The sequence below is a fragment of the Streptococcus sp. HMSC076H09 genome, from assembly GCF_001811765.1.
Taxonomy (GTDB): domain Bacteria; phylum Bacillota; class Bacilli; order Lactobacillales; family Streptococcaceae; genus Streptococcus; species Streptococcus agalactiae.
In genome coordinates this window covers 11,634-68,726 of record NZ_KV806608.1, presented here as the reverse complement: position 1 = coordinate 68,726, position 57,093 = coordinate 11,634, and the positions used below count along the sequence as shown (strand labels likewise).

63 protein-coding genes and 1 pseudogene (1 of these 64 cut by a window edge) are annotated in these 57,093 nt (G+C 36.1%); 55 read left to right on the top strand and 9 right to left on the bottom strand.

The window, feature by feature from the left end; translation table 11 throughout:
- The 12 genes from rpoC to HMPREF2818_RS06800 all read left to right on the top strand — a co-directional run.
- Positions 1–416 carry the 3' portion of a DNA-directed RNA polymerase subunit beta' gene (gene rpoC / locus HMPREF2818_RS06850; RefSeq protein ID WP_000228729.1) on the top strand. The gene continues 3,235 nt to the left of window position 1, outside the view, so the window shows 416 of its 3,651 coding nt (coding positions 3,236–3,651); the start codon falls outside the window, past its left edge; the stop codon is at positions 414–416.
- 113 nt (positions 417–529) lie between these two features.
- The gene (locus HMPREF2818_RS06845; protein WP_000285373.1) at positions 530–895 is read left to right on the top strand and encodes a DUF1033 family protein; all 366 of its coding nucleotides are present in this window, start codon (positions 530–532) and stop codon (positions 893–895) included.
- A 172-nt stretch (positions 896–1,067) separates the two neighbouring features.
- Positions 1,068–2,039 carry a competence type IV pilus ATPase ComGA gene (gene comGA, locus HMPREF2818_RS06840; protein ID WP_000250808.1) on the top strand — a complete coding sequence of 324 codons (972 nt, stop codon included), beginning with the start codon at positions 1,068–1,070 and terminating at the stop codon, positions 2,037–2,039.
- On the top strand, positions 1,933–2,976 hold the full coding sequence (gene comGB / locus HMPREF2818_RS06835; RefSeq protein ID WP_223295592.1) for a competence type IV pilus assembly protein ComGB: 1,044 nt from the start codon (positions 1,933–1,935) through the stop codon (positions 2,974–2,976). The genes comGA and comGB overlap by 107 nt, the downstream gene beginning before the upstream one ends.
- Positions 2,973–3,428 carry a competence type IV pilus minor pilin ComGF gene (comGF, locus tag HMPREF2818_RS06830; RefSeq protein WP_000793378.1) on the top strand — a complete coding sequence of 152 codons (456 nt, stop codon included), beginning with the start codon at positions 2,973–2,975 and terminating at the stop codon, positions 3,426–3,428. Before comGB ends, comGF begins: the two co-directional genes overlap by 4 nt.
- Positions 3,406–3,777 (top strand): competence type IV pilus minor pilin ComGG, encoded by a 372-nt coding sequence (gene comGG / locus HMPREF2818_RS06825; RefSeq protein WP_000601104.1) that lies wholly within the window; start codon positions 3,406–3,408, stop codon positions 3,775–3,777. Before comGF ends, comGG begins: the two co-directional genes overlap by 23 nt.
- Positions 3,778–3,891: 114 nt before the next feature.
- Positions 3,892–4,866: a class I SAM-dependent methyltransferase gene (locus HMPREF2818_RS06820; RefSeq protein WP_001008570.1), complete on the top strand. Its 975-nt coding sequence runs from the start codon at positions 3,892–3,894 to the stop codon at positions 4,864–4,866.
- Between the two features lie 31 nt (positions 4,867–4,897).
- A complete protein-coding gene (locus HMPREF2818_RS06815; protein ID WP_000047535.1) occupies positions 4,898–6,091 on the top strand; it encodes an acetate kinase in 1,194 nt (397 codons plus the stop codon).
- A 150-nt stretch (positions 6,092–6,241) separates the two neighbouring features.
- Positions 6,242–6,448 (top strand): helix-turn-helix transcriptional regulator, encoded by a 207-nt coding sequence (locus tag HMPREF2818_RS06810; protein WP_000798242.1) that lies wholly within the window; start codon positions 6,242–6,244, stop codon positions 6,446–6,448.
- Positions 6,449–6,506: 58 nt separating this feature from the next.
- Positions 6,507–6,644, top strand: coding sequence for a hypothetical protein (locus HMPREF2818_RS09925; RefSeq protein ID WP_001867090.1), 138 nt, complete (start codon positions 6,507–6,509; stop codon positions 6,642–6,644).
- Positions 6,645–6,684: 40 nt separating this feature from the next.
- Positions 6,685–7,140 (top strand): hypothetical protein, encoded by a 456-nt coding sequence (locus tag HMPREF2818_RS06805; protein ID WP_000905674.1) that lies wholly within the window; start codon positions 6,685–6,687, stop codon positions 7,138–7,140.
- A 68-nt stretch (positions 7,141–7,208) separates the two neighbouring features.
- Positions 7,209–7,874: a CPBP family intramembrane glutamic endopeptidase gene (locus tag HMPREF2818_RS06800; protein ID WP_000008111.1), complete on the top strand. Its 666-nt coding sequence runs from the start codon at positions 7,209–7,211 to the stop codon at positions 7,872–7,874.
- Between the two features lie 20 nt (positions 7,875–7,894).
- Here the strand turns inward: HMPREF2818_RS06800 and proC are convergent, their stop codons facing one another.
- The 3 genes from proC to HMPREF2818_RS06785 form a co-directional block, all read right to left on the bottom strand.
- Positions 7,895–8,665, bottom strand: coding sequence for a pyrroline-5-carboxylate reductase (gene proC / locus HMPREF2818_RS06795; RefSeq protein WP_001867096.1), 771 nt, complete (start codon positions 8,663–8,665; stop codon positions 7,895–7,897).
- Between the two features lie 69 nt (positions 8,666–8,734).
- Positions 8,735–9,802 (bottom strand): glutamyl aminopeptidase, encoded by a 1,068-nt coding sequence (gene pepA, locus HMPREF2818_RS06790; RefSeq protein ID WP_001281321.1) that lies wholly within the window; start codon positions 9,800–9,802, stop codon positions 8,735–8,737.
- Between the two features lie 184 nt (positions 9,803–9,986).
- Positions 9,987–10,226 (bottom strand): hypothetical protein, encoded by a 240-nt coding sequence (locus tag HMPREF2818_RS06785; RefSeq protein WP_000660181.1) that lies wholly within the window; start codon positions 10,224–10,226, stop codon positions 9,987–9,989.
- Positions 10,227–10,386: 160 nt separating this feature from the next.
- On the opposite strand from HMPREF2818_RS06785, the gene HMPREF2818_RS06780 reads away from it, so the two are divergent.
- Genes HMPREF2818_RS06780 through ytpR form a run of 3 tightly spaced genes read left to right on the top strand, consistent with a single transcriptional unit; the run spans position 10,387 to position 11,650 of the window.
- The gene (locus HMPREF2818_RS06780) at positions 10,387–10,671 is read left to right on the top strand and encodes a DUF4651 domain-containing protein (protein ID WP_000791272.1); all 285 of its coding nucleotides are present in this window, start codon (positions 10,387–10,389) and stop codon (positions 10,669–10,671) included.
- Positions 10,668–10,991 carry a thioredoxin family protein gene (locus HMPREF2818_RS06775; protein ID WP_000601792.1) on the top strand — a complete coding sequence of 108 codons (324 nt, stop codon included), beginning with the start codon at positions 10,668–10,670 and terminating at the stop codon, positions 10,989–10,991. Before HMPREF2818_RS06780 ends, HMPREF2818_RS06775 begins: the two co-directional genes overlap by 4 nt.
- Positions 10,992–11,023: 32 nt before the next feature.
- Positions 11,024–11,650: a YtpR family tRNA-binding protein gene (ytpR, locus tag HMPREF2818_RS06770; protein WP_000578331.1), complete on the top strand. Its 627-nt coding sequence runs from the start codon at positions 11,024–11,026 to the stop codon at positions 11,648–11,650.
- A 53-nt stretch (positions 11,651–11,703) separates the two neighbouring features.
- Here ytpR and HMPREF2818_RS06765 read toward each other — a convergent pair whose 3' ends face one another.
- Positions 11,704–12,420, bottom strand: a complete 717-nt coding sequence (locus HMPREF2818_RS06765) for a class I SAM-dependent methyltransferase (protein ID WP_000186183.1) — start codon at positions 12,418–12,420, stop codon at positions 11,704–11,706.
- Positions 12,421–12,500: 80 nt separating this feature from the next.
- Here HMPREF2818_RS06765 and HMPREF2818_RS06760 point away from each other — a divergent pair, with 80 nt between their 5' ends.
- From HMPREF2818_RS06760 to HMPREF2818_RS06615, 30 genes and pseudogenes are all read left to right on the top strand, one after another.
- Positions 12,501–12,896 (top strand): single-stranded DNA-binding protein, encoded by a 396-nt coding sequence (locus tag HMPREF2818_RS06760; RefSeq protein WP_000282450.1) that lies wholly within the window; start codon positions 12,501–12,503, stop codon positions 12,894–12,896.
- A gap of 122 nt (positions 12,897–13,018) precedes the next feature.
- Entirely contained in the window at positions 13,019–13,663 is a 645-nt protein-coding gene (locus HMPREF2818_RS06755) for an HAD family hydrolase (protein ID WP_000416612.1), read from the top strand.
- A gap of 26 nt (positions 13,664–13,689) precedes the next feature.
- Entirely contained in the window at positions 13,690–15,435 is a 1,746-nt protein-coding gene (locus HMPREF2818_RS06750; protein WP_000930334.1) for a LytS/YhcK type 5TM receptor domain-containing protein, read from the top strand.
- Entirely contained in the window at positions 15,416–16,156 is a 741-nt protein-coding gene (locus HMPREF2818_RS06745) for a LytR/AlgR family response regulator transcription factor (protein ID WP_000697630.1), read from the top strand. Before HMPREF2818_RS06750 ends, HMPREF2818_RS06745 begins: the two co-directional genes overlap by 20 nt.
- 169 nt (positions 16,157–16,325) lie before the next feature.
- The gene (locus HMPREF2818_RS06740) at positions 16,326–16,781 is read left to right on the top strand and encodes a CidA/LrgA family protein (protein ID WP_000683316.1); all 456 of its coding nucleotides are present in this window, start codon (positions 16,326–16,328) and stop codon (positions 16,779–16,781) included.
- A gap of 1 nt (position 16,782) precedes the next feature.
- Positions 16,783–17,511 (top strand): antiholin-like protein LrgB, encoded by a 729-nt coding sequence (gene lrgB, locus HMPREF2818_RS06735; protein WP_000421727.1) that lies wholly within the window; start codon positions 16,783–16,785, stop codon positions 17,509–17,511.
- Positions 17,512–17,753: 242 nt separating this feature from the next.
- On the top strand, positions 17,754–19,382 hold the full coding sequence (locus HMPREF2818_RS06730) for an ABC transporter substrate-binding protein (RefSeq protein WP_000170504.1): 1,629 nt from the start codon (positions 17,754–17,756) through the stop codon (positions 19,380–19,382).
- A 112-nt stretch (positions 19,383–19,494) separates the two neighbouring features.
- On the top strand, positions 19,495–20,472 hold the full coding sequence (locus HMPREF2818_RS06725; protein WP_000680644.1) for an ABC transporter permease: 978 nt from the start codon (positions 19,495–19,497) through the stop codon (positions 20,470–20,472).
- A complete protein-coding gene (locus HMPREF2818_RS06720; protein ID WP_000603397.1) occupies positions 20,469–21,290 on the top strand; it encodes an ABC transporter permease in 822 nt (273 codons plus the stop codon). The genes HMPREF2818_RS06725 and HMPREF2818_RS06720 overlap by 4 nt, the downstream gene beginning before the upstream one ends.
- Before the next feature lie 11 nt (positions 21,291–21,301).
- On the top strand, positions 21,302–22,105 hold the full coding sequence (locus HMPREF2818_RS06715) for an ATP-binding cassette domain-containing protein (protein WP_000140979.1): 804 nt from the start codon (positions 21,302–21,304) through the stop codon (positions 22,103–22,105).
- Positions 22,089–22,715, top strand: coding sequence for an ABC transporter ATP-binding protein (locus HMPREF2818_RS06710; protein WP_000171304.1), 627 nt, complete (start codon positions 22,089–22,091; stop codon positions 22,713–22,715). Before HMPREF2818_RS06715 ends, HMPREF2818_RS06710 begins: the two co-directional genes overlap by 17 nt.
- Positions 22,716–22,996: 281 nt before the next feature.
- Entirely contained in the window at positions 22,997–25,027 is a 2,031-nt protein-coding gene (gene treP, locus HMPREF2818_RS06705; protein ID WP_000434610.1) for a PTS system trehalose-specific EIIBC component, read from the top strand.
- Between the two features lie 221 nt (positions 25,028–25,248).
- Entirely contained in the window at positions 25,249–26,874 is a 1,626-nt protein-coding gene (gene treC, locus HMPREF2818_RS06700) for an alpha,alpha-phosphotrehalase (protein WP_000151014.1), read from the top strand.
- 219 nt (positions 26,875–27,093) lie between these two features.
- Entirely contained in the window at positions 27,094–29,130 is a 2,037-nt protein-coding gene (locus HMPREF2818_RS06695; protein ID WP_000228178.1) for a BglG family transcription antiterminator, read from the top strand.
- Positions 29,131–29,132: 2 nt separating this feature from the next.
- Positions 29,133–29,417 carry a PTS sugar transporter subunit IIB gene (locus tag HMPREF2818_RS06690; protein ID WP_000944235.1) on the top strand — a complete coding sequence of 95 codons (285 nt, stop codon included), beginning with the start codon at positions 29,133–29,135 and terminating at the stop codon, positions 29,415–29,417.
- Between the two features lie 12 nt (positions 29,418–29,429).
- Positions 29,430–30,785: a PTS ascorbate transporter subunit IIC gene (locus HMPREF2818_RS06685; RefSeq protein WP_000677351.1), complete on the top strand. Its 1,356-nt coding sequence runs from the start codon at positions 29,430–29,432 to the stop codon at positions 30,783–30,785.
- 2 nt (positions 30,786–30,787) lie between these two features.
- On the top strand, positions 30,788–31,645 hold the full coding sequence (locus HMPREF2818_RS06680) for a transketolase (protein ID WP_000203492.1): 858 nt from the start codon (positions 30,788–30,790) through the stop codon (positions 31,643–31,645).
- Complete coding sequence (locus HMPREF2818_RS06675; protein WP_001203828.1) at positions 31,642–32,571, top strand: transketolase family protein; 930 nt, start codon at positions 31,642–31,644, stop codon at positions 32,569–32,571. Before HMPREF2818_RS06680 ends, HMPREF2818_RS06675 begins: the two co-directional genes overlap by 4 nt.
- A gap of 108 nt (positions 32,572–32,679) precedes the next feature.
- Positions 32,680–33,939 (top strand): ferredoxin reductase family protein, encoded by a 1,260-nt coding sequence (locus HMPREF2818_RS06670; RefSeq protein WP_001203074.1) that lies wholly within the window; start codon positions 32,680–32,682, stop codon positions 33,937–33,939.
- 87 nt (positions 33,940–34,026) lie between these two features.
- Positions 34,027–34,296 (top strand): 30S ribosomal protein S15, encoded by a 270-nt coding sequence (gene rpsO, locus HMPREF2818_RS06665; RefSeq protein ID WP_001018249.1) that lies wholly within the window; start codon positions 34,027–34,029, stop codon positions 34,294–34,296.
- Positions 34,297–34,676: 380 nt separating this feature from the next.
- Entirely contained in the window at positions 34,677–36,806 is a 2,130-nt protein-coding gene (pnp, locus tag HMPREF2818_RS06660; protein ID WP_000043857.1) for a polyribonucleotide nucleotidyltransferase, read from the top strand.
- Position 36,807: 1 nt separating this feature from the next.
- On the top strand, positions 36,808–37,560 hold the full coding sequence (locus HMPREF2818_RS06655; RefSeq protein WP_000204780.1) for an SseB family protein: 753 nt from the start codon (positions 36,808–36,810) through the stop codon (positions 37,558–37,560).
- Between the two features lie 8 nt (positions 37,561–37,568).
- The gene (gene cysE, locus HMPREF2818_RS06650) at positions 37,569–38,153 is read left to right on the top strand and encodes a serine O-acetyltransferase (RefSeq protein WP_000539954.1); all 585 of its coding nucleotides are present in this window, start codon (positions 37,569–37,571) and stop codon (positions 38,151–38,153) included.
- A gap of 9 nt (positions 38,154–38,162) precedes the next feature.
- Positions 38,163–38,345, top strand: coding sequence for a hypothetical protein (locus HMPREF2818_RS06645; protein ID WP_000656477.1), 183 nt, complete (start codon positions 38,163–38,165; stop codon positions 38,343–38,345).
- Complete coding sequence (gene cysS, locus HMPREF2818_RS06640; protein ID WP_000591129.1) at positions 38,342–39,685, top strand: cysteine--tRNA ligase; 1,344 nt, start codon at positions 38,342–38,344, stop codon at positions 39,683–39,685. The genes HMPREF2818_RS06645 and cysS overlap by 4 nt, the downstream gene beginning before the upstream one ends.
- A complete protein-coding gene (locus tag HMPREF2818_RS06635; RefSeq protein ID WP_000568029.1) occupies positions 39,678–40,064 on the top strand; it encodes a Mini-ribonuclease 3 in 387 nt (128 codons plus the stop codon). The genes cysS and HMPREF2818_RS06635 overlap by 8 nt, the downstream gene beginning before the upstream one ends.
- A gap of 102 nt (positions 40,065–40,166) precedes the next feature.
- A complete protein-coding gene (gene rlmB, locus HMPREF2818_RS06630) occupies positions 40,167–40,922 on the top strand; it encodes a 23S rRNA (guanosine(2251)-2'-O)-methyltransferase RlmB (protein ID WP_000178023.1) in 756 nt (251 codons plus the stop codon).
- Positions 40,919–41,437 carry an NYN domain-containing protein gene (locus HMPREF2818_RS06625; RefSeq protein ID WP_000716636.1) on the top strand — a complete coding sequence of 173 codons (519 nt, stop codon included), beginning with the start codon at positions 40,919–40,921 and terminating at the stop codon, positions 41,435–41,437. The genes rlmB and HMPREF2818_RS06625 overlap by 4 nt, the downstream gene beginning before the upstream one ends.
- 92 nt (positions 41,438–41,529) lie before the next feature.
- Positions 41,530–42,390 carry a DegV family protein gene (locus tag HMPREF2818_RS06620; RefSeq protein ID WP_000143135.1) on the top strand — a complete coding sequence of 287 codons (861 nt, stop codon included), beginning with the start codon at positions 41,530–41,532 and terminating at the stop codon, positions 42,388–42,390.
- Positions 42,391–42,927: 537 nt separating this feature from the next.
- A pseudogene (locus HMPREF2818_RS06615) lies at positions 42,928–43,047 on the top strand (helix-turn-helix transcriptional regulator); the annotation flags it as partial.
- A 317-nt stretch (positions 43,048–43,364) separates the two neighbouring features.
- On the opposite strand, the gene HMPREF2818_RS06610 reads toward HMPREF2818_RS06615, so the two are convergent.
- Positions 43,365–44,531 (bottom strand): IS30-like element ISSag9 family transposase, encoded by a 1,167-nt coding sequence (locus tag HMPREF2818_RS06610; RefSeq protein ID WP_000160598.1) that lies wholly within the window; start codon positions 44,529–44,531, stop codon positions 43,365–43,367.
- Positions 44,532–44,831: 300 nt separating this feature from the next.
- Between HMPREF2818_RS06610 and rplM the strand changes: the two genes are divergently transcribed.
- Both rplM and rpsI read left to right on the top strand, forming a co-directional pair.
- On the top strand, positions 44,832–45,278 hold the full coding sequence (rplM, locus tag HMPREF2818_RS06605; protein WP_001867156.1) for a 50S ribosomal protein L13: 447 nt from the start codon (positions 44,832–44,834) through the stop codon (positions 45,276–45,278).
- A gap of 20 nt (positions 45,279–45,298) precedes the next feature.
- Positions 45,299–45,691, top strand: coding sequence for a 30S ribosomal protein S9 (gene rpsI, locus HMPREF2818_RS06600; RefSeq protein ID WP_000035940.1), 393 nt, complete (start codon positions 45,299–45,301; stop codon positions 45,689–45,691).
- Positions 45,692–45,836: 145 nt separating this feature from the next.
- Here rpsI and HMPREF2818_RS06595 read toward each other — a convergent pair whose 3' ends face one another.
- A complete protein-coding gene (locus HMPREF2818_RS06595) occupies positions 45,837–46,991 on the bottom strand; it encodes a site-specific integrase (RefSeq protein ID WP_000110711.1) in 1,155 nt (384 codons plus the stop codon).
- Positions 46,992–47,045: 54 nt separating this feature from the next.
- Complete coding sequence (locus HMPREF2818_RS06590) at positions 47,046–47,564, bottom strand: helix-turn-helix domain-containing protein (RefSeq protein ID WP_000181342.1); 519 nt, start codon at positions 47,562–47,564, stop codon at positions 47,046–47,048.
- 146 nt (positions 47,565–47,710) lie between these two features.
- Here HMPREF2818_RS06590 and HMPREF2818_RS06585 point away from each other — a divergent pair, with 146 nt between their 5' ends.
- The 8 genes from HMPREF2818_RS06585 to HMPREF2818_RS06550 all read left to right on the top strand — a co-directional run bounded on the left by HMPREF2818_RS06585 (position 47,711) and on the right by HMPREF2818_RS06550 (position 55,564).
- The gene (locus HMPREF2818_RS06585; RefSeq protein WP_001287945.1) at positions 47,711–47,995 is read left to right on the top strand and encodes a hypothetical protein; all 285 of its coding nucleotides are present in this window, start codon (positions 47,711–47,713) and stop codon (positions 47,993–47,995) included.
- An 11-nt stretch (positions 47,996–48,006) separates the two neighbouring features.
- Entirely contained in the window at positions 48,007–48,861 is an 855-nt protein-coding gene (locus tag HMPREF2818_RS06580) for a phage replisome organizer N-terminal domain-containing protein (RefSeq protein WP_000005759.1), read from the top strand.
- Between the two features lie 10 nt (positions 48,862–48,871).
- On the top strand, positions 48,872–49,162 hold the full coding sequence (locus HMPREF2818_RS06575) for a DUF5962 family protein (protein ID WP_000158581.1): 291 nt from the start codon (positions 48,872–48,874) through the stop codon (positions 49,160–49,162).
- Positions 49,155–49,520, top strand: coding sequence for a plasmid mobilization protein (locus tag HMPREF2818_RS06570; protein ID WP_000230298.1), 366 nt, complete (start codon positions 49,155–49,157; stop codon positions 49,518–49,520). Before HMPREF2818_RS06575 ends, HMPREF2818_RS06570 begins: the two co-directional genes overlap by 8 nt.
- Complete coding sequence (locus HMPREF2818_RS06565; RefSeq protein WP_000797245.1) at positions 49,517–49,873, top strand: hypothetical protein; 357 nt, start codon at positions 49,517–49,519, stop codon at positions 49,871–49,873. Before HMPREF2818_RS06570 ends, HMPREF2818_RS06565 begins: the two co-directional genes overlap by 4 nt.
- Before the next feature lie 343 nt (positions 49,874–50,216).
- Positions 50,217–52,541: an EcoAI/FtnUII family type I restriction enzme subunit R gene (gene hsdR / locus HMPREF2818_RS06560; protein WP_000190122.1), complete on the top strand. Its 2,325-nt coding sequence runs from the start codon at positions 50,217–50,219 to the stop codon at positions 52,539–52,541.
- A gap of 12 nt (positions 52,542–52,553) precedes the next feature.
- Positions 52,554–54,017: a class I SAM-dependent DNA methyltransferase gene (locus HMPREF2818_RS06555; RefSeq protein ID WP_070508702.1), complete on the top strand. Its 1,464-nt coding sequence runs from the start codon at positions 52,554–52,556 to the stop codon at positions 54,015–54,017.
- Positions 54,017–55,564 carry a restriction endonuclease subunit S gene (locus tag HMPREF2818_RS06550; RefSeq protein WP_017771503.1) on the top strand — a complete coding sequence of 516 codons (1,548 nt, stop codon included), beginning with the start codon at positions 54,017–54,019 and terminating at the stop codon, positions 55,562–55,564. The genes HMPREF2818_RS06555 and HMPREF2818_RS06550 overlap by 1 nt, the downstream gene beginning before the upstream one ends.
- Here HMPREF2818_RS06550 and HMPREF2818_RS06545 read toward each other — a convergent pair.
- Positions 55,518–56,048: a restriction endonuclease subunit S gene (locus HMPREF2818_RS06545; protein ID WP_000808020.1), complete on the bottom strand. Its 531-nt coding sequence runs from the start codon at positions 56,046–56,048 to the stop codon at positions 55,518–55,520. The genes HMPREF2818_RS06550 and HMPREF2818_RS06545 overlap by 47 nt on opposite strands.
- A gap of 99 nt (positions 56,049–56,147) precedes the next feature.
- Positions 56,148–56,945: a tyrosine-type DNA invertase PsrA gene (gene psrA / locus HMPREF2818_RS06540; RefSeq protein WP_000651186.1), complete on the bottom strand. Its 798-nt coding sequence runs from the start codon at positions 56,943–56,945 to the stop codon at positions 56,148–56,150.
- Between the last annotated feature and the right edge of the window lie 148 nt (positions 56,946–57,093).

The window sequence follows — 57,093 nt, the reverse complement described above, 5'->3', positions numbered from 1 at the left end:
GTAAAGTTCGTGTCATGGATCCAGGAGATACAGATCTTCTTCCAGGTACACTTATGGATATTTCAGACTTTACAGATGCTAACAAAGATATTGTTATTTCTGGTGGAATCCCTGCGACAAGCCGTCCTGTCCTTATGGGTATTACTAAGGCTTCCCTTGAAACTAATTCATTCTTATCAGCTGCATCCTTCCAAGAAACAACACGTGTCCTTACAGATGCTGCTATCCGTGGTAAGAAAGATCACTTACTTGGTCTTAAAGAAAATGTTATTATCGGTAAAATCATTCCAGCGGGTACTGGTATGGCTCGTTACCGTAATATTGAACCACTTGCTGTTAATGAAGTTGAGATTATTGAAGGAACTCCTGTTGATGCAGAAGTTACGGAAGTATCAACACCTACAACAGAAGATTAATCAAAAAGAACTTGAGTTTAACTCAGGTTCTTTTTTTACAAGAATTTGGAATGAGCAGATATTTTTTATTTTATTCTTATTTTTTATATAATACTCTCTAAAGGAAGTGTATTATGTATCAAGTTGTAAAAATGTTTGGTGATTGGGAACCATGGTGGTTTATTGAAGGTTGGGAGGAAGATATTACTGAAATTGCTGAGTATGATACCTTATCAGAAGCTTTGCTCTATTTTCAAGAGGAGTGGGATAGGGGACAGGAAAAGTGGCCTTATTTTCAAAGTAAGTCTAGTTTGTTGGCAACGTTTTGGAGTATAAAAGAAAAACGTTGGTGTGAAGAATGTGATGAGTACCTCCAACAGTATCATTCCTTAATGTTATTGAAAGAATGGCAAGAAATTCCTAAGGAAGAATCTATTGAGCGATTTGAAGTATTTAATAAGATAGCTGAGTTGCCATCGGCATGTTCTTTAAATTTGTAATTAAAAGTAGTTTAAAAAAAGTTAAATAGTTTTTATGGGGTTATAATAGGTTTGTTCAGCCTCTGCTTCATAATATTTATGTTACTACCTCTCAAGAAATCATTGAAAAAATCTCACCAATTGGTGAGATTTTTTTATTTTATTTTCGAATATATGGTTAAGGAGGTACGGGATGGTTCAATCATTAGCAAAGCAAGTCATTCATCAGGCAGTAGAAGTAAATGCTCAAGATATTTATATCATTCCCAAAGGTGATTGTTATGAACTCTATATGCGTATTGATGATGAAAGGCGGTTTATTGATGTTTTTGAGTTTAATAGGATGGCTAGTCTTATTAGTCACTTTAAATTTGTGGCAGGCATGAACGTTGGAGAAAAAAGACGAAGTCAATTAGGTTCTTGTGACTATGAACTGTCAGAGGGAAGACTGGTTTCATTACGACTATCGAGTGTGGGAGATTATCGTGGTCAAGAATCTTTAGTTATTCGTATTTTGTATTCAGGTCATCAGGACTTAAAATATTGGTTTGATAATATAAAGCAAATGAAGGAAGTACTGGGTACAAGAGGGCTATATCTTTTTTCCGGCCCTGTGGGGAGTGGTAAAACAACTCTCATGTATCAATTAGCTTCAGAAGTATTTAAAAATAAGCAAATTATCACGATTGAAGATCCGGTAGAAATCAAGAATGACAAGATGTTACAACTCCAATTGAATGAGGATATTGGAATGACTTATGATGCTTTAATCAAACTGTCTTTACGGCATCGTCCAGATATTTTAATTATCGGAGAGATTAGAGATCAAGCGACGGCCCGTGCTGTTATTCGTGCAAGTTTAACGGGAGTGATGGTTTTTTCTACTATTCATGCTAAAAGTATTTCCGGAGTCTATGATAGGCTTATAGAATTAGGGGTTAACTATCAAGAGTTAGAAAATAGTCTAAAATTAATAGCATATCAACGTTTAATTGGAGGAGGAAGCCTAATTGACTTTGAGACAGGTAACTTTAAAAAACACTCATCAGACAAGTGGAATAGACAAGTGGATATCTTGGCTGAAGAAGGACATATCAGTAAGAAACAGGCACAAGTCGAAAAAATTATCCCTCAAGAAACAACGGAAAGTAGTCCAACTTTTTAATAATCTTTTTGCTAGTGGTTTTTCTTTAACTGATATGGTCACCTTCTTAAAGAGGAGTAAGTTATTGTCTGATTATTATACAGATAGGATGAATAAGGCATTATTAGAGGGAAAAGATTTATCAAAAATGTTAGGAGAGTTAGGTTTTTCTGACACTGTTATCACACAGGTTGCATTAGCTGATTTGCATGGTAACATTTCAAGGAGCCTACTAAAGATTGAGTCTTATTTAGCTAATCTTTTGTTAGTTAGAAAAAAAGTAATAGAAGTAGCTACTTACCCATTGATATTATTGACTTTTCTGGTGCTAATTATGATTGGTCTTAGGCATTATTTAATGCCCCAATTAGGAGAAAATAATTTTGCAACTAGCCTGATTACAAATGTGCCGAATATTTTCTTATTACTTTTAGCAGTTGTACTTATTTTTAGTTTAATATTTTATATTGTTCAAAAGCGATTGTCGCGTATTAAAGTAGCTTGTTTTTTAACAACAATTCCCTTAGTTGGATCATATGTTAAGCTTTATTTAACTGCTTACTATGCCCGTGAGTGGGGAAATTTATTAAGTCAAGGTGTTGAATTGGACCAAATTGTTAAAGTAATGCAAAATCAGAAATCCAAACTTTTTAGGGAAATAGGATATGACATGGAAGAAGGTTTTCTATCAGGTAAAGCATTTCACCAAAAAGTATTAGACTATCCGTTTTTCTTAACTGAGCTTAGTTTAATGATTGAATATGGCCAAGTTAAGGCGAAATTAGGAACAGAGTTAGATATATATGCTGATGAGAAGTGGGAGGATTTTTTTACAAAATTAGCTAGAGCGACCCAGTTAATCCAACCTGTTATTTTTATTTTTGTAGCTCTTATCATTGTTATGATTTATGCAGCAATGCTGTTACCAATGTATCAAAATATGGAGATATTATCATGAAAAATTTATTGTTAAAATGTAAGGATAAGAAGGTTAAAGCATTTACACTTTTAGAATGTTTGGTAGCATTGGTTACAATCACAGGAGCTTTACTAGTTTATCAAGGACTGACAAAATTGTTGGCTCAACAGATAGTAGTGATGTCTTCTTCCAGTCAGTCTGAATGGGTGTTATTAACTCAGCAACTAAATGCAGAATTCGAAGGCGCTCACTTGGAATATTTAAGACAGAACAAACTTTATTTACGTAAGCAAGATAAGATTGTAACCTTTGGCAAATCTAATAAAGATGATTTCCGTAAGACAGGTTATGATGGTCGAGGTTATCAACCAATGGTTTATGGGTTAGACAATTGTCAAATGAGTCAAACCAAAAGTATGGTAAAACTTGTTTTTTATTTTAAGGACGGGTTAAAAAGGACATTTTACTATGATTTTAAAGAAGAAACTTAAAGCTGGCATCCTTTTGCAAGCTATTGTATTGGCTGCTGTATTTACACTCGTCTTACAGTTTTATCTAGCAAGAATATTGGCAACAGAAAGACAGTATCATAGCCAAATTGAAGCAAGTAAAGCTTATTTAACAGCGCAGTTAGCTTATAAAACAATAGAAGGTGACTCCATATCAGGAAAATGTTATTTTACAGGAGGATATGCTTCATACCTCCAAGAAGGGAACTATTTACAAGTTAAGGTTACATTGGATAAGGGAGGAAACTATAACCATAAGTTTTATCGTAAAACAGACACTCTCCAAGTACCTCTCAAGTCTAATGATAATAAAGCAAGCCATAAACATTAAAAATATACAGTGATGAAATATTAGTAAGACAAGCTTTTGCTTAAAAACAGGATTTTTGTTTGCTTCTCTTTTCAGATGCTGTCTTTTTTGTTATGATAAATTCTGGAGGAAATCATGAATTTTGAAAAAATTGAGACAGCCTATGAGCTGATTTTAGAAAATATCCAAACGATTGAGAACCAATTAAAAACTCATATTTATGATGCCTTAATTGAACAGAACTCTTATTACCTTGGTTCAAGTTGTGATTTAGATATTGTTGTGGTGAATAACCAAAAATTACGTCAACTTGACTTAAGTCAAGAAGAATGGCGTCGCACTTTCCAGTTCATTTTTATCAAATCTGCGCAAACAGAGCAATTACAAGCTAATCATCAGTTTACGCCAGATAGTATTGGTTTTATCTTGTTATTTCTTTTGGAAGAATTAACGAGTCAAGAGACAGTGGATGTCTTGGAAATTGGAAGTGGAACTGGGAATTTAGCTCAGACTCTCCTCAATAACAGCTCGAAAGAGTTAAATTATATGGGCATTGAAGTTGATGATCTTTTGATTGATCTATCAGCAAGCATTGCTGAAATTATAGGTTCTAGTGCCCAATTTATCCAAGAGGATGCCGTTAGACCACAAATTTTGAAAGAAAGCGATGTAATCATTAGTGATTTACCAATTGGCTATTATCCTAATGATGATATTGCTAAACGATATGCTGTATCAAGTTCTAAAGAGCACACCTATGCTCACCATCTATTGATGGAGCAATCTCTTAAATATTTGAAAAAAGATGGAATCGCTATATTTTTAGCACCCGAAAACCTTTTAACAAGTCCACAAAGTGATTTGCTGAAGGAGTGGTTAAAAGGATATGCAGATGTCATTGCCGTTTTAACTCTACCAGAAACTATTTTTGGAAGTCGTCAAAATGCGAAATCTATATTTGTTCTCAAGAAGCAAGCAGAACAAAAACCAGAAACCTTTGTATATCCGCTGACAGATTTGCAAAATCGTGAGAATATGGCAAACTTCATTGAAAATTTTCAAAAATGGAGCAGAGAAAATAGTCATTACTCAAAAAATATGATAGAATAGAGATTGTGAAAACGCTTTAGAGAGGTAAATTATGTCAAAAACAATAGCAATTAATGCTGGAAGTTCAAGTTTGAAATGGCAATTATATGAAATGCCAGAGGAGAAAGTAGTTGCCAAAGGGATTATCGAACGTATTGGTTTGAAAGATTCTATTTCGACTGTAAAATTTGACGATAAAAAAGATGAACAAATTTTAGATATCGTAGATCATACCCAAGCTGTTAAAATTCTTTTAGAAGATCTAACAAAACATGGTATTATCAAAGACTTTAATGAAATTACAGGTGTTGGTCATCGTGTCGTTGCTGGTGGTGAATATTTTAAAGAGTCTGCTTTAGTAGATGATAAAGTTGTAGAACAGGTTGAAGAATTATCAGCTTTAGCTCCACTCCACAACCCAGCAGCTGCAGCAGGGATTCGTGCGTTTAGAGAAATCTTACCAGATATCACGAGTGTATGTGTATTTGATACAGCCTTCCATACAACAATGCAACCTCATACCTACTTATATCCAATCCCACAAAAGTACTATACTGATTATAAAGTACGTAAATACGGTGCACACGGGACAAGCCACCAATACGTTGCACAAGAAGCAGCTAAGCAATTAGGACGTCCTTTAGAAGAATTAAAATTAATCACAGCACATGTGGGTAATGGTGTTTCTATTACAGCAAATTATCATGGACAGTCTATTGATACATCAATGGGATTCACACCACTTGCAGGACCAATGATGGGAACACGTTCAGGAGACATTGATCCTGCGATTATCCCTTATCTTGTAGCTAATGATTCAGAATTGGAAGATGCAGCAGCTGTTGTTAATATGCTTAACAAACAATCAGGATTGCTTGGAGTATCAGGAACTTCAAGTGATATGCGAGATATTGAAGCAGGTCTTCAAAGTAAAGATCCAAATGCAGTGTTAGCCTATAATGTCTTTATTGACCGTATTAAGAAATTTATTGGACAATACTTGGCAGTATTAAATGGCGCGGATGCTATTATTTTTACTGCAGGTATGGGAGAAAATGCGCCATTAATGCGTCAAGATGTTATCGCAGGATTATCATGGTTTGGCATTGAACTTGATCCAGAAAAAAATGTTTTTGGTTATTTTGGAGATATCACAAAACCAGATTCAAAAGTGAAGGTTTTAGTTATTCCTACTGATGAAGAATTAATGATTGCGCGTGACGTTGAGCGCCTTAAAGCTAAATAAGTTATCAAAAAATTGATAAGACCAGAAAAGTTGATAGTTTAACTATCAACTTTTTTGTTTTTTGAACAGGTATGTAAAATGTACTTGACAAAAAATGTATAGTTAACTATACTATAAATGTAAAGTTAACTATACAAAAAGGTGTAAGATATGAAAAATTCTCTACAAAAGTTACGAAAATCTAGGAAATTAAGTCAAGCAGAACTTGCAGTTGCACTTGGAGTTACTAGGCAAACTATTATTTCTCTAGAAAAAGAGAAATACACGGCATCTTTGGAGCTAGCATTTAAGATAGCGCGTTATTTTGATAAACAAATTGAGGAAGTTTTTATTTATACAGAAAGTGAAAGAGGATAGGATTTTAATGGAAAAATACAGTCCACAAAAGACAAAAGGTTAAAAGTTAATCTGTAATATGTCAAGGATGTGGACTATTGATTTTTGTCCACCAAACGTTTACCAGCAATATGTTTTTATCATTACTATTAGTATTAGTATTGCGATGTCTATTTTTGCTATTTATCGCTATGCTTCATTGAAGAAAACGATATAATAGCTGATGATTAAATTGAAGTTTTAGAAAGTAGTATTCTATGTTAATAAAAGGATTATTGTCACCCAATAGTAAAGTATCTCCGAAAGATTACAAAGTATATATGAGAGTTTTGTCTTTTGTTTTTAGTGTATGTAGTTTGATTATGATAGTATCATCATTTCTACATACCTTTGAATCTAATTTTACTAAAGGTTTTTCCTTTGGTTCAGGTATTGCCTTATTTGCAGGAAGTTTTTATTTTTTGGTGATAACATTTAGTGAAAAGCGATTTCAACATTACTATACCAAAGTTTTTGATGAGCGTAATCAATTTATTGCTAATATGTCTTGTCGACTCCTTTTCCTTTTATCTGTCCTTGTTTTAGTGGTATTGTGTCTGATTAATGTCTGGTTTGGTATAACTTTTTCCTATGCAAAGTTCTTGCTATTGATACTCTCTTTTGTTTTATATGGTTATTTATTAATTTACTTTATTTTACAGAAGTTATTGTGAGATAAGTCTATAAGATTTGAAAATATGTTATGATAGAAAAAAGTTAATAATTTATTTTGGAGGTTTTTGTGTCATTTATTATTAGAAAAGGCAAAATTTTAGCTTTGCTAATAGCATTTTTAGTTATTAATCAACTTGTTCCTATATTGGCTGTGTGGCTCCTAAAGAATCACTATCAAACGCCTTTTACTAGTATATTGTTAATTGGCTTAGAATTACTTATTATTGCTCTTTTCCTTTATTATGCCAAGGTTAAACAAATAATTAGATGGAAAGCATTATTGACAAGGAAAGCATTAGTTACTATTTTCTTAGGTTGGTTATCATTGAGGGTTCCACAAATTATTGGTTACCTCATTATGACTATGCAAGGGGTTAAAGATACAGCAAATCAAACAGTAATTATGGAATTAACAAAGCAACTTCCACTAGCTTTGATGTTAATTTTTACCATAATTGGTGCCCCTATTATGGAAGAAATTATATTTCGCTATATTATCCCTAAAGAACTTTTTGCGAAACATCAAAAATGGGGTTTTGTCATCGGTACTTTAGCTTTTGCTCTTATTCATTCCCCTTCTGATATAGGTAGTTTTATTATTTATGCTGGGATGGGTGCTATTTTATCTTTTGTTTATTATAAAACTGAGCACTTAGAATATAGTATAATGGTTCATTTTATTAACAATGCTCTTGCTTATAGCGTGTTAATCAGTACAATGATGAATAACTAAAAAAACTTTGAGCAATTTGCTCAAAGTTTTTTTGCTTTCTCAATAGTAGCATCAATGGCAGAAATAACACTATGCGTCAGACCATTTTTTTCTAAGTCTAAAAGGCCAGCAATAGTAGTTCCGCCTGGGCTACAAATGTTGTCGATTAAGTCAGAGGTGCTATTTTGTCCTTGTAATAGGTTTTGACTAGAAGCTAAGACAGTCTGTCCTACAATAGAGAGTGCTTGTTCTTTTGGAAATCCATATTTTACACCTGCTTTAGCTAAGGCTTCTATAAATAGATAGATATAGGCAGGGCTAGAACCTGCTAGAGCAGTGAAGGTATCAAAATTGGTTTCTGCTATATCAAAGCTACTTCCAAAACTATCCGTAATTTCTTTGGTTAATTGTCGTAACTCATCCGATACATGATTGTTGTAACAAATAGCTGTGCAACTTTGAAGTATTTGTGCGTTAATATTTGGCATAATACGAATCAATGGTAAATCAGAACGAGTTAATTGGCTTAAACGCGCTAAGGAGATTCCTGCTGCCATTGAGATGATTGGTTTTGTGATATCAAGTGGAAGAAGAACCTTTTCAAATAGTTGAGGTTTAATACCTAACATGATAATATCAGCTTGATTGATTAATGACTGATGAGATTCGGCGTAAGTAACATCAAGTCTTTCTGCAATTTCTTTTGAACGCTCTAAGCAAGATCCGGATATGACAATGTCATGTTGGGTTTGTTTGAGGCCTTGAATAATTGCACTGGCCATTTTTCCAACGCCGATAATTCCAATTTTCATAATGTTGATATGGGGATGAAAGGAGATACTAAAATGTGTCTACCTTATGAAACTCCCATCCTTTCTATCTTAATAACCTTTAATAATATCCACCGTCGAGCGGTCTAATTTGTTAACGATAGCCTGAAGGTAAGCTTGTGCTTGTAGAAAATCATCCATAGCGTAGAGTGTTTGATGAGAATGAATGTAGCGTGCACAGACACCGATAGTTGTAGAAGGAATACCACTATTTTTTAGGTGAGCAGCCCCAGCATCGGTACCACCTTTTGCAGCATAATATTGGTATTTTATACCTGCTTCTTCAGCTGTTGTAAGCAAGAAATCTCTCATATCTTTAAGCATGATATGTCCGGGATCATAAAAACGGATTAAGGTTCCCTCTCCTATTTTGCCTTGTTCCCCATAAATATCTCCAGCTGGGGAACAATCGACAGCTAAGAAGATATCTGGGTTGAATTTAGTTGTTGAAACATGTGCGCCACGAAGTCCGACTTCTTCTTGAACATTTGCCCCAGCAATAAGTGTGTTGCTAAGACTTTGATCTTTTAAGCTTTTTAGCAATTCGGTCACCATAAGCACACCATAGCGATTATCCCAAGCTTTTGACATAATATGTTTTTGATTTGCAGTTAAAATGGTTTCAGATTTAGGAACAATGATATCGCCAGGAGCAATGCCAAAGCTTTCAGCTTCATTTTTATCTGTGAATCCTCCATCAAAAACAATGTCACTAATTTTGGGTAATGTCGTTCCACCGCTTTGTCCACGAAGAAAGTGAGGAGGAACTGAGCCTGATATAACAGGAATAGCATCACCAGACCGTGTGTAGAGGGTAAAGCGTTGTGAGCTGACTACTAGGGGATTCCATCCTCCAACCTCAAGTACACGAAATGTTCCATCTGGCTGAATATGACTAACCATAAAGCCGACTTCATCCATATGGGCAGCAACCATGACTTTAGGAGCATTAGTCTCATGAGTATTTTTAACTCCAAAAATTCCACCAAGTCCGTCTGTCTCAACTTGATCAACTAAAGGAGTTATTTCTTGACGAAGGAAGTTGCGGATATTGTGTTCATAGCCAGCAATCCCATCAAGCTCAGTTACGGTTTTAATTTTGTTAAATAAATCTGACATAATTACCTCAATTCTACAAATACTATTTTAGCACCTTTTAATTAAAAATAAAGAACAGAACAGGTTTCAGTCAATATAAAGACTTTCAAAAAGAATATCAAGTACTACCAGAAGACTGTTATGATTGACAAAGCCTGTTATAGTGAAAACTGGGTTGAATACAACGGAGATAATGTTTATCGGCTTAAGCTAGTAAAAAGGTAGATAGGAAAGATAATACGGCTAGAAAAGTGATAATCATAGAAATCAAAGTCAAATTTTTGGGGTGATTCTTATTGATTAAAAATGAAGTTGTGCAAAGCAGTATTAGCGTCACAATAGCAAAAAGTTCTCCATTTTGAAGACGAAATAAAAACCAGTGATCACCTAGGAAGAGTAGACCTAGCAAACAATTTAAAGCAGGTACTAATAATTTTTCTTTCATGTTTTTTCTTTCTGTTTGAATGATTAACCATAATGGTATCTTAAGACAATGTCATCCTATTATACCACAAGGAATGAGTTGTTTTTTTTCATAACTGTTATGTGGATTTCTTCCATCAATTCCTGTGTCTAATTCCGGGGGGTATGGTATAATAACAGTTATGAAAAATAAAAAAATCTTATTTGGGACTGGCCTTGCTGGTGTGGGTTTACTGGCAGCTGCTGGTTATACCCTAACTAAAAAAGTAACAGATTATAAACGTCAGCAAATCACTCAGACCTTAAGAGAATTTTTTAGTCAGATGGGTGATATTCAGGTATTTTATTTTAATGAATTTGAATCTGATATTAAAATGACCAGTGGTGGTCTTGTCTTGGAAGATGGCAGAATTTTCGAATTCATTTATCGTCAAGGTGTTCTTGATTATGTGGAGGTGAGTAAATGATTTTACTAGAATCTTATGAAGAAATAGCAGCCTATATTGATAGCACTAAGAAAGTTGTTTTCTTTTTTACAGCAGATTGGTGTCCAGATTGTCAATTTATATATCCAGTAATGCCATCAATTGAAAAAGATTTCTCAGATTTTGTCTTTGTACGTGTTAATCGTGATGACTATATAGAATTAGCTCAGCAGTGGAATATTTTTGGGATTCCGAGTTTCGTTGTTGTGGAAAATGGTCAGGAACTGGGTCGTTTGGTTAATAAGAATCGCAAAACAAAGGCTGAAATTACTAAATTTCTCGCTGAAATTAACCATAAATAAGACAGAAAATAGCAAAATTTAAAGGAGAATAAATGATTTTTACTTATAATAGAGAACATGTTGGTGATACCTTAATGGTTATTGTTAAGGATAGTCAAGGAGCTAAGCTAGATGTTGATCGTCGCGGACAAGTAGCACGCGTCTATCTGCAAGATAGTAAAGAAACAGTTGCTTGGAATATCTTTGAAGTGTCAAGTTTAATTGTTATTGAGGGAGCAGGTCAAATAACTTTATCTGATCAAGATATTAAAATCCTTAATGCAGAACTACTGAAAGAAGGATTCGAAGACTCTCTTGTTAATAATATTGAACCTACATTTGTTGTGGCACAAATTAAAGAAATGATTGATCATCCAGATAGTGACCATTTACACATCTGTCAAGTAGAAATCAACGATGGGAAGACGGTTCAAATCGTTTGTGGGGCACCTAATGCTTCAGTAGGTCTTAAAACAGTTGCAGCTCTTCCAGGAGCTATGATGCCAAATGGTAGCCTTATTTTCCCAGGAAAACTTCGTGGAGAAGATAGCTTTGGAATGTTATGTAGTGCTCGCGAGTTAGCTCTTCCAAATGCTCCTCAAGTCAGAGGTATCATTGAATTATCTGATCAGGTAATTGTTGGAGAGTCTTTCGACGCCAATAAACATTGGAAAAATTAGTAAAAATCAACTTAGCTTCAGCTAAGTTGATTTTTAGTTGTAAACTTAAGAAGTTACAATGACTTTTTAAGTGTGATGTGTTGCAAAAAAGCAATATCTTTATAAGGAGCTTTGTCAGCAACACTTAGCTCAATAGCAAGCATTTTGTTTAGCCAACCAGTTTCAGTTTTAAAATGGTTTGGTTGTAATGAATAGAAGGTACGAATACCCTGATAACGTTCAACTAATAAATTTGTATTTTGTTTTAGTTCTTCTAAGGTATAAATATTTCCCTGGTCAAAACTGGCACTTTTAAAGTTTGCTTCTCCTGTTAAGAGTTCCATCGCAGTGGAGGTATCATTGCTAAAAATAACTGATTGTAATATTTTACCGGTTATATTATGTTTGATGAGAGATAGTTCTCCATTAGGTTTTAGAAGTCGAGAAAATTCGTCAAAATAAGCAGGATGATTATGTTTGTCTATATATTCAAGAACATTATGACAAATAATAGTATCAAAACTTTGATTAGGCAAATCTCTTAATGCTTCGTAGGAACCTAGGATTTTATAAATATTGTCACTTTGATTATCGTAAAGCAGTTTAGGATTGGGTTCAATAGCAGTTACATTGTTTTCTTTTGCTAGATGTTGTGCGGTGAGACAAAAACCAGCTCCAAAATCTAAAACGTTCTGATTTTTGATATGGCTTAATTGAGCAAAAGTTATTTCATATTGTATTTTTCCCCAAGGTTTAGCCAGCATTTCTTTATAACTAGTTACATTTGTCATCTTAATTCTCCCAGAACAATTTCATATATTTTAGCATTTTTCTTCCTTATTTTCGAATAATAATAGTGAGGAGGTAGTCAATGTATAATAAAGTTATTATGATTGGGCGTCTAACAGCAAAGCCTGAGATGGTAAAAACACCAACTGACAAGTCAGTAACGCGTGCAACTGTTGCTGTTAATAGACGCTTTAAAGGAAGTAATGGTGAGCGTGAAGCAGATTTTATTAATGTGGTTATGTGGGGTCGTCTAGCGGAAACCCTTGCGAGCTATGGGACAAAGGGCTCTTTAATTTCAGTAGATGGTGAATTGCGTACGCGCAAGTACGAAAAGGATGGTCAAACGCACTATATCACTGAAGTATTAGCATCATCATTTCAGTTGCTAGAAAGCCGTTCCCAACGTGCTATGCGTGAAAATAACATTTCTGGTGATTTGTCAGATTTAGTATTGGAAGAAGAGGAGCTCCCCTTTTAAATAAAATCACTCTCAAAATATCATTTCTAAATATACTGGTTGCTTTCTGTGGGAGCAACCTTTTTTTATTGAAAATAGAAAGGCAAACGATTACAATAAAGGGGATAGAAAGCAGGTTTAAGATGGAAAAAGTCATTATTTTTGATATGGACGGCGTTATTGTTGATTCCGAGTACACGTTTTTAGATAATAAGACAGAAATGTTACGTGAGGAGGGTATTGATACGGACGTCTCGTATCAATACCAGTACATGGGGACTACTTTTGAATTCATGTGGCAAGCTATGAAAGAGGAGTTTGGCTTACCGAAAACAGTAAAAGAGTATATTGCTGAGATGAACAGACGTCGACAAGCGATTGTGGCGCGTGATGGTGTTAGGCCCATCAAAGGAGCTCAGCGACTGATTCATTGGTTACACCAACATGGCTATCGCTTAGCAGTTGCGTCCTCATCTCCAATGGTAGATATTAAGCGTAATCTAAAAGAGTTGGGTGTGACAGAATGCTTTGAATACATGGTTACAGGAGAAGATGTATCGTCTTCTAAACCAGCACCAGATGTTTTTCTTAGAGCTGCAGAGCTTTTAGATGTAGACCCTAAAGTTTGTATAGTTATAGAAGATACAAGAAATGGGAGTTTAGCTGCTAAGGCAGCAGGAATGTATTGCTTTGGCTTTGCTAATCCTGATTATCCACCGCAAGATTTATCAATGGCAGACAAGGTTATTTCAGATTATCAAGATATCTATATTTATCTTCCGGAGTAAAATGGTATCTTGAGGAGGATAAGCATATGTTGATGGTGTTGTTATTCCAAAGGCTAGGAATTATTATGATTTTAGCCTTTTTATTGGTAAATAATAGTTATTTCAGACAGTTAATTGAAGAGCGGTCTAAACGTGAAACGGTAGTACTTGTCATCATTTTCGGCTTGTTTGTTATTATATCTAATATAACAGGAATTGAAATAAAAGGGGATCGAAGTTTGGTCGAGCGCCCTTTTCTAACAACGATTTCCCATTCTGACTCACTTGCTAATACAAGGACTTTAGTTATTACAACGGCAAGTTTGGTTGGTGGACCTCTGGTTGGATCAATTGTTGGTTTTATTGGAGGAGTTCATCGCTTTTTTCAAGGAAGCTTTTCAGGTTCTTTCTATATTGTCAGTTCAGTTCTAGTCGGCATTGTTAGCGGAAAGATTGGTGATAAGCTTAAGGAAAACCATCTCTACCCTTCAACAAGCCAAGTTATTTTAATTAGTATTATTGCCGAAAGTATCCAGATGCTATTTGTTGGTATTTTTACAGGATGGGAACTTGTCAAAATGATTGTCATTCCAATGATGATTTTAAATAGTTTAGGTTCCACACTTTTCCTTGCGATTTTGAAAACTTATTTGTCAAATGAAAGTCAGTTACGCGCAGTTCAAACGAGAGATGTTCTTGAATTGACTCGACAGACTCTGCCCTACCTCAGACAAGGTTTGACACCGCAATCTGCTAGGAGCGTTTGCGAAATTATAAAGAGGCATACTAACTTTGATGCTGTAGGATTAACAGATCGGTCAAACGTATTAGCTCATATTGGTGTTGGCCATGATCACCATATTGCAGGACAACCAGTCAAAACAGACCTATCTAAAAGTGTTATTTTTGATGGCGAACCAAGAATTGCGCAAGATAAAGCGGCGATTTCTTGTCCAGATCACAACTGTCAGTTAAATTCTGCTATTGTAGTTCCTCTAAAAATAAATGATAAAACTGTGGGTGCCTTAAAAATGTACTTTGCAGGAGATAAGACAATGTCTGAGGTGGAGGAAAACCTAGTCCTTGGTTTAGCGCAAATATTTTCAGGACAACTGGCAATGGGGATAACAGAGGAACAAAATAAGTTAGCCAGTATGGCAGAGATAAAGGCTTTACAAGCACAAATCAACCCTCATTTCTTCTTTAATGCCATTAACACAATTAGTGCATTAATCCGTATTGATTCTGATAAAGCACGTTATGCACTGATGCAGTTAAGTACTTTTTTTAGAACAAGTTTGCAAGGTGGTCAGGATCGTGAGGTAACGCTTGAGCAAGAAAAATCACATGTGGATGCTTATATGAATGTTGAAAAATTACGTTTCCCTGATAAATATCAGTTATCTTATGATATTAGTGCACCAGAAAAAATGAAGTTACCGCCTTTTGGTTTACAGGTACTGGTAGAGAATGCAGTTAGACATGCTTTCAAAGAACGTAAGACGGACAACCATATATTGGTTCAAATAAAGCCAGATGGTCATTATTATTGTGTTTCTGTTAGTGACAATGGACAAGGAATCTCAGATACTATCATTGATAAATTAGGTCAAGAAACAGTTGCAGAGAGTAAGGGTACAGGTACTGCTCTAGTTAATCTAAATAACAGGCTGAATTTATTATATGGTAGTGTAAGTTGCCTTCATTTTTCGAGCGACAAGAATGGTACAAAAGTTTGGTATCGAATACCTAATAGAATAAGGGAGGATGAGCATGAAAATTTTAATTCTTGATGATGAAATGTTTGCCAGACAAGAATTATCGTTTTTAGTTGAACATAGCCAGGAGGTTGACAACCCTGAGATTTTTCAGGCTGAGGATATCAGTGAAGCTGAAAAAATCTTATTTAGACAGCAAATTGATTTAATTTTTTTAGATATTTCTCTTAGTGAAGAAAATGGCTTTACTTTGGCTAATCAGTTGAGCCAACTTGCACATCCCCCACTTGTTGTTTTTGCGACAGCTTATGATAACTACGCTGTGAAAGCTTTTGAAAGTAACGCTGTTGATTATATCATGAAACCGTTTGAACAACAGCGCGTTGATATGGCTCTATCAAAAGTGAAGAAATTGAGCCAACTCACCACTGCTTCAGATGTAGAGCAAGCAATACCTAAAAAAGCTAGTGTTGAATTGTTAACCTTGACATTATCAGATCGCAGTGTTGTTGTTAAAATGCAAGATATCGTTGCAGCTAGTGTTGAAGATGGCGAATTAACTGTTAGCACAGTTCAGAAAACTTACACTATTCGGAAAACACTCAATTGGTTTAAGTCACGCGCTGTAGCACCATATTTTCTCCAGATTCATCGAAACACAGTGATTAATCTAGAGATGATTGAGGAAATTCAACCTTGGTTTAATCATACTTTGTTACTAATTATGTCTAATGGAGAGAAATTTCCAGTAGGTCGATCGTATTTAAAAGACCTAAATGAGCATTTAACCATGTAAAAGTGCTTTTGCGAACTTCCCTTTGTTGTTTAGAAGCTTGAATTTGCAATTCGGCTTCTTTTTTTGGTAACTGAGGCTGAAAATGAAAACGTTTTATTTATTTTGAAGTACAATATAGCTATCAATAAAACAAGTTAAAACATTGTAATAAAAGGAAGGGGTAGTGACTATGAAACACACCAGTAAAGAAACCAAAACAAAAGAAGCTCCAATGTTTATTCAAATGTCAATATATGCAGCTATTCTATTAGTTTCACAAATGATTTCAATGTTATTACCGAAATCACTACCAATCCCAACGACGGTTATTGGTTTGGTGCTAATGTACGTATTGCTAACTGCTAAAATTATCAAGGTAGAGTGGGTTGACTCTTTTGGGGCTTTGATGATAAGCATGATTGGTTTTATGTTTGTCCCCTCAGGAATATCAGTAGCAGCGAACCTTGATATCCTAAAAGCTGAAGGCTTGCAACTAGTTGCTGTTATTACAATCTCAACTGTTGTTATGTTAGTAGTGGTAGCATACGTTGCACGATTAATACTTGCTATCAGAGAACTCAGTGTCACAGATTTATTTAAAAAGATATTACCTAACCACTATAGTAAGAAAGTAGAGGAAAAATAATATGGAACTCTTAAAAACACCCATCTTTGGTATTTGCTTTTCTTTAATACTCTATACGATAGGACAACATTTATTTAAGAAGAGTAAAGGTTTCTTCCTTTTGCAGCCTCTTTTCTTTGCAATGGTTAGTGGTATTGTCATTCTTTGGCTTATGTCAAAAGGTTTAGGAACCGATGTTAAGACATTTTATACACAAGCTTATAAACCAGGTGGCGATTTAATATTTTGGTTTTTAAATCCAGCAACAATTGCTTTTGCAGTTCCTCTCTATAAGAAAAATGACGTTGTTAAAAAATATTGGGTAGAAATTCTCAGCAGTTTAGTAATCGGTATGATTGTTTCCCTTATGCTTATCGTCGCTATTTCTAAAATGGTTGGGCTTAGTCAAGTCGGAATTGCTTCAATGTTGCCACAAGCAGCAACAACAGCAATTGCTCTTCCAATAACAGCAGCAATTGGAGGGAACACAGCTGTGACAGCAATGGCGTGTATCTTAAATGCAGTTATTATTTATGCATTAGGTAAAAAATTAGTGTCATTTTTCCATTTGAATGATAGTAAGATTGGTGCAGGATTAGGTCTAGGGACCTCTGGTCATACAGTCGGAGCAGCCTTTGCATTGGAATTGGGAGAACTGCAAGGTGCGATGGCAGCTATAGCGGTGGTGGTTATCGGTTTGGTAGTTGATTTGGTTATTCCTATCTTTAGTCATTTGATTGGTTTGCTATAACTAATAGCGTGGTTAAGGCTGAATTTATTCAGCCTTTTTATGATGTCTATTAAAATACATTGGATTAACATGGTTTATGAGCTAGAGTCTAGAATTGTGTTTTACCTAACTTTAAGTTATTAATGATAAAATAACAAATTTTCTAATTAACCAGTTAAGTAATTGTTCTCCTACTTTTTTCTTGTTATAATGAAAAAAGTTGTCAAAAATATTATTTATCAATTAAAAAAGGAGGTTTAATAGTGACTAAATATTTGAAGTACATCTCTTTTGTTGCTTTGTTTCTGGCGAGTATCTTTTTAGTAGCTTGTCAAAATCAAAATTCACAAACAAAGGAGCGAACACGAAAACAACGACCCAAAGATGAATTGGTTGTTTCTATGGGGGCAAAGCTTCCTCATGAATTCGATCCAAAGGACCGTTATGGAATCCATAATGAAGGTAATATTACTCATAGTACCCTATTGAAACGTTCTCCTGAACTAGATATAAAAGGAGAGCTTGCTAAAAAATATAAAATCTCTAAGGATGGCTTAACGTGGTCGTTCGACTTAAATGATGATTTTAAATTCTCCAATGGTGAGCCTGTTACTGCTGACGATGTTAAGTTTACTTATGATATGTTGAAAGCAGATGGAAAAGCTTGGGATTTGACCTTTATTAAGAATGTTGAAGTAGTTGGGAAAAACCAGGTAAATATTCATTTGACTGAGGCGCATTCGACATTTACAGCACAGTTGACAGAAATCCCAATCGTCCCTAAAAAACATTACAATGATAAGTATAAGAGCAATCCTATCGGTTCAGGACCTTACATGGTAAAAGAATATAAGGCTGGAGAACAAGCAATCTTCGTTCGAAATCCATATTGGCACGGTAAAAAGCCTTATTTTAAAAAGTGGACTTGGGTATTACTTGATGAAAATACAGCACTAGCTGCTTTAGAATCTGGTGATGTTGACATGATTTACGCAACGCCAGAGCTTGCTAGCAAGAAAGTCAAAGGAACACGTCTTCTAGATATTGCTTCAAATGATGTTCGTGGGTTATCGCTACCTTATGTGAAGAAAGGTGTTGTGAAAAATTCACCAGACGGTTATCCAGTAGGAAATGATGTCACTAGTGATCCAGCAATCAGAAAAGCCTTGACTATTGGTTTAAATAGACAAAAAGTTCTGGATACTGTTTTAAATGGTTATGGTAAACCAGCTTATTCAATTATTGATAGAACACCATTCTGGAATCCAAAAACAGCAATTAAAGATAATAAAGTAGCTAAAGCTAAGCAACTTTTGACAAAAGCTGGATGGAAAGAACAAGCAGACGGTAGCCGCAAAAAAGGAAATCTTAAAGCGGAATTTGACCTTTACTACCCTACTAATGATCAATTACGAGCAAACTTAGCCGTTGAAGTAGCGGAGCAAGCTAAAGCCTTAGGTATTACTATTAAACTCAAGGCTAGTAACTGGGATGAAATGGCAACTAAGTCACATGATTCAGCCTTACTTTATGCGGGAGGACGTCATCATGCGCAGCAATTTTATGAATCACATTACCCAAGTTTAGCTGGTAAAGGTTGGACCAATATTACTTTTTATAACAATCCTACTGTGACTAAGTACCTTGACAAAGCAATGACATCTCCCGACCTTGATAAAGCTAACAAATATTGGAAGTTAGCTCAGTGGGATGGCAAAACAGGTGCTTCCACTCTTGGAGATTTACCAAATGTATGGTTGGTGAGTCTTAACCATACTTATATTGGTGATAAACGTATCAATGTAGGTAAACAAGGTGTCCATAGTCATGGTCATGATTGGTCATTATTGACTAACATTGCTGAATGGACTTGGGATGAATCTGCTAAGTAACTAATTTAGTTAATGTAGGCTACTTTAAGTTTGGAGTCAGAGAAAACAATGTACACCTTATGGTGTGAATGGTTTCCTCGACTCCTTTTTTAACAATTAAGGAGATTTATCTGTGAAACATATTACCACTGTAGTTATCTGGAAGATACTTAGGTGTTTGTCACTCGTTTTTGGAGTATCAATTTTGACCTTTATTTTACTAAAACAATCACCGGTTGATCCAGTCATGGCAAGTGTCAATTATGACACGTCACTAACCCCTGTTCAGTACAAAGCGATTGCTCACCACTATGGCTTGGATAAGCCAGCTCCGGTCCAGTATTTTATTTGGTTAAAAAATTTTATACAGGGACATTTAGGGACTTCACTAGTTTATCGGCAACCTGTTATTGATATTATTAGATCACGGGCAGGTGCCTCTTTCATACTTATGGGACTCTCCTGGGTCTTATCGGGTCTTATTGGATTTATCTTAGGAACTTTATCAGCTTTCCATCAAGGGAAATTGCTTGATCGAATTGTAAGGTGGTTTTCTTACCTTCAGATATCAGTACCAACTTTTTGGATTGGGCTCATTTTTTTATTAATCTTTTCTGTCCAGCTGGGGTGGTTCCCGATTGGTATTTCTTCTCCGATAGGTACTTTGAGTCAAGATATTACGTTAGCTGATCGTATTAAGCACCTTATTTTACCTGTTTTCACGCTAAGTATTCTAGGCATTGCCAATGTAACTCTTCATACTAGAACTAAAATGATGTCGGTACTTTCTAGTGAATATGTCTTATTTGCCAGAGCGCGTGGGGAAACGGAATGGCAAATTTTTAAAAATCATTGTCTTAGAAATGCTATCGTACCAGCTATTACACTGCATTTTTCCTATTTTGGAGAATTGTTTGGAGGATCCGTTCTTGCTGAGCAAGTTTTCTCATATCCAGGACTAGGGTCTACCCTAACTGAAGCAGGACTTAAAAGTGATACACCGCTACTTATAGCTATTGTGATGATAGGGACATTATTTGTTTTTGCGGGCAATCTTATTGCGGATATTTTAAATAGCATAATCAATCCACAGTTAAGGAGAAAAGTATGATATTGAGACGTCGAACTATTGTTTTATGGCAACTGGGTATCGCCATTTCTCTCATTCTTAGTATTCTAGCCTTAAATCTTTATTTCCATAGTACTCCCTTGCAAACCAATGCAGCTTTACGGAACCTTGCTCCTTCATTAAACCATCTTTTTGGGACAGATGGTTTAGGTAGGGATATGTTTGTCAGAACGATTAAAGGACTTTATTTCTCTCTACAAGTCGGCTTATTAGGTGCCCTTATGGGGGTCATTCTGGCGACAGTTTTTGGAGTGCTTGCAGGTTTAGGAAATAGCATTATTGATAAAATAATAGCATGGTTAGTTGATTTGTTTATTGGTATGCCTCATTTGATTTTTATGATTCTCATTTCTTTTGTTGTTGGGAAAGGTGCTCAAGGGGTCATCATTGCAACGGCTGTTACACATTGGCCTTCTTTAGCAAGGCTTATCCGCAATGAAGTCTATCATCTAAAGAATAAAGAATTTGTCCAACTTTCTAAAAGTATGGGAAAAACGCCTTATTATATTGTGAGGCATCATATCCTGCCTTTGATTGCTTCTCAAATTTTCATTGGTTTTATCCTCTTATTTCCACATGTCATCCTACATGAAGCATCAATGACTTTCTTAGGATTTGGGCTCTCTGCCGAACAACCTTCGGTTGGTATCATTCTGTCAGAGGCAGCTAAGCATATCTCTCTTGGAAATTGGTGGTTGGTTATCTTTCCAGGACTTTATCTTATTTTGGTTGTCAATGCATTTGATACTATCGGAGAATCTTTAAAGAAACTCTTTTACCCTCAAACTGATCATTTTTAGGAGGTAGAGATATGACAGAAACATTATTAAGCATTAAAGACCTCTCCATCACCTTCACTCAATACGGAAGATTTTTAAAACCATTTCAATCAACACCGATACAAGCGCTGAATTTAGAAATTAAAAAAGGTGAGTTATTAGCTATTATAGGTGCTAGTGGTTCGGGGAAGAGTTTATTAGCACATGCTATTATGGATATTCTTCCTAAAAATGCATCTGTAACAGGAGATATGATTTATCGTGGTCAATCACTAAATTCTAAACGCATTAAACAGTTGCGAGGAAAAGATATTACGTTGATTCCACAATCAGTTAATTATTTAGATCCATCTATGAAAGTCAAACATCAGGTGCGCTTAGGTATCTCAGAAAATTCAAAGGCTACTCAAGAAGGATTGTTTCAACAGTTTGGTTTAAAAGAAAGTGATGGTGACTTGTATCCTTTCCAACTTTCTGGCGGAATGCTCCGACGTGTTTTGTTTACAACGTGTATTAGTGATAAGGTTTCTTTGATTATTGCAGATGAGCCCACCCCTGGATTACATCCAGATGCTCTGCAAATGGTTTTAGACCAACTACGCTCCTTTGCAGATAAAGGAATAAGCGTTATATTTATCACTCATGATATTGTAGCAGCTAGTCAAATTGCTGATCGTATTACTATTTTTAAAGAGGGAAAAGCTATTGAAACAGCTCCAGCTAGTTTCTTTAGCGGAAATGGAGAGCAGTTACAAACAGAATTTGCTAGAAGTTTATTGCGCTCTCTCCCACAGCAAGAATTTTTGAAAGGAGTTACTCATGACCTTAGAGGCTAAAAAGCTTGGCTTTTATCATAAAAAAGATCAATGGCTTTTTAAGGAGATTAATTTAGAGGTAGCACCTGGTCAAGTTTTAGGTATATTTGGACAAAGTGGTTGTGGAAAAACTAGTTTATCCAAAGTGCTTGCAGGTTTTTTACATCCTAGATCTGGTGAAGTATTAGTTGATGGCAGTAATTTGCCTAACAAAGCATTTAGACCTGTACAACTTATTCAACAACATCCTGAAAAAACGATGAATCCTTTATGGCCTATGAAAAAAAGTTTAGAAGAAGCTTATTACCCAAGTCGAGATTTACTAGATGCTTTTGGAATTCAAGAAAAATGGCTAAATCGTCGCCCTAGTGAACTCTCGGGAGGGGAATTACAACGCTTTTCGATTGTGCGTTCATTACATCCAGAGACTAAATACCTTATTGCAGATGAAATGACTACTATGTTGGATAGTATTACACAAGCTAGTGTATGGAAAAGCCTGTTGGAGATTGTAAAGGATAGAAATTTAGGTCTCATCGTTATTAGTCATGATTTCGCTATGTTAGAGAAACTTTGTAACCAATGCTATATGATTGAAGAGAATCGTATCGTATCTTTCAATGGAGATTAAAAAACTCACCTACTATATCAATTAGTAGGTGTTTTTTATTAAGAGAGTATTGGGGGTGACTGACCTACTCATGACTCTAACATTTTGGTAACGTTGGTGAGAAATTCTAATGTTTTGGGTATTATTGACTAATTATTTTATAATTTATAGATTTTTTAAAAAGATAAGCTAAGGATTTGCATAGGGATATGTAATCGTTTACAATTATATTGTAAGCTAGTCTTCTTTAAGTTTCTGCCTTGGAGTCACAGACTCTCCGTTAAATAGATAAGGATAAACAGATGGAACAATTTAAACATGATGCCAAAGCCTTGTTAGAGGCAATTGGGGGTAAAGAAAATATTAGTGCAGTGACACATTGTGCCACACGCATGAGATTTGTTTTGAATGACAGTAGTAAAGCTAAGGTAAAGGTAATTGAGGAGTTACCATCAGTCAAGGGTACCTTTACCAATGCTGGGCAATTTCAAGTCATTATTGGTAATGATGTCCCTATTTTTTATAATGCTTTTGTAGCCGTTTCTGGTATTGAGGGTGTGTCTAAAGAGGCGGCAAAATCGGCTGCCCAAAAAAATCAAAACCCTTTACAGCGTGTGTTGACAATGCTGGCTGAAATATTTACACCGATTATTCCAGCCATTATTGTTGGTGGTCTGATCCTTGGTTTTCGTAATATTTTAGATGCCGTTCCATTTGAATTTTTAGGTCAAAAAGTTGTTGATGGTGTCAGGCAAGTAGACTCTTCTGGGCATCCAATTTGGAATACTCTAGTAGATGTTTCAACGTTTTGGAGCGGAGTAGACTCTTTTTTATGGTTACCAGGTGAAGCTATATTTCATTTCTTACCAGTTGGTATTGTATGGTCTGTGACTCGTAAGATGGGGACTACTCAAATCCTCGGTATTGTTCTAGGTATCTGTCTAGTGTCGCCACAATTACTTAATGCTTATTCTGTAGCTAGTACTTCAGCAGCAGACATTGCTAAAAATTGGTCTTGGAATTTTGGTTACTTTACAGTACAAAAAATTGGTTATCAAGCTCAAGTTATTCCAGCTCTGTTAGCTGGTTTGAGCCTGTCTTACTTAGAAATCTTCTGGAGAAAACATATTCCTGAAGTTGTTTCAATGATTTTTGTGCCATTTCTATCCTTAGTTCCAGCTATTATCTTGGCTCATACTGTCCTTGGACCTATTGGTTGGACACTAGGTAAATGGATTTCTGCTATCGTTCTTATTGGATTGACTGGTCCTGTAAAATGGCTCTTTGGTGCTATTTTTGGTGCCCTGTATGCCCCATTTGTTATTGCTGGTTTGCACCACATGACAAATGCTATCGATACTCAACTCATAGCAGATACAAAAACACATACAACTGGCCTTTGGCCGATGATTGCTCTTTCAAATATTGCTCAGGGTTCAGCTGTACTAGCTTATTATTTTATGCATCGTCATGATGAAAAAGAGGCTCAAATATCACTTCCAGCTGCTATCTCAGCCTACCTTGGTGTTACAGAGCCGGCGCTTTTTGGTGTAAACGTTAAATACATTTATCCATTTGTTGCTGGTATGATTGGTTCAAGTGTGGCAGGTCTTTTGGCGACAACTTTTAATGTCCAAGCTAACTCTATTGGTGTAGGCGGTCTTCCAGGCTTCCTGTCAATTAATGTTAAATATATGGGATATTTCTTTATCTGTATGGCAGTGGCTATCTTTATTCCTTTATTTTTGACACTATTCTTTAAAAAATCAGGTATTTTGACAAAAACTGAAGAGGAAAAATTAGTATCTGATGCTGTCATTGCTTCAACAACAGAAACAAAATCAGCAAAAGAAAAAGCTGTCGTCTCAGGTACAAAGCTTAGTGTAGTAAGCCCTTTATCAGGTTTAGCTAAACCACTGGATCAAGCTAGTGATCCTGTCTTTTCACAAGGAATTATGGGGAAGGGAGTGGTTATCGATCCAAGTGATGGAGAACTAGTTTCACCGGTCGATGCGACAGTTTCAGTTCTTTTCCCTACGAAACATGCTATTGGATTATTAACATCAGAGGGTGTTGAGTTTCTTATTCATATTGGTATGGATACTGTTAATTTAGAAGGAAAAGGGTTTACCTCTCATGTTGCCCAAGGTGACAATGTAAAAGTAGGAGATAAACTCATTACTTTCGATATTCCAATGATAAAAGAAGAAGGATACATTGTGGAAACTCCTATTCTGATTACTAATCAAGAAGAATTCCGACCAGAAGAATTGATAGATTTACCCAAACAGATAAAACGTGGACAAGCATTAATGGTTGCCAAGAAAATTTAAAAGTAATTAGGTATCCTTTTTAAAAAAGAGCACTCTTATAAAATGAGAGGTAATTTGAGGAATTGTTTGAGGGGCTTAATACATTAGCTCCTTGAATTATTTTGAACATAAGAAAAAACTCATGGGAACAAATATCGCTGTAAAAATGTTATATTTTTGATGATAGTTGATGTTATAGTTAGACTGCTAAATACAGCAGCATTTTGGGAAAGGAGTAGAATATGACGATTGATAAACGTAAAGTTGTCTATCAAATTTATCCAAAATCATACAAAGACACAACTGGTAATGGGGTTGGTGATCTTCGTGGTATTATCGAAAAATTACCCTATTTAGCAGAACTTGGTATTGATATGGTTTGGCTCAACCCATTTTATCCGAGTCCACAACGAGATAATGGATATGATATCTCTGATTATACAGCCATTAACCCTGATTTTGGAAAGATGGACGATTTTGAAGAAATGATTGAGGTGGGACGTCAATACCGTATAGATTTTATGCTTGATATGGTGCTTAATCATTGTTCAATAGAACATGAGTGGTTTAAAAAAGCACTTGCAGGAGATCGCTACTATCAAGATTTCTTTATCTTACGTGATAATCCAACAGATTGGGTATCTAAATTTGGTGGAAATGCTTGGTCACCATTTGGTGATACAGGGAAGTATTATCTTCATCTTTTTGATATCACTCAAGCTGACCTTAATTGGCGCAATGCCGATGTTCGCAAGGAACTTTTTAAAGTTGTCAATTTTTGGCGTGATAAAGGGGTTAAAGGTTTTCGATTTGATGTGATTAATTTAATTGGGAAAGATGAGATACTTGAGAACTGCCCAATTAATGATGGAAAACCAGCTTATACTGATCGTCCAATAACACATGATTATCTCAAGATGTTGAATAATGCTAGTTTTGGACAAGCTGATTCCTTCATGACAGTTGGTGAAATGTCTTCAACGACAATTGCAAATTGCATTCTTTACACTGCACCAGAACGTGAAGAGTTATCCATGGCTTTTAATTTTCACCACCTCAAAGTAGATTATAAAGATGGGCAAAAGTGGACCATTATGGCTTTTGATTTTCCTGCATTACGTGACCTTTTCCATAGTTGGGGCGAAGGAATGAGCGAAGGAAATGGTTGGAATGCTTTATTCTATAATAATCATGACCAACCGCGAGCATTAAATCGTTTTGTAGACGTGAAACGTTTTCGAAATGAAGGAGCAACCATGTTAGCAGCATCTATCCACTTATCGCGTGGTACTCCTTATATATATATGGGTGAAGAAATCGGAATGCTTGATCCCGATTACAGTTCTATGGATGATTATGTGGATATTGAGAGTTTGAATGCCTACCAAATAATGCTTGATGAAGGCAAGTCACAAGAAGAGGCATTTAGCATTATTCGAGCGAAATCTCGAGACAATTCTCGAGTACCAATGCAATGGGATGATAGTACGAATGCAGGTTTTTCTGAAGGCGCTCCATGGTTGAAAGTAGGAAAATCATATAAAGAAATCAATGTCGCAAAGGAGAAAACAGGGCTGATATTTACTTTCTATCAAGAGTTGATAAGGCTACGTAAACAACTGCCAATAATAGCTGACGGGAATTATAAAGCAGCTTTCAAAGATAACGAAAAAGTATATGCTTTTGAACGCCATCTTGATAAGCAAAAACTTCTTGTTTTAAATAATTTCTTTGCTGAGAAAGTTAAGATAAAATTACCGGAGAATTATCTCCAAGGACAAGTTCTTCTATCAAATTATAAGGATGTTACTCTTGATGAAACGGTTACTTTGCAACCTTATCAAACTTTAGCTATCTTAGTGTCATAACATTTAAAAAACCTTTACTTATTCAATTAAGTAAAGGTTTTTTAAGTGCTGCTTGTGGGAAGGAATCTTGCTCTAGATTTTGCAATTTCTTTCTTTTTTCTTTCTTTACTCTATAACAATAGCCCAAATTCATTCAATTGATAGTAGTGCCAGATTGGGCTCAAATGACCTAGAAAAATGTAAACGGTTACTATAAAATAAAAATAGAAAGGAAAACAAATGGTTGATAATAAGACTGTTGTGATAATGTTGGTATTTTTAGCTCGGAAAAATCTTTCCTTGTATGAGTTAACAGTGCAAACAAAGTTTTCAATAAAAGTTATCATAGAGCAAATTAACTATCTCAATAGTTTTTTAGCAAAAAATCACCTACCAGCTATTGCTCACTCTGCTGGACGTTATCAGTTATTAGGAGATGAAAAAGAGCATGATAAAATTGTCTCCTTATTAGAAGCTGAGCAATTTTACCTAACTCAGGAAGAAAGGGTATGTCTGATTTACCTTTATAGCTTTTGCCGAAGAGAGTTTGTCTCCAATGTGCATTATCAAGATTTTTTGAAAGTAAGTAAGAATACTACTTTATCAGATATCAAGATGCTACGTTCTAAATTAGCAAAAAGAGGTATCTCACTCACTTATACAAGAGCAAAGGGATATAGTCTAGTAGGAGATGAGATGGATAAGCATCAAGTTGCTTTTCAGATGATAACTCAACTACTAGAATCTCCCATTGGTTTTTGGTCTTTGAATTATATCTTGTCTTCTTGGAAATTCGCTCTCTCATATGAGAAGTTAGAAAAGACGGTAGAATATTTCTATGAATCTTTTCAACTTTCTCCAATACAAGATAGGCTTGAGAAATCTTTATATTTTATCATTTTAATACTGTGTCGTTATCAAAGGTCAGTAGATCGTGTTTTGCAGGGTTCTCCTATTGTTTCTGAACAATTAAAAGAGTTAACGACTATTATTGTGACTAATTTAAGTCAGGATATTTCCTTATCTAAACCATTAGATCAGAAAGAAAAAGATTATATTACCTTGATCTTATCTGGCTGTTTTGAAGGTGAGGGAACTAAAGATGATGATTTCTTTGAAGCATTGGCAAAAGCAATCGTTGATGAGATGGAAACTGTTTCACTTCTTAATTTTTCCAATAAAGAAGAGTTATTACAAGGTCTGAAGCGTCATATTATTCCAGCTTATTTCCGATTGAAATATGGTTTAACTGGCGATAGTGGTTATACACAAAATATTAAAGAGCATTACAGTGATTTATTTCTATTGGTTAAAAAGGCACTACGTCCTTTGGAAGAGCAAGTAGGATTAATACCCGATAGTGAAATTTCTTACTTCGTGATTCACTTTGGAGGCTATCTTAGACAATCAGGTGATACACAATCAATGTCTTATAAAGCTTTGATACTCTGTCCAAACGGCGTTAGTTCATCCTTAGTGATTAAGGAAAAATTGCGTGGATTATTTCCTCAAATTCATTTTCATCGTGTCTCTAAAATTGAGCAGCTGAAACTGATTGACAATCAAACTTACGATATGGTCTTTTCTACTATATTTGTAGAAACAAAAAAACCTAATTATCTAGTTTCGCTGATGATGACAGCAGAGCAAGTACAACAGCTCAAAGAACTGGTTATTTCAGATTTTCCCAAAGCTTGCCTTGACGATTTCCAACTTGATCAATTAATAGCAACTATAAAAAAATACGCTCATGTTCATTGTGAAGAGGAATTAAAATTGGCTTTGAGGACAATGGTAAAACAAGATATATTTAGAAAGGATGTGAGGCCCTTGTTGCACCAACTTATAACAGAGGAAACTTATCAGACAAGTTCTGAACAAATGAATTGGAAAGAGGCAATTCGTTTAGCGGCAAAACCCTTGTTAGCTTCTGGAAAAATTACGGAAAGTTACCCAGAAGCTATGATTGAAAAGGTCGAAGAGTTTGGTCCTTTTATCAATCTTGGTAAAGGTATTGCTATTCCACATGCCAGACCAGAAGATGGGGTAAACTCTGTCGGTATGTCAATGCTTGTTTTGGAACAGCCTATTTATTTATTGGATGACCCCAAACAGGAAATTTATCTCTTATTATGCATAGCAGCTATTGATAATGAAACGCATTTGAAAGCTCTATCGCATTTGACAACAATACTTCGTGATAATAATAATGTTAAAGCTTTGTTAGCTTCACGTGGGTATCAAGATATTGAAATGATTATAAAACAGGAGGATTAAAGATGTTAAGAATTGGAACAGCATGTGGATCAGGTCTAGGTTCAAGTTTTATGGTACAAATGAATATTGAGTCTATTTTGAAGGATTTGGGGGTTTCTGATGTTGAAGTTGAACATTATGATTTAGGTGGAGCAGATCCAAGCGCAGCAGATGTTTGGATTGTTGGTCGTGATTTGGAGGATTCAGCTGGTCACCTGGGGGATGTTCGTATTTTAAACAGTATCATTGATATGGATGAATTGAGAGAATTAGTGACAGGTATTTGCCAAGAAAAAGGCTTAATCTAGGAGGTTGATGCCATGAAAGGTCTATTGGATTTTTTAGTTAATATTGCCAGCACGCCAGCTATTTTAGTCGCCTTGATAGCCATTATCGGTTTAGTACTGCAGAAAAAAGGTGTTCCTGATATTGTAAAAGGTGGAATAAAAACATTTGTTGGCTTCTTAGTGGTTTCTGGAGGTGCAGGGATAGTCCAAAATTCCTTGAATCCATTTGGAAAAATGTTTGAGCATGCTTTTCATTTGGTGGGGGTAGTTCCTAATAATGAAGCCATTGTAGCAGTAGCTCTTACGAAGTATGGCTCAGCAACTGCTTTGATTATGTTAGCGGGAATGATTTTTAATATTTTAATTGCTCGTTTTACAAAATTTAAATATATTTTTCTGACAGGACATCATACATTGTATATGGCTTGTATGATTGCTGTTATTTTTGCCGTAGCAGGCTTTACTTCGTTCTCGCTCATCCTTTTTGGAGGTCTAGCGTTAGGGATTATTATGAGCGTATCTCCTGCATTTGTGCAAAAATACATGATTCAACTGACAGGTAATGATAAGGTGGCACTTGGGCACTTTGGTTCTTTAGGCTATTGGTTGAGTGGATTTATTGGTGGAATTGTTGGAGATAAATCAAAATCAACAGAAGATATTAAATTTCCAAAGAGTTTATCATTTTTACGTGACAGTACCGTAAGTATTACTATCTCAATGGCAATTATTTACCTTATCGTTGCAGTGTTTGCTGGTGAGGCTTATATTGCAAAAGAAATAAGTAACGGTGTCAATGGTCTTGTTTATGCCCTCCAACTAGCTGGGCAATTTGCAGCAGGTGTATTCGTTATTTTAGCAGGTGTACGCCTTATCCTAGGTGAAATTGTACCAGCCTTTAAGGGAATCTCAGAAAAATTGGTTCCAAATTCAAAACCAGCCTTGGATTGTCCAATTGTTTACCCTTATGCACCTAATGCAGTATTGATTGGTTTTATCTCAAGTTTTGTTGGTGGATTGGTTAGTATGATAGTTATGATTGTGACTGGCACTACTGTCATTTTACCAGGGGTCGTTCCTCATTTCTTCTGTGGGGCAACGGCAGGTGTTATCGGTAATGCTTCTGGTGGTGTGAGAGGAGCGACTATTGGTGCATTTGTTCAAGGTATCCTCATCAGTTTCTTGCCGATTTTCTTGATGCCTGTACTAGGTGGACTTGGTTTCAAAGGTTCAACATTCTCAGATGCTGATTTTGGTTTGACCGGTATCATTCTTGGCGCTCTTAATCATGTCGGCGGTGCGATAGCTATTGTTATTGGTATTGTAGTTATCTTAATTGGACTTTTTGGCATTTCATTTGTTGGAAAATCAACCCATAAGGAAGGTTAATAATGACATCACCAGAAGAAAGATATTCATCTCTAAGACGATTTGCAACGGAGATTCGTTTAAATACACTAGAAACGCTAAACCATTTAGGATTCGGTCACTATGGGGGTAGTTTATCAATTGTTGAGACTTTGGCTATTCTGTACGGTGATATTATGGATATAAACCCTGAAAAATTCAAAGAAAGTGATCGGAATTATATGGTCTTATCAAAAGGACATGCTGGTCCAGCCTTGTATAGTACACTCTATTTAAAAGGTTTTTTTGATAAAACATTCCTTCATTCGCTCAATACAAACGGTACCAAACTACCTTCGCATCCTGACCGCAATTTAACTCCTGGTATAGATGTAACGACAGGCTCATTAGGTCAAGGCATTAGTATTGCAACGGGAATTGCTTATGCTCAAAAGATTGAGAATTCAAGCTATTATACTTATACTATTGTAGGTGATGGTGAATTAAATGAAGGACAATGTTGGGAGGCTATACAATTTGCTGCGCATCATCAACTGCACCATTTAATTGTTTTTGTAGATGATAATAAAAAACAATTAGATGGTTTGACAGCTGATATTTGTAATCCTGGAGACTTTGTTGCTAAATTTGAAGCTTTTGGATTTGATGCAGTACGTGTAAAAGGAGATGACATTGAGGCAATTGACAAAGCTATTAAAACTTTTCAAGATTCAAATAGTGTCAAACCAAAATGCATTGTTTTAGATAGTATCAAGGGACAAGGTGTGAAAGAGTTGGAGGAGTTAGCTTCTAATCATCATTTACGACCAGATTTACAACAAAAAACAATGTTAGAGCGAGCGGTGATAAGCTTGAGAGAAAGTTTGGAGGTGGTAGAATGAGATGTTCAACCAAAGAAATGAGGCTTGTCTATCGTGATTTCCTCCTTCAAGCTAATCAAGAAAATAAACAAATTACCGTTTTAGAAGCCGATTTGTCGAGTTCAATGTCAACAAATGTACTGGCATCAGAATTTGGAAAACGTTATATTAATCTAGGTATTATGGAGGCTGAGATGGTAGGTCTTGCAGCAGGGCTCGCCATTAAAGGTTACAAGCCATACCTTCATACTTTTGGTCCTTTCGCGTCAAGGCGTGTCTTTGATCAAGTATTTTTATCGTTAGGTTACTCACAATTATCAGCTACGATTATTGGCTCAGATGCAGGAGTTAGCGCAGAAATGAATGGCGGAACTCATATGCCTTTTGAAGAGTTAGGTCTACTAAGGTTAATTCCAAAGGCGACTATTTTTGAGGTTAGTGATGATATTCAGTTTGAAGCAATTTTAAAACAAACATTAAGTATTGATGGTCTAAAATACATTAGAACTATTCGTAAGGCCCCCACTGCAGTTTATGAGGGATGCGAAGATTTTTCAAAAGGTTTTATACAATTACGCCAGGGAAAAGATATTGCTCTTGTAGCAAGTGGTATTATGGTTTCTAGAGCGATAGAAGCAGCCGACTACCTCAAAGAACTAGGGATTGAGGCCTCAGTTATCGACCTTTTTAAAATTAAGCCCCTTCCAGAAGAACTGAAACCATTACTGATAGATCAATCCATTGTAACTATTGAGAATCATAACCGTATTGGCGGTATCGGAAGTGCATTATGCGAATGGCTTAGTATGGAGAAAAACACTACTGTTAGTCGTATGGGTATTGATGAGCGATTTGGTCAGGTAGGTCAGATGAAATATTTATTAGAGGAGTATGGACTCGCTGTTAAAGATATAGTAGAGCATTGCAAATCAATTTATAAATCATAACAAAAAGGCAACATTGGAGTTGCCTTTTTGTTATTTTCTGAAATTTTTAAGTTTTGTATAAGTATCTTGTGGTATTTTATCCTTACTAAAAATAAAGGGGTGGTCGTTATGCGAGCTTGGAAAGGTATTGTTTTAATTTTATCTAGCATAGTGGTGACACTAGTAGCATGGCAAAATGCAGGATTAAGTGAATTTGTTGTACCAGGATTAGCTTTGACAAGTTTATCGCTAACATTCCTCTTATCAACCAAATTTAGGATACTTGAAAGTTACTTTCAAGGTATTGAAAATATGTATTTTTACCACAAGGTAATGGCTGTATTTTCAATGATTTTGCTTCTATTGCACAAAATTGGTCTTGGACAAGGCGGACATGGAAGTGAGTTTGCAAAGACTATTGGCAGTGCGGGATTATATCTTTTTCTAAGTATTGTTTTTGTAGCTTATTTCGGAAATTTTTTAAAGTATGAAATTTGGCGTTTTATTCATCGCTTTGTTTATTTAGTCTATATTTTGGGATTGGTACATACTTTTCTGATTTTAGGAGATAGGATACTAGGGAATACTTTACTCAGTTTAATCGTATTAGGTTATGCTGTCATTGGGGTTATATCTGGATTTTATATTATTTTCCTATATTCTAGAATGCGTTTTCGTCGTGTAGGGTACGTTCAAAAGGTTACTCATCTTAACCATGATACAACTGAGATTGAAATAGCAATGAAGCGTCCTTATCGATATGACTATGGACAATTTACTTTTTTAAAAATTTATCAAGCCGGCTTTGAATCAGCAGCTCATCCTTTCTCGATATCGGGTGGTCATGATAGAGTGATATTTTTAACTGTTAAAGCTTCAGGAGATTATACGAAATCCATTTACAAACAGCTAAAAGTTGGGACAAAAATAGCCTTAGATAGAGCTTATGGTCATATGTTATTTGATAAAGACAAGAAAGAACAGGTTTGGATTGCAGGAGGTATCGGCATCACTCCCTTCATTTCATTTATTAGAGAAAATAGTATTTTGACTAAGAGAGTTGACTTCTTTTATACATTTTCAAATCAAGACAATTTGATTTATCAAGATATGTTAGAATCCTATGCTAAAGCCAATCCTAATTTTAAACTTCACTTAAATAATAGTAGCCTCCAAGGAAGACTTGATTTTAGTCAGTCTGTTTTTGAAGGACAACCAACGATATTTATGTGTGGGCCAACTAGTATGACATCTACTTATGCTAAGGTCTTTCGGCAAAAAGATGCAAAGTCTCGTTTAGTCTATGAAGGATTTTCCTTTAGAGACAGTTGGTTATCCATATTTCTATTAAAAACTTTTGACAAAGTTTATTCTAATTTGATAAAATAAGAGGGTCTATAAGACAAACCAACTTTTTCTTGGTTTTAGGAGTGCCAATCCTAAGACTCGGATGAAGCAATAAAAGGAGAATATATTATGGCAATCTCAAAAGAGAAAAAAAATGAAATCATTGCTCAATATGCACGTCACGAAGGTGATACAGGATCAGTTGAAGTTCAAGTAGCAGTTCTTACTTGGGAAATCAACCACCTTAATGACCACATCAAACAACACAAAAAAGACCACGCTACTTACCGTGGATTGATGAAAAAAATTGGTCACCGTCGTAACTTATTAGCATACCTACGTCGTACAGATGTTAACCGTTACCGTGAATTGATTCAATCACTTGGACTTCGTCGTTAATAGACAACAGAGTCAAGTAAAAACGCTAGAAAATTTTCTAGTGTTTTTTGTTTTAAACGTACTATGAACGTAAGTACTTTGAGGGGGCCAACAGTAAGAAAGTGTTTTAACCTATGAAGAGGGTTATTAAGCAAGCTAAGATTAACCCTAGAAATTTATTTTAATCATTGTAACAAGGTCTGATTGCTAGTATTAATAATCAGACTTTTTACGTTTACATTAATGAATGATAATACAGCTTCCCCCACGGATTTTCGCTACTCAATTTTATAGAATTATGTTAGAATAAAGCTTATACGTGGTTTTATGCAAAGTTGAGTTTAGAACAGCTAGATTGAACTTTGTAGGAAACGCGTAAACAAAAAAATATGGAGAATAATATGTCAAAACAAGTCTTTGAAATGATTTTTGCTGGTAAAAAATTAGTTGTTGAAACTGGCCAAGTGGCTAAACAAGCAAATGGATCAGTTGTCGTTCGTTATGGAGATTCTACTGTACTTACAGCAGCAGTTATGTCTAAGAAAATGTCAACAGGTGATTTTTTCCCACTTCAAGTCAATTACGAAGAAAAAATGTATGCTGCTGGGAAATTTCCGGGTGGTTTTAACAAACGTGAAGGGCGTCCAAGTACGGATGCTACCTTAACAGCACGTCTTATTGATAGACCAATCCGTCCGATGTTTGCTGAGGGATTTCGTAACGAAGTCCAGGTCATCAATACTGTTCTTTCATTTGATGAAAATGCTAGCGCACCAATGGCTGCTATGTTTGGTTCATCATTAGCATTATCGATTTCCGATATTCCTTTCAATGGGCCAATTGCTGGAGTTCAAGTTGCTTATGTTGATGGCAATTTTATTATTAATCCGACAGCACAAGAACAAGAGGCTTCTGCGTTAGAATTAACGGTTGCAGGTACTAAAGAAGCGATTAACATGGTTGAATCTGGAGCGAAAGAACTTTCAGAAGAAATCATGCTAGAGGCTCTTCTTAAAGGACATGAGGCTGTCTGTGAATTAATCGCCTTTCAAGAAGAGATTGTAACTGCTATTGGTAAAGAAAAAGCCGAAGTAGAACTTCTTCAAGTTGATCCAGAACTTCAAGCAGAAATTATTGCTACTCATAACATAGCTTTACAGGCTGCAGTACAAGTTGAAGAGAAAAAGGCTAGAGAAGCAGCTACAGAAGCAGTTAAAGAAGTAGTTATAGGTGAATATGAGGCGCGTTACGCTGAACATGAAGAATATGATCGCATTATGCGTGATGTTGCTGAAATTTTAGAACAAATGGAACATGCAGAAGTTCGTCGCCTCATTACAGAAGATAAGGTTCGTCCTGATGGACGTCGTGTGGATGAGATTCGTCCATTAGATGCAGTGATTGATTTTTTACCACAAGTTCATGGATCAGGTCTCTTTACACGAGGACAAACCCAAGCATTATCAGTATTAACGTTAGCACCTATGGGTGAAGCACAAATCATTGATGGGCTAACACCAGAGTATAAGAAACGCTTTATGCACCACTATAACTTCCCACAATATTCAGTTGGTGAGACGGGACGTTATGGAGCTGCAGGGCGTCGTGAAATTGGTCACGGTGCTTTAGGAGAGCGTGCATTAGAACAAGTCCTTCCAAGCTTGGAGGAGTTTCCGTATGCTATCCGACTAGTTGCAGAAGTTTTAGAATCAAACGGTTCATCATCTCAGGCTTCTATATGTGCTGGAACGCTTGCTCTTATGGCAGGTGGTGTGCCTATAAAAGCTCCGGTTGCTGGTATTGCCATGGGACTCATATCAGATGGAACAAACTACACAGTCCTTACTGATATTCAAGGATTAGAAGACCATTTTGGCGATATGGACTTTAAGGTTGCGGGTACACGTGAAGGGATTACAGCACTTCAAATGGATATTAAAATTGAAGGTATTACCCCTCAAATTTTGGAAGAAGCTCTTGCGCAAGCTAAAAAAGCACGCTTTGAAATTCTTGATGTCCTTCATGGAGCTATCGCAGAGCCACGTCCACAATTAGCACCAACGGCACCTAAGATTGATATGATAAAAATCGATGTTGATAAGATTAAAGTTGTCATCGGTAAAGGCGGCGAAACTATCGATAAAATCATCGCTGAAACAGGTGTTAAGATTGATATTGATGAAGAAGGAAATGTATCTATCTTCTCTAGTGATCAGGCTGCTATTGATCGTACGAAAGACATTATTGCAAGTTTAGTACGTGAAGCAAAAGTGGGAGAAGTTTACCATGCTAAAGTAGTTCGTATCGAGAAATTCGGTGCCTTTGTCAACCTCTTTGATAAAACAGATGCATTGGTACATATTTCAGAAATTGCATGGACACGTACAGCAAATGTAGCTGATGTTCTTGAAATTGGTGAAGAAGTTGATGTGAAAGTCATCAAAATTGATGATAAAGGGCGAGTTGATGCCTCTATGAAAGCATTATTACCACGTCCTCCAAAAGCTGACAATCCTAAAAAGGAATCTTAATATGACAAGTACAAACGAGTTAGACATTAGATTGCGTGCTTTTATCAATGCACCGGATAATTTTTTAGATAGTATAGGTCTTGTGAATGCCTTGCACCACTCTACGGTTTGGGCAAGCAAGGAACCCTATGCTATTCAAGTAGATGGTCAAGAAGTTGTTCCTGTTTTTACGGATATTACTGACCTTAATCATTTCAAAGAGGAGCAAGAAAGTGCTCGAGATATGTTTTGGGAGAGTCGTCGTAGTTTAGACGTTCTTGATGAAGCTATTTCACATGGCTTAGCAGGATTGGTCTATAATTTAAAAAAAGAAGGCGATTTTGGGAACTCGACTATTTTCTACTGTGAAGATATGGTGCAATTTATGAACAATTACACCACAATCTTAAACCAGTTGTTAAATGAAGATAACATTGTTGCCGATATCATGGATAAAACCTACTTGGTACCTGCCTTTGTCCATCCACGTGAAGAAGGTAGTTTTGACCGTTTTTTCCCTACAATGTCTACCCCCGAAGGAAAAAGTTATGTTCCAGTATTCTCAAACCTTTTAAGTTTTGAAAAATGGTATAACCATAATGATTTTGGTGGTGCTTTTAGGAAAGCACAAGGAGTAATTTTAGCCTGGACGATTGACGATATTTATAAACCGCGTAATGGAGAAAATGAGATTGATGATACCTTTGGAGTAGCCATCAATCCATTTGATGAACAACAAGTTTTAGTTGATTGGTCTGATGTAGAAAACGATTGAGGAAAACTATGGGGTGGTGGAAAGAAAGTATAGCTATTGTCAAAGAACAAGATCCAGCTGCTCGTAGTTCTCTAGAAGTTATTTTAACTTATCCAGGAATAAAAGCTCTTGCAGCTCATAGGCTATCTCATTTTTTATGGAATCATAATTTTAAATTGTTAGCACGTATGCACAGTCAATTTTGGCGTTTCTGGACACAAATTGAAATTCATCCCGGAGCGACGATTTCGGAAGGGGTTTTTATTGACCACGGTTCAGGATTGGTCATTGGAGAAACTGCCATTGTAGAGAAAGGTGCTATGCTATACCATGGGGTTACATTGGGTGGCACAGGTAAAGACAAAGGCAAACGACACCCAACCATACGTAAAGGTGCGCTAATTTCAGCACATTCTCAAATCATCGGTCCAATTGAGGTTGGAGAAAATGCTAAAGTCGGTGCTGCAGCAGTTGTCCTTGCAGATGTGCCAGCAGACGTAACAGTAGTTGGTGTTCCAGCTAAAGTTGTCCGTGTCCATGGTCAAAAGGATGATCTTCAAATCCGAAGTATTGAACATGATCGAGAAGAAAGTTATTATTCGTCCAAACTTTAGGAGGTATTTGTGAAGGATTATGTAACAACTCAAATATTATCAATTTTAGGTATACTAGCAGGAGCTTGTTTAAGCTATTTAAAGTTTGCACAAGGTAACTCTCTCTTAGGAATTATTTGGGCTGCCTTTGCTTTAATGTATATTGTTCGTTTGTATAAAGCTTATCAAAAACAGAAAAAGGAAAAACCATGATAAAAATTTACGACACTATGACTCGCAGTTTACAAGATTTTATACCTCTCAATGAAGGTAAAGTCAACATGTACGTCTGTGGGCCAACAGTTTATAACTATATACATATCGGAAATGCCCGCAGTGTAGTAGCTTTTGATACTATTCGTCGTTATTTTGAGTATTGTGGTTACCAAGTCAATTATATTTCTAACTTTACTGATGTTGATGATAAAATTATAAAAGGTGCAGCTGAAGCAGGTATGGATACAAAATCCTTTTCAGATAAGTTTATTTCAGCGTTTATGGAAGATGTTGCTGCATTAGGTGTCAAACCTGCTACAAAAAATCCTCGAGTTATTGACTATATGGATGAGATTATTGATTTTGTTAAAGTTTTAGTTGATAAGGAATTTGCCTATGAAGCTAATGGAGATGTTTATTTTAGAGTAAGTAAATCACATCATTATGCAAAATTAGCCAATAAAACTTTGGAAGATTTAGAGATTGGTGCAAGTGGTCGTGTTGATGGGGAAGGAGAGATTAAAGAGAATCCTTTAGATTTTGCACTTTGGAAATCAGCTAAATCTGGGGAAGTCTCATGGGAAAGTCCTTGGGGGAAAGGGCGCCCAGGGTGGCATATTGAATGTTCTGTTATGGCAACTGAGATCCTTGGTGATACTATTGATATCCATGGTGGAGGAGCTGATTTAGAATTTCCACATCACACGAATGAGATTGCACAATCTGAAGCTAAAACAGGTAAGACCTTTGCAAATTACTGGATGCATAATGGTTTTGTTAACGTTGATAACGAGAAAATGTCTAAATCTCTTGGTAACTTTATTACTGTTCACGATATGTTGAAGAGCGTTGACGGACAAGTAATACGTTTTTTCTTAGCGACACAACAGTATCGTAAACCCGTGAATTTCACTGAAAAGGCCGTTCATGATGCGGAAGTTAACCTTAAATATTTAAAAAATACTTTCAATTTACCAATCCAAGAGAATGCTAATGATGAAGAATTAGAGCAATTTGTGAAAGCATTTCAAGAAGCGATGGATGATGATTTTAATACAGCAAACGGTATTACTGTTATCTTTGAAATGGCAAAATGGATTAACTCAGGACACTATACTTCAAAAGTTAAGGAAACCCTTGCTGAATTATTAGAAATTTTTGGTATTGTATTCCAAGAGGAAGTGCTTGATGCTGATATTGAATCTTTAATAGAACAACGCCAAGAAGCACGAGCTAATCGTGATTTTGCAACTGCTGATCGTATTAGAGATGAATTAGCAAAACAAGGAATTAAATTGTTAGATACTAAGGATGGCGTGAGGTGGACTCGTGATTGATGTTCGTTTGATTAATGGTATTGCTTTAGCTTTTGAAGGAGATGCAGTTTATTCTTTGTATATCCGACGCCATTTAATTATGCAGGGTTTTACCAAACCTAATCAGTTACATCGGAAAGCAACGCAATATGTTTCTGCTAATGCCCAAGCATTGTTAATTAATGCCATGTTAGAAGAAAATATTTTAACTGATGAAGAGCAGTTAATTTATAAACGAGGACGTAATGCGAATAGTCATACAAAAGCTAAAAATGCTGATATTATTACCTATCGTATGTCTACAGGTTTTGAGGCTCTTATGGGGTACTTGGATATGACTGGTCAGATAAAGCGCTTGGAAACTCTAATACAGTGGTGTATTGAAACCATTGAAAAATAAACAAAAAGAGAGGCTATATCCTCTCTTTTTTATAGAGACATTAGGATTTGTTGGTAAAATATTGCTATAAAAAGCTTTATGCTATAGCATTCATGATATAATATGACTATGAAAGATAAACAATTTAAAGAAGAATCAAGTGACCTTGTCTATGGCTTACATGCTGTGACAGAGAGTTTAAGAGCTAATACTGGTAATAAATTATACTTGCAAGATGACTTAAGAGGAAAGAACGTTGATAAAGTCAAAGCACTAGCGACTGAAAAAAAAGTATCCATTTCCTGGACTCCTAAAAAAATCTTATCAGACATGACAAATGGTGGAGTTCACCAAGGATTCGTTCTAAAAGTTTCGGAATTTGTCTATGCGGATTTATCAGAGATAATGACAAAGGCAGAGAATGAAGAAAATCCTCTCATTTTAATCCTTGATGGTCTGACCGACCCTCACAACCTAGGTTCTATTCTACGCACAGCTGATGCAACCAATGTAACAGGTATTATCATCCCCAAACATCGTTCTGTTGGAGTGACCCCAGTGGTTTCAAAGACATCTACAGGAGCTGTTGAACATGTTCCTATTGCAAGGGTAACTAATCTCAGTCAAACTTTGGATACTTTAAAAGATAAGGACTTCTGGATATTTGGCACTGATATGAATGGGACACCATCGCATAAGTGGAATACCAAAGGTAAATTAGCCCTAGTTATTGGTAATGAAGGAAAAGGTATTTCTCATAATATCAAAAAGCAAGTAGATGAAATGATTACAATTCCCATGAATGGTCATGTTCAGAGTTTAAATGCCAGTGTTGCAGCCGCTATTTTGATGTATGAAGTATTTAGAAACCGCCTATGAAAAAACATTCTATCTTACTCGTTGATGGCTACAATATGATTGCTTTTTGGAAAGATACTCGACAGCTTTTTAAAAGCAATCGTTTAGAAGAGGCAAGGGAAGTATTACTTAGAAAGCTAAATCATTACGCACATTTCGAACACATTGATATTATTTGTGTATTTGATGCCCAGTATGTTCCTGGTGTACGTCAGCGTTATGACCAATACAAAATATCCGTTATCTTTACTGAGGAGGACGAAACTGCGGATAGCTATATTGAACGAGCAGCGGCAGAACTTAATCAATCTGTGTTAAATTTAGTCTCCGTTGCTACCAGTGATTTAAATGAACAATGGACTATATTTTCTCAGGGTGCTTTACGTGTCTCAGCTAGAGAATTGGAACAGCGTGTAGCGACAGTAAAATCAGATTTGGATAAGATGTCCAGTCAAATCGATTTGAGTACGCCAAAGTTAAGGCCGTGGAATGATGAACAACTAGGAAAACTCAAGGATTTTTTAGATGGTATGTAAAACCTAACACTTTATTAGCCAGCCAACAATTTTTTTGATATAATATTGGAACTACTTTGATTATCAAATAAAAATAATAGATTGAGGTAACAATGACTTTTAAAATACTAACGGATTCGACATCGGATTTAGATGAAAAGTGGGCTCAAGAGCACAATGTCGATATTATAGGTTTGACCATTGAACTTGATGGAAAGACTTATGAGACAGTCGGAGACGAAAAAATTACTAGTGACTTCTTGTTGGAGCGTATGCAAGAGGGAGCAAAGCCTACAACAAGCCAAATTAACGTTGGTCAGTTTGAAGAAGTTTTTTCAACCTATGCAGAAAATGACCATGCCTTGTTATATTTAGCGCTATCTTCACATTTATCAGGGACTTACCAGAGTGCAACTATTGCGCGTGAGATGGTCTTAGACAAATATCCTGATGCTCAAATTGAGATTGTGGATACAATGGCAGCTTCATGTGGTGAGGGTGTCTTAGCAATGTTAGCAACTAAAGAGCGACAAGAAGGTAAATCTTTAGAAGAAGTGAAACAAAAAATTGAATCACTTCTCCCTAAATTAAACACATACTTTTTAGTTGACGATCTCAACCATTTAATGCGTAGTGGTCGCTTATCAAAAGGTGCAGCTATTATTGGAAGTGTTGCTAAGATTAAACCATTGCTTAAGTTAGATAGCGAGGGTAAATTAGTACCATTTGCCAAGACAAGGGGCCGTAAAAAAGGTATTAAAGAGATTGTGACTCAGGCAACAAAAACACTATCTTATAGCACTTTAATTATTGCTTATAGTGGAGAGAAAGATTCAGCCCAAGTTATGAAAGAACAGTTATTAGCAGATGAGCGTATTGAAGAAGTTATTATTCGTCCATTAGGGCCAGTCATTTCAGCTCATGTGGGCTCAGGTGCTTTAGCTCTGTTCTCTTTAGGGGAAGAAAACCGATAACCAATCAAAGGGCATAACAGTACGTTATGTTCTTTTAGTATATATTTCATAAAATGTATTTTATATGATGCTATGAAACTATAAAATAGTAGGAGACCTATTATGAAAAATAAAATAAGAACTATCCTCAATATGATGAACGACAACAACAATTGGTTTTACAAAGTTATCAAAAATGTTTTTAGACGATGGTTTTTATCTTATGGCTTGAAAGTGTTTTTGGAAAACTAATAAAGGGGAGCGTATCATCTGATTTTATAATAATATTAACTTTATTTAGTGGTGTTTCTATTTTGTTACGACTTCTAATCTAAAAAGAGTCTCTCCGTTTGTTGATGAAAGATTTTGGAAAATGTTTTTGTTGCTGGCGCATTTGCCCTCATAGGAATAACTATTTTATTGATGCTTTTACTAGGAAGGTTGATATTGCTACTTATTTTTCAAGGGGAGATGATGCAATTTTAGCAGTTATAGGAATATCATTGATAGCTATGGGAACTTCAGTGTACTACCATAAGTATAAGGACAGATAGTAATATGAAAAATTTACGCTTAAAGACAGCTAGAGCTAGTATGGATTTATTACAACAGTCTCTAGCTGAAAAGGTCGGTGTATCATGTCAGACAATAGCCGCCATTGAAAAAGGAGGCTATAATTAAGCGATTAAATTGTGTCAAGCTTTGAATAAAACTGTAGATGATTTATTTTGCTAAATTCTCAAAGTAAGTTCCACCTCTAGTAGAAATGGAATTTAGTCTGATAAAAACCAATAAAAACCAATAAAAACCAACGAAAATCCGTCTCAGACTAAGTTCCGTTGGTTTTTATAATACTTGATTTCATAGGTTTTCAGAGTTAAAAATCGCAAAAAAAGGTACAAGAAAACATCCTCATCTGAAAGCGTTTCAGATTAAGTTCCGCTATGGTTGAAGTTAGTGTGAGACGTTTAGGTTGTATCAGTTAGTTGATTAGGTTAGATTTTGTCTTTTAATAGTTTGGGAGATTGGCAGACGTCTTCCGCAGTAATTTCCTCAATACCGAGTATACTTGCGATGTCTTTTCCGTAAGTAAAAGAGAATAGCTCATAAGCCGTTTTACCATTTAGAGCCTGTCTCTTAACGCTGTTGATATGAGATAGTGCCAGATTAATGTCCTCTTGAGTCAAGTTGTCGAAGGAAGTCCCCTTAGGCAGTATGTCTCTCACGAGGGTATGATTCTTCTCGATTCTTGCTTTCTGGTCAGACCGATTAGGGTCACAAAAGAAGAGTTGAGACTGTCCACAAACATCTATCTCAATATCATCCACTCTAGCGAATTCCCCACCATTATCCGTTAGGATAACAGGAAAGAGTTCGAAGAAGTCTCTCTTGTTATCATAGAGTGTCCTCTTAATGACCTGTATGTGTTTAGCAGTTTCGATAGCTGTCTTAGAATCCATCAGTTTGGCAAAGATGAAGTTACAGAAGGCGACATTGAAGGTGAGAAGGACCTTTCCACCAATCCGTCCAATAACCGTGTCCATTTCAAGCCAGGAGTTCAGCTCTGATTGGTTCATGTGTTCTATAAAATCCTCGTACCGTCGCCCTTCTTTAATCGCTTTTGGAATAGGAGGGAGTGTGCTCTTTCGCCTTTTTTTGAACTTCACAGCTCTGGGTAGGTCGATTGGTGTGATGGATAGGTAGCCTTTCTTGATGTGTCGATAAACGGTTGAAGAACTCACTTCTAGATCGTTGGTTTTGAGGATATGATAGATACGTTGGCCCTTCTTGACCCCATTAGAAAGCACTCTATCTATTTTCCAGAAGGTCTCTTTGTTCAAAGGGATTCCTTCTCTAGATTCAACTAAAAGTTTTTCATAGTTTCTTTGAGCTTGCTTAGCAAGATAGAAGGTCTTCTTGTAACCACAGTTGATCCTCCTCTTTGGACACCCATTACAAACATAGGGAGCTTTTCTTAGTAGCGGACAGTCTAGGCAGTCTTTGGTTGATTCTCTTAGTTGCTTATTTCGTTTGACTTCTTTTGCGATAGTAGTAGGGTGTTTCAGTAGATTAAGCCCGATGGCTTTAAAGGTTTCTCCTCTATCCAAACCAGATTGGATGTCATTACGGTCTGAGAGAGTTAGGTGTTTGTGTTTTGTCATGATGGATAAACTCATTTCTAACCCAAACGTCTCAGACTTAATTCCACCATAAAAATCCTTTTCACACTAACTTCCGGTTTTGGAGGGCAGACGGAACTTACTTTGAGAAATTACTGATGATTTATTTTGGGATGAAAATTGATAAAATAAAAGAAATAACTTGACGAATGCTACCTTATTTTGATATGATTATAAGCGGTATTGTTTACCCCATTTGTAAGGCCCCGGAACCTTTCAAATACTCTCGTGGACCGGAACATCCACACCTGTAAACAAAAACGAATTCGTATAGGAGAAATCATGAACAAAACAACTTTCATGGCTAAACCAGGCCAAGTTGAACGCAAATGGTACGTTGTTGACGCAACAGATGTACCTCTTGGACGTCTTTCTGCAGTAGTTGCTAGCGTACTTCGCGGAAAAAACAAACCAACTTTCACACCACACACTGATACAGGTGACTTTGTGATTGTTATCAATGCTGAAAAAGTTAAATTAACTGGTAAAAAAGCATCAGATAAAATCTACTACACTCACTCAATGTATCCAGGTGGTTTGAAACAAATCTCAGCAGGTGAACTTCGTTCTAAAAATGCTGTTCGTTTGATTGAAAAATCAGTTAAAGGCATGCTTCCACATAACACTCTTGGACGTGCACAAGGTATGAAATTGAAAGTATTTGTTGGCGGTGAGCATACACATGCTGCACAACAACCAGAAGTACTTGATATCTCAGGACTTATCTAAGAGGAAAGGAGCATTATATAATGGCACAAGCACAATATGCAGGTACTGGTCGCCGTAAAAACGCTGTTGCACGCGTTCGTTTGGTTCCAGGTACTGGTAAAATTACAATCAATAAAAAAGATGTAGAAGAGTACATCCCACACGCAGACCTTCGTCTTGTTATCAACCAACCTTTCGCAGTTACTTCAACTCAAGGTTCATACGATGTTTTTGTTAACGTTGTAGGTGGTGGATATGCAGGTCAATCAGGTGCGATCCGTCATGGTATCTCACGTGCACTTTTAGAAGTTGACCCAGATTTCCGCGATTCATTGAAACGTGCTGGACTTCTTACACGTGACGCACGTATGGTTGAACGTAAAAAACCAGGTCTCAAAAAAGCCCGCAAGGCATCACAATTCTCAAAACGTTAATCAATACGATTATATCAACGTTTCAGAGCACTTTGCGAAGTTTTCGCAAGGTGCTTTTTTGATGAAAAAAGTGCTTTGGTAATCCTTTTGGTAATCTTTCGAGACTTGGTTTTTGGTCAATATGAGGCTGAGCAATAAATCTAGTTCATTTAGCCTTATTAAGATACTCTGCAAATTTTGTAATTGACTGTTTTTCACCAGCTTTTGTAGCATGGCTATAAGTGTCTAAAGTTATCTGGCTGCTTGCATGGCCTAAGCGTTTAGCAGTATTGACTGGGTCAATTCCCATTTCAATCATCAAGGTTGCGTGAGTGTGTCTAAACCCATGTGGGCTAATCTTTTTAAGATTATGCTTACGTATAATACGTTTTAGAATATTGTTGATATAGTCAGCGTGTAAGGGTTCTATCTCACCATCTCGGTTGCAGTATGTAAACATAAATTCTTTGTCGAGAGAAAGAGGTTGTACTGATAATTGCCACTTTTCTCTGCTAGTTTCCTGTTTCCATTTGTTGAGGATAGAACAGGTTTCATCATCAAGATAGATAGAGCGCACAGAGAATGTATTTTTAGTTCCTTTTTCAATGGCATGGCCATCTATTCTTCCTAAACTTTTGCTAACTGTTAATAGTTGATTCTCAGAATCAAAATCTTCCCATTTAAGGGCGTAGAGCTCTCCTTTTCGTAACCCGCTGTATGCTAGTAATCGAAATAGTGCATAATGTTTATAAGGTTCATTTTCTAAAATGATTGTCAAAAAATGATGCAACTCGTTAACTGTCCAATAGTTCTCACTGACAGTTTTTTTGAGTTTAGGCATAATAACCTTGCTCATGGGATTTCGTTCAATATAATTCATATTAATGGCAAATTCAAATATTTTAGAAGTATAAGATTTGATTTGCTTCATGTTTTTGAATGTCTTGGCTTTGTCAGTGATGAAGGTTTGACAGTCTAAAGGACTGATTATTGAAATTTTCTTTTCTCCAAAAACAGGAAGAATATGTAGGCGATAGAGGTCGGCAGTTTTGACTGCAGTAGTTGCTTCAACAGTATCTTTATAAGCTTCATACCACCTTTGATAAAGCTCTTGGTAAGTGTAGGTTGTTTGAGCAGTAATATGGACAAAAGTTCCACTATTCAACTGATGATTAACAGCAGTTTCATGAGCTTTGGCAGCTTTACGCGTCTTGAACCCTCGTTTAGTATAATATTTTTTCTTACCGTAGTCGTTTAGACCAAGGTAAACTTTAACAAAATAGGTGATTCCTTTTGTAGATTGGTACTTGTGTACAGACATAACAGTTCTCCGTTTCTAAGTTTTCGGAGCTTATGTAATTGAGAAACTGTTAGTTTATTTTTTATGTCGATCTTCTTGTCTAATTCGGTATTCTTCGGTCTGAATCCAGGTTTGCCAAATTTCTGATTCTCGTTTTAAACTATTCATGTGTTTAGTGAAGGTTTTCATGAATTCTTCTTCATTATTAACCAAATAGCGAGCTAAAATGCGCCTAAAATCGTCTGAGAAGCCGTCATTTAAGGGCATAGACAGATGGATTTCTCCTAGTTCAATTCCTTTCTTCAGCTTTTCCATATCGCTTTTAAAAGGTGTTACAGAACTAATCTCGGAAATTTTAAAACTGTCCGAAATAATGTTCATAGTTGATGGTGCTTGTTTGTTATCATCAAGTCCTAAGATGTAAGCCATGGATACGCCGAAATAGTCAGCTAATTTTTGAGCATTTCCTTTTTTCGGTTGACGAATGCCTTGATTGTATCCTGATAAGGTTGGATAAGCGATATTTGTAGCAGAACTAATCTCAGTCAGTTTTTTGCCGCTCTCTTCTATCAGTTTTGCAATATGATTGGTCATAAATACCTCCTTGAGAGTATTATAACACATTTAATTCTTTTTGAATAAAAATAGTTGACAAAAATTCTAAAAGAATATATAATTCAAAATGAATAACAAACAAATTCGGAGTTTATTTAATTGAGAAATGGAAACGAGGTAATAATATGTCTGAAGAAGCGACTTTAGTTGTTCAACTTCCCAAAGTTTTGGAAAAACAGTTAAGGGCACATTATGATGAAATGGTCTCTACAGCTATTGAAAGAGCGCTAGAAGATAAAGAACTATACAAACCTATGGTTCGGATGGCAGCTCTTTCTAGGTGGCTTGATGTATCAACGACAACCCTTCAAAAATGGACACGAGAAGGAATGCCTACAATGGTCATTGATGGGGTGACTCTGTACGATAAACGAGCTGTCACTAGATGGCTAAAGCAATATGAAAGATAGGAGGTACACGTATGAGTGAAGTACAATGGATTAAGATTACTACAGATATCTTTGATGATGAAAAAATACAGTTGATTGAGTCAATGCCCGAAGGAGATACTTTAATTGTCATCTGGTTTAAACTACTCGTTTTAGCAGGTAAACAGAATTACAGTGGAGTCTTAGCTCTAGGAGATAAGGTCTTTTATACAGAAGAGATGTTAACTACAGTCTTTAGGAGAAAGTCAACGACTGTGAAGCTGGCTCTGAAAACATTTGAACAATTTGGAATGATTGCTTTTGTGGATGGAGCAGTCACAATTCCTAAATGGGAGAAACATCAGAATATTGATGGTCTAGAAAAAATTCGTAAACAAACAAGAGAAAGAGTGGCTCGTCATCGTCAAAAGCAAAAAGCTCTAGTAAGTGGGCAAGATAGTTTATCAATAGAATGTAACGTTACAGAAACGTTACCTGTAACGGAAAGTAACGGTCAAGTAACGCAACAGATTAAGAACAAGAATCAGAAAGAGAATAAGAATGTACTAGATAATAGTTCTAGAGAGACAGAAGATCAGTCAACAACTTATCTCAAACCAGAGTATTATTTCCTTTTGCAAGTGATTGCGGATAGATATAACGATCGTTTTATTTACCCCTATAATTACACCCTAACGCATAAGCAAAAAATGGCGATTGGACAGTTTTTAAGTGAAGGCTATATGACTTCTGATGAAGTCTTGGGAATGATAGATCGTATTCCTAATGATGTAGAGTCACCATTAGCCTATTTAATGAGCTCTATGGAGCGCCTAAAAGATGAGCGATTATTGGAAGCTAAGGTAATTGCTCATGAAAATGCTAGAAAGTTTTACCAAAAGGGATAAGGAGAGTATAATGACAATTTATTATCAATTGGAGAATATGCTAGTCGCTGGTTTTAAATCAGAAGAAGAGTTACAACGGTATCAAGGGTTAAAAGCAGAGTATGAGGAAGAAACCCTGGATTATAGTTTCTCAATTAGAGAAATTGTCAATCAATTAGAAATTATTATCCAGAGTAGAGAAAATGACTTCCCAAATTTAGAAGAAGGGCTGTTGCAAGATTATCAGGAACTTGTAGAATATTTGAGGGAATACGATGTGTCTCAGGCAGAAAAATACACAAGGAGAATTTATTGTGGTTGAGCGTTATCGAACAGTTCTGAAAAAATTCTATATCACAAAATCGCAGAATCAAACGCTAAACTACCTTATCAGTTATACAGGTTTAAGGAATTTTTCTAACTATGCTAGGAAAATGTTATTTAAGAAATTCCCTATTGTTTTGGTATTTGATGAAACTTCATTTGAAGACTTGATATTTTCTTTGAGGCGAATTAAAAATAATATCAATCAGTTAGCAAGGATAGCTGAGCAATCTCAGGATCTTCAAGCATTACGAGCTATGACTTACAGTGTTCAAATGATTGAAAAATATGAAAAATCGTTCCTTAAATACCATAAAACGAAAAAGGCGAGGTTACTATCAAAAGTGGATGAATGAAAAATAGAATTAAAAATATCGTGAAGCAAGTCTTTTTGACTGAGGATGAGAATAAAAGATTGTTAGCATTAATGGCTAATGAAAAAGAGTCAAACTTTTCCGCTTTTGCCAGAAAGAAATTATTTAACCAAGAGATTGAATCATGGACGATTAATTTTCCAGAGTATGAGCAACTGACAGAGCGATTCATTCAGATTGGCAGATCAATTAATAGGATTGCCAAGTTGTCAACTCAGGTTGGAAATATTTCACAACAGAATTTTATAGAACTTGGTCAGTTGATAACTCAATTATTGGATGAATTGGAAAAGGGACTCTCAGTTAACCTGAAAAAGAAGTCTACTAAACATTAAATAAGTAAATGAAACCGCAGGAATTTATCTGCGGTTTTCTTATGTCCTTCTAAAAAATGATTGTCTGACAATGTCAGCCACCGTGTCTGGCACGGGGAATTTAGAATTGATACAAAAACATAATTTTAGGTCTTTGCGAGCTCAGATAGTGTATACACACTATCGAAAAAATAAACCATCAGTAACGAGTTTGGGAGCTCCTTCTCCTGATGGATTTTAACACTTGGGGCAAAGCCCCAAACCCCTTGAGAAATAATACAAGATGAGGTTAGAAAATGGTATAATAGACGGGTAACATACTTCTGATAATTTTTTATTAAGTGTAGATGTGGAGAGACTTGGTATGGCGACATTCATCAAAGACAAAAAGAGCATGAGCGAAGAAGATATTAAAGCGAATTTCATCACACCAGCCATTTTAGCTAAAGGTTGGAAAAATGGTGAGCATATTGCCTATGAGGAATATTTTACAGATGGGCGAATAGAGGTTCGAGGTGATAAGGCTCGTCGTAAAGAAGGGAAAAAATCAGACTATGCTCTCTACTATCAATTTGGGCAGCGTATTGCAATCGTTGAAGCTAAAGATAATAAGCATAGTTTACGAGCTGGATTACAGCAGGCGATTGAATATGGTGAGATTTTAGATGTTCCTTTTGTTTATTCCTCAAATGGTAATGGTTTTATTGAGCATGACCGTATCACGAGGCAAGAACGTGAGTTAACTTTAGAGGAGTTTCCTACTCGTGAAGAATTATTTGAGCGTTTGATTTCTGAAAAAGAGATAAGTTCTGAGGTTTCAAAGGCGATTTCAGTCCCTTACTATACTGATGCGTTCTCCAATAAAACACCACGTTATTACCAGCAAATCGCTATCAACCGTACCGTTGAGGCGGTTGCAAGAGGAGAAAATCGGGTCATGTTTGTTATGGCAACAGGGACAGGTAAGACCTTTATGGCTTTTCAAATTATCCATCGTTTGCGAAAAGCTGGTTTAGCCAAACGTGTTCTATTTTTAGCCGACCGAAATATCTTAGTTGACCAAACAATGGCTGAAGATTTTAAGCCTTTTGAAAAGGTTATGACCAAAATCACAGCAAAGTTACTGAACTCTCCAGAAAAGTTAAATTCTTTTGAAATTTACTTAGGTTTGTATCAGCAATTAACAGGTGAAGACGGCGAAGAAACGCATTACCAAAAGTTTGATAAGGATTTCTTTGACCTGATTATTATTGATGAGGCTCACCGCGGTTCAGCTAAGGAGGACAGCAACTGGCGCCAAGTGATTGATTATTTTGCCTCAGCAACCCAGATTGGGATGACAGCGACACCAAAGGAGACAAAAGAGGTTTCCAATATAGATTATTTTGGTGAACCAATTTACACCTATAGTTTGAAACAGGGCATTGAGGATGGCTTCCTGGCTCCTTATCGCGTGATGCGGGTCAATTTGAATATTGATGTTGATGGCTATCGTCCAGAAAATGGGAAAACGGATGCCGCAGGAAAACTTATCGAAGATAGGTACTATGGTCGAAAAGATTTTGATAAGACTATTGTTATTGATGACCGTACTCAGAAGGTGGCCAAGTTTGTTTCTGATTACATGAAACAGAACAATGCTCGATTTGACAAAACCATTGTCTTTTGTGTTGATATTGACCATGCTGAGCGGATGCGAGCAGCTTTTGTCAAAGAAAACCCTGATTTGGTTCAGGAAGACTATCGCTATGTGATGCAGGTGACTGGCGACAATGCCGAGGGTAAAGCACAGCTAGATAACTTTATGGATGTTAATTCTAAGTTTCCAGCTATTGTCACAACATCAAAACTCTTGACAACGGGGGTCAATGCAAAAACTTGTCGTTTGATTGTGCTCGATTCCAATATTCAATCCATGACGGAGTTCAAACAGATTATTGGTCGTGGAACACGTTTGTACCCGCAGAAAGGGAAAGAATTTTTCACCATTATTGATTTTAGAAACGTGACCAATTTATTTGCAGATCCAGATTTTGATGGAGAGCCAGCGTATGTCTTTGACCCTAAAGGGCCAACTGGAGGTGGCGGCGAATCAACTGGAGGAGGAGAACCTATTGAAAAATATAGGGTCACTGATAAAAAAGTAGATGTTCTCAATTCAACCATTCAGGTTTTGGATGAAAATGGGAAGTTAGTGACAGAAAGTCTGACCGATTATACTCGGAAAAATATTCTAGGAGCTTACGCTACCTTGACCGAGTTTATTACTGCCTGGCAAGCAGCGGATAAGAAAAGAGTCATCTTAGAAGAACTCTATAAAAAAGGCGTTTATCTTGATGCTATTCGAGAAGCAGAAGGGATTTCTGAACAGGAGATTGATGACTTTGACTTGCTGTTAAAACTGGCTTATGGTCAAAAAGAGTTGACTAAGAGCCAGAGAATTAGCAGGGTTAAAAGTAGTGGTTATCTGCAAAAGTACAGTGAAGAGGCCCGAGCTGTTTTAGAGACGTTATTAGATAAGTACATGGATAAGGGGATTGGTGAACTGGAAAGCATTGAAACGCTAAAATTACCAGAGTTTCAAATTTACGGTGGAACCTTTAAGATTATCAATACCTATTTTGGAAATAAGCAAGCCTATCTAAGGGCCATTAAAGAATTGGAAGAAGAGCTATTTACAGTAGCTTAATGAAAGGAAACTATGTCAATTACATCATTTGTGAAACGTATTCAAGATATTACACGCAATGACGCAGGTGTTAATGGAGACGCCCAACGTATTGAACAAATGTCTTGGTTACTCTTTTTGAAAATTTATGATAGCCGTGAGTTGGTTTGGGAGTTGGAGGAAGATGATTATGAGTCAATTATTCCTGAAGACTTAAAATGGCGAAATTGGGCTCACGCTGAAAAAGGTGAGCAAGTCTTGACAGGTGATGATTTGCTTGATTTTGTGAACAATAGGCTGTTTAAGGAATTAAAAGAGCTTGAAATCACACCCAATATGCCCATTCGGAAAAGCATTGTTAAATCAGCCTTTGAAGATGCTAATAACTACATGAAAAACGGTGTGCTCTTGCGTCAGGTTATCAATGTCATTGATGAGGTGGACTTTAATAGTCCAGAAGACCGACACTCCTTTAATGATATTTATGAGAAAATCCTCAAGGACATCCAAAGTGCAGGGAACTCTGGGGAATTTTATACCCCTCGTGCAGCGACCGATTTCATTGCTGAAATGCTTGACCCTAAATTAGGTGAAACAATGGCTGATCTTGCCTGTGGAACAGGTGGTTTCTTGACCTCGACTTTAAATTATTTAAGCAAACAGCGTAAGACTAGCGAGGATATTCAAAAATACAATCAGGCTGTCTTTGGGATTGAGAAAAAAGCCTTTCCTCACCTTTTAGCAGTGACGAACCTCTTTCTTCATGAAATTGATGACCCTAAAATCATTCATGGCAATACCTTGGAGAAAAATGTCCGAGAGTACACAGATGACGAGAAGTTTGACCTTATCATGATGAACCCACCTTTTGGTGGTTCCGAACTTGATACGATTAAAAATAATTTTCCGGCAGAGTTGCGGAGTTCGGAGACAGCGGACCTTTTTATGGCAGTTATCATGTATAGGCTGAAAGAAAACGGTCGTGTTGGGGTAATTTTACCAGATGGCTTTCTCTTTGGAGAGGGTGTTAAAACTCGTTTGAAAGAAAAATTGGTTGAGGAATTTAATCTTCATACGATTATCCGTTTGCCTCATAGTGTCTTTGCACCTTACACAGGTATTCACACCAATATCCTTTTCTTTGACAAGACTAAGAAGACGGAGCAGACTTGGTTTTATCGTTTGGATATGCCAGAGGGGTATAAAAACTTTTCTAAGACCAAACCGATGAAATCAGAGCATTTCAATCCTGTTCGTGAGTGGTGGACTAGCCGTGAGGAGATTTTAGAGGGAAATTTTTATAAAGCCAAATCTTTTACACCATCTGAGTTAGCTGATTTGAACTATAATTTTGATCAATGTGGCTTTCCCAAGGAAGAAGAAGAGATTTTGGAACCGCTGGAACTTATTCAAAACTATCAGCAAGAAAGAGCGGCTTTTAACCAAAAAATAGATGCTGTTTTGGCAGATATTTTAGAGCTTTTGGAGGAGAACTAATGACCCCAGAACAACTAAAAGCTAGTATCTTACAGAGAGCGATGGAGGGGAAATTGGTTCCTCAAGACCCAACTGACGAGCCAGCTAGTGAGCTTCTTAAACGTATCAAAGCGGAAAAAGAAAACCTCATTGCTGATGGCAAAATCAAGCGAGATAAAAAAGAAACAGAGCTTTTTCGAGGTGCTGACGGGAAACCTTATGAGAAGTTATCAGACGGGACGATTAAGGAAGTGGAAGTGCCCTATGATATTCCAGCTAGTTGGGAATGGGTGAGGTTGCGAAATATATCTTCGTTGAGTTTTTTCCCTAATATATCTGGAGATAAAATTCCGAATTATAGTTGGGTTTTAGATATGGAAGATATAGAAAAAGAAACTGGAAGATTAGTTCGAAAAAACTATAAAACAGAAAAATCATCTTATAAAAGCAATAAAGTATATTTTTCTAAGGATACTGTTTTATATGCTAAGCTACGCCCCAACCTAAAGAAAGTTATCATTTCTGACGAAGATGGTTTTGCAACAACCGAACTTATTCCGATTAAAATTTTTGGGGGTATTTCAGCAGAGTATATGAGATACTGTATGATTTCTCCATCTTATTATTTCAACATCATCAAATCGGTTTATGGTGTTAAAATGCCAAGAGTAAATGCTACGTTTCTAAATTCAACTCTCCTCCCCCTCCCGCCTCTCTCTGAACAGAAACGGATTGTGGAGCAAATCGAACGTGCCTTGGAAAAGGTAGATGCATATTCCGAAAGTTACAATAAACTTCAAGAATTGGACAAATCCTTTCCAGATAAGTTGAAAAAATCTATTCTTCAATATGCGATGCAAGGTAAGTTGGTTCCTCAAGACCCTAACGATGAACCCGTTGAGGTTTTGCTTGAAAAAATCCAAGCTGAAAAGCAAAAACTCTATGAGGAAGGTAAACTCAAGAAGAAAGATTTGGCAGAAATAGTGGTGACAAAAGGAGATGATAACTCTCCTTATGGGAAGATACCCAAAAATTGGTCTTTTCTTACCATAAAAGATATTTTTTCAATAACCACAGGATTATCGTATAAGAAAACTGATCTAGCCATCACAAAAAATGGTGTCAGAATTATTCGTGGAGGAAATATCAACCCATTATCCTTTAAAATATTAGATAATGATTACTACATTGATCCAAAATTTATCACTTCAGAAACAGTCTATTTGAAACGAAATCAGCTATTAACACCTGTTTCAACATCTTTAGAACATATTGGAAAATTTGCTAGAATTGATAAAGATTATCCCAATACCGCTGCTGGTGGATTTGTATTTCAATTAACACCTTTTGTTTCATCAGATGTATTGTCAAAATATCTATTATTTAGCCTGTCATCACCAATCTTTTATGAACAATTGAAATCAATTACAAAGCTATCTGGACAGGCTTTATATAATATTCCTAAAACAAAATTAAACGAACTCCTTGTTCCCCTAGCTCCTGAAACAGAGCAAAAACGCATTAGTCAGAGAGTTGAGCAACTTTTTGAAAAAGTAAATCAACTTTAGATACAATTTTTTTCATTTCCCGATAATTTGAAATAGGTATCAATAACTCTGAAATACTGGTGCTATTTAGTGTTTTGCCTTTTATAGCATCTTTTGAATTTCCAGCCGTAGAAATTAGTGGTAAAAACATCATTAAATAATTTCTAATAATATTTTTCTTATCACTATATGGAAATATAGAAATAATTGCCTCATTATGACTGGCTGGAACATCTAATATCGCAACCTTGCCGATTGATAGTTTAAAACTCATCAGTAGGGTATCTGCGGGAACAATTTTAATATTTGTTTGCTTTATAGCTAAATGAGATATACACTCCTTTGTTTTAGTAATATGACCACTGCTCGGCATATCCGAAATAGATACCCATGGGATATCATTGCCCCAATAAGTCGGTTCGTTCCTGGGTGGTGTTTTTCCAATGTTAAAGGTAACAATCGAACCAAACTTAACGTAGCTCCAAGAGTTAGGAATCTCAGCCATAGTTGAACCGACAAAATCACTATTTTTTTTGCTATTCCTATAAGGAGAGCAACCGTCACAAAAACAGCAGAAAGTCACAAAGACTTTCTGCTATTTATGTTACCAATTAACAACCCTATCTATAATAGCTTGTTGCTCTGTCGCTGTTTTTCTAAGGTAGATACGAGTTGTTTCGATGCTTTCATGTCCCATCAAATCTGCTAGTAGGGCAATGTCATTGTATTTGGCAAGAAAATTTTTGGCAAATAGGTGTCTAAAGGAATGAGGATAGACGACCTTGGTATTGAGTTGATATTTTACAGCATAGTTTTTTAGTTGTTGGGCGATCCCTCTAGCTGTAATCGGCTGACTAAATTTATTAAGGAAAAGGTACCCGCTTTGGCGATTTTCAGTATCAAGCCATTTCTGACAACTGTCACGTAATTTTTTAGGGATGTAGAGTCGTCGCATTTTACCCCCCTTTGAGTAAATATCAAAATAACCGACCTCCACATGTTCTACTTTTAATTTTATCAATTCACTAACACGAGCTCCTGTTGCTCCTAGAAACCAAACTACAAAATGCCATTTTAAGTTATCATCTTTTTTCAAACTCCGTTTCAGAAAGAGATAATCTGCATGGCTGATAACATCTTCTAAAAATGGTTTCTGCTGGATTTTAACAAATTTTAATTTCAAATCATCGTGTCCAATAAAAACAAGGTATTTATTAAGCCCCTGCAATCGCAGATTAACGGTTTTAGGTTTGAAATTATCCAGTAAATATCCTTTATATTCAAATAAATCTTCTATTTTTAACTCATAATGTTCCAAAAAAAAGCGAACACCATACAGGTAAGACCGTATGGTGTTTTCAGCTAATCCAGCTTTTCGTAAATGTAATTCAAAGTCTTTCATCTTCAACTCCTATCTGATTTTTGATAGAAATTCCACCGCACATAAGTATTATACTAAAGATTCGATAACTGAAAAGACTTGAGAAATTTTAGAAACAATACGCTGTTGTTCGGTGAGAGGCGGGAGGGGGAGGAGAGTTGAATTTAGA

Excerpts from the sequence above, each read along its gene's own strand:
- HMPREF2818_RS06845 (WP_000285373.1), top strand. The coding sequence starts at position 530 with ATGTATCAAGTTGTAAAAATGTTTGGTGATTGGGAACCATGGTGGTTT.
- comGA (WP_000250808.1), top strand. The coding sequence starts at position 1,068 with ATGGTTCAATCATTAGCAAAGCAAGTCATTCATCAGGCAGTAGAAGTA.
- comGF (WP_000793378.1), top strand. The coding sequence starts at position 2,973 with ATGAAAAATTTATTGTTAAAATGTAAGGATAAGAAGGTTAAAGCATTT.
- comGG (WP_000601104.1), top strand. The coding sequence starts at position 3,406 with ATGATTTTAAAGAAGAAACTTAAAGCTGGCATCCTTTTGCAAGCTATT.
- HMPREF2818_RS06820 (WP_001008570.1), top strand. The coding sequence starts at position 3,892 with ATGAATTTTGAAAAAATTGAGACAGCCTATGAGCTGATTTTAGAAAAT.
- HMPREF2818_RS06815 (WP_000047535.1), top strand. The coding sequence starts at position 4,898 with ATGTCAAAAACAATAGCAATTAATGCTGGAAGTTCAAGTTTGAAATGG.
- HMPREF2818_RS06810 (WP_000798242.1), top strand. The coding sequence starts at position 6,242 with ATGAAAAATTCTCTACAAAAGTTACGAAAATCTAGGAAATTAAGTCAA.
- HMPREF2818_RS09925 (WP_001867090.1), top strand. The coding sequence starts at position 6,507 with ATGTCAAGGATGTGGACTATTGATTTTTGTCCACCAAACGTTTACCAG.
- HMPREF2818_RS06805 (WP_000905674.1), top strand. The coding sequence starts at position 6,685 with ATGTTAATAAAAGGATTATTGTCACCCAATAGTAAAGTATCTCCGAAA.
- proC (WP_001867096.1), bottom strand. The coding sequence starts at position 8,665 with ATGAAAATTGGAATTATCGGCGTTGGAAAAATGGCCAGTGCAATTATT.
- pepA (WP_001281321.1), bottom strand. The coding sequence starts at position 9,802 with ATGTCAGATTTATTTAACAAAATTAAAACCGTAACTGAGCTTGATGGG.
- HMPREF2818_RS06785 (WP_000660181.1), bottom strand. The coding sequence starts at position 10,226 with ATGAAAGAAAAATTATTAGTACCTGCTTTAAATTGTTTGCTAGGTCTA.
- HMPREF2818_RS06780 (WP_000791272.1), top strand. The coding sequence starts at position 10,387 with ATGAAAAATAAAAAAATCTTATTTGGGACTGGCCTTGCTGGTGTGGGT.
- HMPREF2818_RS06775 (WP_000601792.1), top strand. The coding sequence starts at position 10,668 with ATGATTTTACTAGAATCTTATGAAGAAATAGCAGCCTATATTGATAGC.
- ytpR (WP_000578331.1), top strand. The coding sequence starts at position 11,024 with ATGATTTTTACTTATAATAGAGAACATGTTGGTGATACCTTAATGGTT.
- HMPREF2818_RS06765 (WP_000186183.1), bottom strand. The coding sequence starts at position 12,420 with ATGACAAATGTAACTAGTTATAAAGAAATGCTGGCTAAACCTTGGGGA.
- HMPREF2818_RS06760 (WP_000282450.1), top strand. The coding sequence starts at position 12,501 with ATGTATAATAAAGTTATTATGATTGGGCGTCTAACAGCAAAGCCTGAG.
- HMPREF2818_RS06755 (WP_000416612.1), top strand. The coding sequence starts at position 13,019 with ATGGAAAAAGTCATTATTTTTGATATGGACGGCGTTATTGTTGATTCC.
- HMPREF2818_RS06750 (WP_000930334.1), top strand. The coding sequence starts at position 13,690 with ATGTTGATGGTGTTGTTATTCCAAAGGCTAGGAATTATTATGATTTTA.
- HMPREF2818_RS06745 (WP_000697630.1), top strand. The coding sequence starts at position 15,416 with ATGAAAATTTTAATTCTTGATGATGAAATGTTTGCCAGACAAGAATTA.
- HMPREF2818_RS06740 (WP_000683316.1), top strand. The coding sequence starts at position 16,326 with ATGAAACACACCAGTAAAGAAACCAAAACAAAAGAAGCTCCAATGTTT.
- lrgB (WP_000421727.1), top strand. The coding sequence starts at position 16,783 with ATGGAACTCTTAAAAACACCCATCTTTGGTATTTGCTTTTCTTTAATA.
- HMPREF2818_RS06720 (WP_000603397.1), top strand. The coding sequence starts at position 20,469 with ATGATATTGAGACGTCGAACTATTGTTTTATGGCAACTGGGTATCGCC.
- HMPREF2818_RS06715 (WP_000140979.1), top strand. The coding sequence starts at position 21,302 with ATGACAGAAACATTATTAAGCATTAAAGACCTCTCCATCACCTTCACT.
- HMPREF2818_RS06710 (WP_000171304.1), top strand. The coding sequence starts at position 22,089 with ATGACCTTAGAGGCTAAAAAGCTTGGCTTTTATCATAAAAAAGATCAA.
- treP (WP_000434610.1), top strand. The coding sequence starts at position 22,997 with ATGGAACAATTTAAACATGATGCCAAAGCCTTGTTAGAGGCAATTGGG.
- treC (WP_000151014.1), top strand. The coding sequence starts at position 25,249 with ATGACGATTGATAAACGTAAAGTTGTCTATCAAATTTATCCAAAATCA.
- HMPREF2818_RS06695 (WP_000228178.1), top strand. The coding sequence starts at position 27,094 with ATGGTTGATAATAAGACTGTTGTGATAATGTTGGTATTTTTAGCTCGG.
- HMPREF2818_RS06690 (WP_000944235.1), top strand. The coding sequence starts at position 29,133 with ATGTTAAGAATTGGAACAGCATGTGGATCAGGTCTAGGTTCAAGTTTT.
- HMPREF2818_RS06685 (WP_000677351.1), top strand. The coding sequence starts at position 29,430 with ATGAAAGGTCTATTGGATTTTTTAGTTAATATTGCCAGCACGCCAGCT.
- HMPREF2818_RS06680 (WP_000203492.1), top strand. The coding sequence starts at position 30,788 with ATGACATCACCAGAAGAAAGATATTCATCTCTAAGACGATTTGCAACG.
- HMPREF2818_RS06675 (WP_001203828.1), top strand. The coding sequence starts at position 31,642 with ATGAGATGTTCAACCAAAGAAATGAGGCTTGTCTATCGTGATTTCCTC.
- HMPREF2818_RS06670 (WP_001203074.1), top strand. The coding sequence starts at position 32,680 with ATGCGAGCTTGGAAAGGTATTGTTTTAATTTTATCTAGCATAGTGGTG.
- rpsO (WP_001018249.1), top strand. The coding sequence starts at position 34,027 with ATGGCAATCTCAAAAGAGAAAAAAAATGAAATCATTGCTCAATATGCA.
- pnp (WP_000043857.1), top strand. The coding sequence starts at position 34,677 with ATGTCAAAACAAGTCTTTGAAATGATTTTTGCTGGTAAAAAATTAGTT.
- HMPREF2818_RS06655 (WP_000204780.1), top strand. The coding sequence starts at position 36,808 with ATGACAAGTACAAACGAGTTAGACATTAGATTGCGTGCTTTTATCAAT.
- cysE (WP_000539954.1), top strand. The coding sequence starts at position 37,569 with ATGGGGTGGTGGAAAGAAAGTATAGCTATTGTCAAAGAACAAGATCCA.
- cysS (WP_000591129.1), top strand. The coding sequence starts at position 38,342 with ATGATAAAAATTTACGACACTATGACTCGCAGTTTACAAGATTTTATA.
- rlmB (WP_000178023.1), top strand. The coding sequence starts at position 40,167 with ATGACTATGAAAGATAAACAATTTAAAGAAGAATCAAGTGACCTTGTC.
- HMPREF2818_RS06625 (WP_000716636.1), top strand. The coding sequence starts at position 40,919 with ATGAAAAAACATTCTATCTTACTCGTTGATGGCTACAATATGATTGCT.
- HMPREF2818_RS06620 (WP_000143135.1), top strand. The coding sequence starts at position 41,530 with ATGACTTTTAAAATACTAACGGATTCGACATCGGATTTAGATGAAAAG.
- HMPREF2818_RS06610 (WP_000160598.1), bottom strand. The coding sequence starts at position 44,531 with ATGACAAAACACAAACACCTAACTCTCTCAGACCGTAATGACATCCAA.
- rplM (WP_001867156.1), top strand. The coding sequence starts at position 44,832 with ATGAACAAAACAACTTTCATGGCTAAACCAGGCCAAGTTGAACGCAAA.
- rpsI (WP_000035940.1), top strand. The coding sequence starts at position 45,299 with ATGGCACAAGCACAATATGCAGGTACTGGTCGCCGTAAAAACGCTGTT.
- HMPREF2818_RS06595 (WP_000110711.1), bottom strand. The coding sequence starts at position 46,991 with ATGTCTGTACACAAGTACCAATCTACAAAAGGAATCACCTATTTTGTT.
- HMPREF2818_RS06590 (WP_000181342.1), bottom strand. The coding sequence starts at position 47,564 with ATGACCAATCATATTGCAAAACTGATAGAAGAGAGCGGCAAAAAACTG.
- HMPREF2818_RS06585 (WP_001287945.1), top strand. The coding sequence starts at position 47,711 with ATGTCTGAAGAAGCGACTTTAGTTGTTCAACTTCCCAAAGTTTTGGAA.
- HMPREF2818_RS06580 (WP_000005759.1), top strand. The coding sequence starts at position 48,007 with ATGAGTGAAGTACAATGGATTAAGATTACTACAGATATCTTTGATGAT.
- HMPREF2818_RS06575 (WP_000158581.1), top strand. The coding sequence starts at position 48,872 with ATGACAATTTATTATCAATTGGAGAATATGCTAGTCGCTGGTTTTAAA.
- HMPREF2818_RS06565 (WP_000797245.1), top strand. The coding sequence starts at position 49,517 with ATGAAAAATAGAATTAAAAATATCGTGAAGCAAGTCTTTTTGACTGAG.
- hsdR (WP_000190122.1), top strand. The coding sequence starts at position 50,217 with ATGGCGACATTCATCAAAGACAAAAAGAGCATGAGCGAAGAAGATATT.
- HMPREF2818_RS06555 (WP_070508702.1), top strand. The coding sequence starts at position 52,554 with ATGTCAATTACATCATTTGTGAAACGTATTCAAGATATTACACGCAAT.
- HMPREF2818_RS06550 (WP_017771503.1), top strand. The coding sequence starts at position 54,017 with ATGACCCCAGAACAACTAAAAGCTAGTATCTTACAGAGAGCGATGGAG.
- HMPREF2818_RS06545 (WP_000808020.1), bottom strand. The coding sequence starts at position 56,048 with ATGGCTGAGATTCCTAACTCTTGGAGCTACGTTAAGTTTGGTTCGATT.
- psrA (WP_000651186.1), bottom strand. The coding sequence starts at position 56,945 with ATGAAAGACTTTGAATTACATTTACGAAAAGCTGGATTAGCTGAAAAC.